50 protein-coding genes, 2 tRNA genes and 1 other RNA gene (2 of these 53 only partly in view) are annotated in these 57,671 nt (G+C 68.7%); 34 read left to right on the top strand and 19 right to left on the bottom strand.

The features are described 5' to 3' along the window. The 4 genes from panB to HQ325_RS18530 form a co-directional block, all read left to right on the top strand. On the top strand, positions 1 to 683 hold the 3' portion of the coding sequence (gene panB, locus HQ325_RS18545) for a 3-methyl-2-oxobutanoate hydroxymethyltransferase (RefSeq protein WP_222631676.1). The gene continues 154 nt to the left of window position 1, outside the view; the window shows 683 of its 837 coding nt (coding positions 155-837); its start codon lies off the left edge, out of view; its stop codon occupies positions 681 to 683. 69 nt (positions 684 to 752) lie between these two features. Next, positions 753 to 1,169 (top strand): hypothetical protein, encoded by a 417-nt coding sequence (locus HQ325_RS18540; RefSeq protein ID WP_308014695.1) that lies wholly within the window; start codon positions 753 to 755, stop codon positions 1,167 to 1,169. Between the two features lie 2 nt (positions 1,170 to 1,171). Beyond that, positions 1,172 to 2,137 carry a prolyl aminopeptidase gene (gene pip / locus HQ325_RS18535; protein WP_222631674.1) on the top strand — a complete coding sequence of 322 codons (966 nt, stop codon included), beginning with the start codon at positions 1,172 to 1,174 and terminating at the stop codon, positions 2,135 to 2,137. Positions 2,138 to 2,176: 39 nt separating this feature from the next. Continuing rightward, positions 2,177 to 3,712: a CYTH and CHAD domain-containing protein gene (locus HQ325_RS18530; protein ID WP_222631673.1), complete on the top strand. Its 1,536-nt coding sequence runs from the start codon at positions 2,177 to 2,179 to the stop codon at positions 3,710 to 3,712. 132 nt (positions 3,713 to 3,844) lie between these two features. Here the strand turns inward: HQ325_RS18530 and HQ325_RS18525 are convergent, their stop codons facing one another. The 3 genes from HQ325_RS18525 to rnpB all read right to left on the bottom strand — a co-directional run bounded on the left by HQ325_RS18525 (position 3,845) and on the right by rnpB (position 6,357). Next, positions 3,845 to 5,260 carry an RNB domain-containing ribonuclease gene (locus HQ325_RS18525; protein WP_308014696.1) on the bottom strand — a complete coding sequence of 472 codons (1,416 nt, stop codon included), beginning with the start codon at positions 5,258 to 5,260 and terminating at the stop codon, positions 3,845 to 3,847. Positions 5,261 to 5,276: 16 nt separating this feature from the next. Further along, the gene (locus HQ325_RS18520; protein WP_056445692.1) at positions 5,277 to 5,462 is read right to left on the bottom strand and encodes a hypothetical protein; all 186 of its coding nucleotides are present in this window, start codon (positions 5,460 to 5,462) and stop codon (positions 5,277 to 5,279) included. Positions 5,463 to 5,933: 471 nt separating this feature from the next. Beyond that, positions 5,934 to 6,357: RNase P RNA component class A (gene rnpB / locus HQ325_RS18515), an RNA gene on the bottom strand. A 185-nt stretch (positions 6,358 to 6,542) separates the two neighbouring features. Here rnpB and HQ325_RS18510 point away from each other — a divergent pair. Both HQ325_RS18510 and HQ325_RS18505 read left to right on the top strand, forming a co-directional pair. Then, complete coding sequence (locus tag HQ325_RS18510) at positions 6,543 to 7,070, top strand: DUF1697 domain-containing protein (protein ID WP_222631671.1); 528 nt, start codon at positions 6,543 to 6,545, stop codon at positions 7,068 to 7,070. Next, complete coding sequence (locus HQ325_RS18505) at positions 7,070 to 8,335, top strand: SLC13 family permease (protein ID WP_374107254.1); 1,266 nt, start codon at positions 7,070 to 7,072, stop codon at positions 8,333 to 8,335. The genes HQ325_RS18510 and HQ325_RS18505 overlap by 1 nt, the downstream gene beginning before the upstream one ends. A gap of 105 nt (positions 8,336 to 8,440) precedes the next feature. On the opposite strand, the gene HQ325_RS18500 is transcribed toward HQ325_RS18505, so the two are convergent. From HQ325_RS18500 to cobC, 4 genes are read right to left on the bottom strand one after another with little or no spacing between them, the layout of a single operon-like run. Further along, positions 8,441 to 9,553 carry a bifunctional RNase H/acid phosphatase gene (locus tag HQ325_RS18500; protein ID WP_222631669.1) on the bottom strand — a complete coding sequence of 371 codons (1,113 nt, stop codon included), beginning with the start codon at positions 9,551 to 9,553 and terminating at the stop codon, positions 8,441 to 8,443. After that, entirely contained in the window at positions 9,550 to 10,287 is a 738-nt protein-coding gene (locus HQ325_RS18495) for a zinc ribbon domain-containing protein (RefSeq protein ID WP_222631667.1), read from the bottom strand. Before HQ325_RS18495 ends, HQ325_RS18500 begins: the two co-directional genes overlap by 4 nt. A 13-nt stretch (positions 10,288 to 10,300) precedes the next feature. Then, positions 10,301 to 11,461, bottom strand: coding sequence for a Nif3-like dinuclear metal center hexameric protein (locus HQ325_RS18490; protein WP_222631666.1), 1,161 nt, complete (start codon positions 11,459 to 11,461; stop codon positions 10,301 to 10,303). Then, the gene (gene cobC, locus HQ325_RS18485) at positions 11,461 to 12,522 is read right to left on the bottom strand and encodes an Rv2231c family pyridoxal phosphate-dependent protein CobC (RefSeq protein WP_222631664.1); all 1,062 of its coding nucleotides are present in this window, start codon (positions 12,520 to 12,522) and stop codon (positions 11,461 to 11,463) included. The genes HQ325_RS18490 and cobC overlap by 1 nt, the downstream gene beginning before the upstream one ends. A 35-nt stretch (positions 12,523 to 12,557) precedes the next feature. On the opposite strand from cobC, the gene HQ325_RS18480 reads away from it, so the two are divergent. The 3 genes from HQ325_RS18480 to HQ325_RS18470 are packed head-to-tail and all read left to right on the top strand — an operon-like array spanning position 12,558 to position 14,654. After that, positions 12,558 to 13,247 carry an HAD-IA family hydrolase gene (locus HQ325_RS18480; protein ID WP_222631662.1) on the top strand — a complete coding sequence of 230 codons (690 nt, stop codon included), beginning with the start codon at positions 12,558 to 12,560 and terminating at the stop codon, positions 13,245 to 13,247. After that, a complete protein-coding gene (locus HQ325_RS18475; RefSeq protein ID WP_222631660.1) occupies positions 13,244 to 13,702 on the top strand; it encodes a low molecular weight protein-tyrosine-phosphatase in 459 nt (152 codons plus the stop codon). The genes HQ325_RS18480 and HQ325_RS18475 overlap by 4 nt, the downstream gene beginning before the upstream one ends. 37 nt (positions 13,703 to 13,739) lie before the next feature. Continuing rightward, positions 13,740 to 14,654 carry an SURF1 family protein gene (locus HQ325_RS18470; protein WP_222631658.1) on the top strand — a complete coding sequence of 305 codons (915 nt, stop codon included), beginning with the start codon at positions 13,740 to 13,742 and terminating at the stop codon, positions 14,652 to 14,654. On the opposite strand, the gene HQ325_RS18465 is transcribed toward HQ325_RS18470, so the two are convergent. Further along, on the bottom strand, positions 14,583 to 15,557 hold the full coding sequence (locus tag HQ325_RS18465) for a cobalamin biosynthesis protein (RefSeq protein ID WP_222631656.1): 975 nt from the start codon (positions 15,555 to 15,557) through the stop codon (positions 14,583 to 14,585). The two genes, HQ325_RS18470 and HQ325_RS18465, sit on opposite strands and share 72 nt — an antisense overlap. Before the next feature lie 70 nt (positions 15,558 to 15,627). Between HQ325_RS18465 and HQ325_RS18460 the strand changes: the two genes are divergently transcribed. Then, positions 15,628 to 16,323, top strand: coding sequence for an acetoacetate decarboxylase family protein (locus tag HQ325_RS18460; protein ID WP_222631655.1), 696 nt, complete (start codon positions 15,628 to 15,630; stop codon positions 16,321 to 16,323). A gap of 43 nt (positions 16,324 to 16,366) precedes the next feature. Continuing rightward, positions 16,367 to 16,774 (top strand): PaaI family thioesterase, encoded by a 408-nt coding sequence (locus HQ325_RS18455; protein ID WP_222631654.1) that lies wholly within the window; start codon positions 16,367 to 16,369, stop codon positions 16,772 to 16,774. A gap of 179 nt (positions 16,775 to 16,953) precedes the next feature. On the opposite strand, the gene HQ325_RS18450 is transcribed toward HQ325_RS18455, so the two are convergent. Then, positions 16,954 to 18,333 (bottom strand): amidase, encoded by a 1,380-nt coding sequence (locus tag HQ325_RS18450; RefSeq protein WP_222631653.1) that lies wholly within the window; start codon positions 18,331 to 18,333, stop codon positions 16,954 to 16,956. Positions 18,334 to 18,522: 189 nt separating this feature from the next. On the opposite strand from HQ325_RS18450, the gene HQ325_RS18445 reads away from it, so the two are divergent. Continuing rightward, entirely contained in the window at positions 18,523 to 19,992 is a 1,470-nt protein-coding gene (locus HQ325_RS18445) for an MFS transporter (RefSeq protein WP_308014702.1), read from the top strand. Here HQ325_RS18445 and HQ325_RS18440 read toward each other — a convergent pair. After that, the gene (locus HQ325_RS18440; protein ID WP_222631652.1) at positions 19,986 to 20,891 is read right to left on the bottom strand and encodes a LysR family transcriptional regulator; all 906 of its coding nucleotides are present in this window, start codon (positions 20,889 to 20,891) and stop codon (positions 19,986 to 19,988) included. The genes HQ325_RS18445 and HQ325_RS18440 overlap by 7 nt on opposite strands. Before the next feature lie 120 nt (positions 20,892 to 21,011). Between HQ325_RS18440 and HQ325_RS18435 the strand changes: the two genes are divergently transcribed. Then, positions 21,012 to 22,532 carry a CoA-acylating methylmalonate-semialdehyde dehydrogenase gene (locus tag HQ325_RS18435; RefSeq protein WP_222631651.1) on the top strand — a complete coding sequence of 507 codons (1,521 nt, stop codon included), beginning with the start codon at positions 21,012 to 21,014 and terminating at the stop codon, positions 22,530 to 22,532. A gap of 109 nt (positions 22,533 to 22,641) precedes the next feature. Continuing rightward, the gene (locus tag HQ325_RS18430) at positions 22,642 to 23,799 is read left to right on the top strand and encodes an iron-containing alcohol dehydrogenase (RefSeq protein WP_222631650.1); all 1,158 of its coding nucleotides are present in this window, start codon (positions 22,642 to 22,644) and stop codon (positions 23,797 to 23,799) included. Positions 23,800 to 24,081: 282 nt separating this feature from the next. On the opposite strand, the gene HQ325_RS18425 is transcribed toward HQ325_RS18430, so the two are convergent. The 4 genes from HQ325_RS18425 to HQ325_RS18410 form a co-directional block, all read right to left on the bottom strand. Further along, positions 24,082 to 24,378: a DUF1272 domain-containing protein gene (locus HQ325_RS18425; protein ID WP_261778689.1), complete on the bottom strand. Its 297-nt coding sequence runs from the start codon at positions 24,376 to 24,378 to the stop codon at positions 24,082 to 24,084. 10 nt (positions 24,379 to 24,388) lie between these two features. Further along, positions 24,389 to 24,460, bottom strand: a tRNA-Val gene (locus HQ325_RS18420). A 31-nt stretch (positions 24,461 to 24,491) separates the two neighbouring features. Then, positions 24,492 to 24,956 (bottom strand): peroxiredoxin, encoded by a 465-nt coding sequence (locus HQ325_RS18415; protein WP_222631647.1) that lies wholly within the window; start codon positions 24,954 to 24,956, stop codon positions 24,492 to 24,494. Next, positions 24,956 to 25,378 carry a DUF3052 domain-containing protein gene (locus HQ325_RS18410; protein ID WP_222631645.1) on the bottom strand — a complete coding sequence of 141 codons (423 nt, stop codon included), beginning with the start codon at positions 25,376 to 25,378 and terminating at the stop codon, positions 24,956 to 24,958. Before HQ325_RS18410 ends, HQ325_RS18415 begins: the two co-directional genes overlap by 1 nt. A 370-nt stretch (positions 25,379 to 25,748) precedes the next feature. Between HQ325_RS18410 and aceE the strand changes: the two genes are divergently transcribed. The 6 genes from aceE to HQ325_RS18380 all read left to right on the top strand — a co-directional run bounded on the left by aceE (position 25,749) and on the right by HQ325_RS18380 (position 34,307). Further along, a complete protein-coding gene (aceE, locus tag HQ325_RS18405; RefSeq protein ID WP_222632542.1) occupies positions 25,749 to 28,535 on the top strand; it encodes a pyruvate dehydrogenase (acetyl-transferring), homodimeric type in 2,787 nt (928 codons plus the stop codon). Positions 28,536 to 28,570: 35 nt separating this feature from the next. Next, on the top strand, positions 28,571 to 29,935 hold the full coding sequence (locus HQ325_RS18400) for a CdaR family transcriptional regulator (protein ID WP_222631643.1): 1,365 nt from the start codon (positions 28,571 to 28,573) through the stop codon (positions 29,933 to 29,935). Between the two features lie 128 nt (positions 29,936 to 30,063). Continuing rightward, complete coding sequence (locus tag HQ325_RS18395) at positions 30,064 to 30,981, top strand: ACP S-malonyltransferase (protein WP_222631641.1); 918 nt, start codon at positions 30,064 to 30,066, stop codon at positions 30,979 to 30,981. A 191-nt stretch (positions 30,982 to 31,172) separates the two neighbouring features. After that, on the top strand, positions 31,173 to 31,484 hold the full coding sequence (gene acpM, locus HQ325_RS18390; RefSeq protein WP_027505756.1) for a meromycolate extension acyl carrier protein AcpM: 312 nt from the start codon (positions 31,173 to 31,175) through the stop codon (positions 31,482 to 31,484). Positions 31,485 to 31,492: 8 nt separating this feature from the next. Continuing rightward, positions 31,493 to 32,743 (top strand): KasA/KasB family beta-ketoacyl-ACP synthase, encoded by a 1,251-nt coding sequence (locus HQ325_RS18385; protein WP_222631639.1) that lies wholly within the window; start codon positions 31,493 to 31,495, stop codon positions 32,741 to 32,743. Between the two features lie 130 nt (positions 32,744 to 32,873). Further along, the gene (locus tag HQ325_RS18380) at positions 32,874 to 34,307 is read left to right on the top strand and encodes an acyl-CoA carboxylase subunit beta (RefSeq protein ID WP_222631637.1); all 1,434 of its coding nucleotides are present in this window, start codon (positions 32,874 to 32,876) and stop codon (positions 34,305 to 34,307) included. 69 nt (positions 34,308 to 34,376) lie between these two features. Here HQ325_RS18380 and HQ325_RS18375 read toward each other — a convergent pair whose 3' ends face one another. Then, complete coding sequence (locus tag HQ325_RS18375; RefSeq protein ID WP_222631635.1) at positions 34,377 to 34,880, bottom strand: DUF3145 domain-containing protein; 504 nt, start codon at positions 34,878 to 34,880, stop codon at positions 34,377 to 34,379. Between the two features lie 147 nt (positions 34,881 to 35,027). Beyond that, positions 35,028 to 35,855, bottom strand: a complete 828-nt coding sequence (locus HQ325_RS18370) for a serine hydrolase domain-containing protein (protein WP_308014705.1) — start codon at positions 35,853 to 35,855, stop codon at positions 35,028 to 35,030. Between the two features lie 71 nt (positions 35,856 to 35,926). On the opposite strand from HQ325_RS18370, the gene HQ325_RS18365 reads away from it, so the two are divergent. Continuing rightward, a complete protein-coding gene (locus HQ325_RS18365; RefSeq protein WP_222631633.1) occupies positions 35,927 to 38,170 on the top strand; it encodes a molybdopterin-dependent oxidoreductase in 2,244 nt (747 codons plus the stop codon). Here HQ325_RS18365 and HQ325_RS18360 read toward each other — a convergent pair. Next, the gene (locus HQ325_RS18360) at positions 38,089 to 39,933 is read right to left on the bottom strand and encodes a bifunctional diguanylate cyclase/phosphodiesterase (RefSeq protein ID WP_222631631.1); all 1,845 of its coding nucleotides are present in this window, start codon (positions 39,931 to 39,933) and stop codon (positions 38,089 to 38,091) included. The two genes, HQ325_RS18365 and HQ325_RS18360, sit on opposite strands and share 82 nt — an antisense overlap. A 242-nt stretch (positions 39,934 to 40,175) precedes the next feature. Here HQ325_RS18360 and HQ325_RS18355 point away from each other — a divergent pair, with 242 nt between their 5' ends. From HQ325_RS18355 to HQ325_RS18340, 4 genes are all read left to right on the top strand, one after another. Next, entirely contained in the window at positions 40,176 to 40,589 is a 414-nt protein-coding gene (locus HQ325_RS18355) for a PAS domain-containing protein (RefSeq protein WP_222631630.1), read from the top strand. A gap of 37 nt (positions 40,590 to 40,626) precedes the next feature. Further along, on the top strand, positions 40,627 to 41,379 hold the full coding sequence (locus tag HQ325_RS18350; protein WP_222631629.1) for a hypothetical protein: 753 nt from the start codon (positions 40,627 to 40,629) through the stop codon (positions 41,377 to 41,379). Between the two features lie 5 nt (positions 41,380 to 41,384). Continuing rightward, positions 41,385 to 43,505, top strand: coding sequence for an Rv1355c family protein (locus tag HQ325_RS18345; RefSeq protein WP_222632538.1), 2,121 nt, complete (start codon positions 41,385 to 41,387; stop codon positions 43,503 to 43,505). Positions 43,506 to 43,578: 73 nt separating this feature from the next. Then, positions 43,579 to 45,429, top strand: coding sequence for a bifunctional diguanylate cyclase/phosphodiesterase (locus HQ325_RS18340; protein WP_261778531.1), 1,851 nt, complete (start codon positions 43,579 to 43,581; stop codon positions 45,427 to 45,429). 25 nt (positions 45,430 to 45,454) lie between these two features. Here HQ325_RS18340 and HQ325_RS18335 read toward each other — a convergent pair whose 3' ends face one another. Further along, a complete protein-coding gene (locus HQ325_RS18335) occupies positions 45,455 to 45,601 on the bottom strand; it encodes a hypothetical protein (RefSeq protein ID WP_222631628.1) in 147 nt (48 codons plus the stop codon). Positions 45,602 to 45,668: 67 nt separating this feature from the next. On the opposite strand from HQ325_RS18335, the gene HQ325_RS18330 reads away from it, so the two are divergent. Together HQ325_RS18330 and HQ325_RS18325 are read left to right on the top strand one after the other, a co-directional pair. Next, positions 45,669 to 45,742 (top strand) — tRNA-Ile (locus HQ325_RS18330). Between the two features lie 507 nt (positions 45,743 to 46,249). Then, positions 46,250 to 48,568, top strand: a complete 2,319-nt coding sequence (locus HQ325_RS18325; protein ID WP_222631627.1) for a GGDEF domain-containing protein — start codon at positions 46,250 to 46,252, stop codon at positions 48,566 to 48,568. Between the two features lie 3 nt (positions 48,569 to 48,571). On the opposite strand, the gene HQ325_RS18320 is transcribed toward HQ325_RS18325, so the two are convergent. Continuing rightward, positions 48,572 to 49,312, bottom strand: coding sequence for a GAF and ANTAR domain-containing protein (locus HQ325_RS18320; RefSeq protein WP_222631626.1), 741 nt, complete (start codon positions 49,310 to 49,312; stop codon positions 48,572 to 48,574). A gap of 197 nt (positions 49,313 to 49,509) precedes the next feature. Between HQ325_RS18320 and treS the strand changes: the two genes are divergently transcribed. The 7 genes from treS to HQ325_RS18285 form a co-directional block, all read left to right on the top strand. Beyond that, positions 49,510 to 51,693 carry a maltose alpha-D-glucosyltransferase gene (treS, locus tag HQ325_RS18315; protein WP_222631625.1) on the top strand — a complete coding sequence of 728 codons (2,184 nt, stop codon included), beginning with the start codon at positions 49,510 to 49,512 and terminating at the stop codon, positions 51,691 to 51,693. A gap of 37 nt (positions 51,694 to 51,730) precedes the next feature. Continuing rightward, the gene (locus tag HQ325_RS18310; RefSeq protein WP_222631624.1) at positions 51,731 to 52,678 is read left to right on the top strand and encodes a methionyl-tRNA formyltransferase; all 948 of its coding nucleotides are present in this window, start codon (positions 51,731 to 51,733) and stop codon (positions 52,676 to 52,678) included. A 103-nt stretch (positions 52,679 to 52,781) separates the two neighbouring features. Beyond that, entirely contained in the window at positions 52,782 to 53,882 is a 1,101-nt protein-coding gene (locus HQ325_RS18305) for a diguanylate cyclase (protein ID WP_222631623.1), read from the top strand. 59 nt (positions 53,883 to 53,941) lie between these two features. After that, positions 53,942 to 54,976 (top strand): NAD-dependent epimerase/dehydratase family protein, encoded by a 1,035-nt coding sequence (locus HQ325_RS18300; RefSeq protein ID WP_222631622.1) that lies wholly within the window; start codon positions 53,942 to 53,944, stop codon positions 54,974 to 54,976. Positions 54,977 to 55,021: 45 nt separating this feature from the next. Further along, positions 55,022 to 56,086 carry a YihY/virulence factor BrkB family protein gene (locus HQ325_RS18295; protein WP_222631620.1) on the top strand — a complete coding sequence of 355 codons (1,065 nt, stop codon included), beginning with the start codon at positions 55,022 to 55,024 and terminating at the stop codon, positions 56,084 to 56,086. Positions 56,087 to 56,323: 237 nt separating this feature from the next. After that, the gene (locus HQ325_RS18290; protein WP_222631618.1) at positions 56,324 to 57,256 is read left to right on the top strand and encodes an SDR family oxidoreductase; all 933 of its coding nucleotides are present in this window, start codon (positions 56,324 to 56,326) and stop codon (positions 57,254 to 57,256) included. 4 nt (positions 57,257 to 57,260) lie between these two features. After that, positions 57,261 to 57,671: the 5' portion of a hypothetical protein gene (locus HQ325_RS18285; protein ID WP_222631616.1), read on the top strand. 144 nt of this gene lie beyond the right edge of the window; the window shows 411 of its 555 coding nt (coding positions 1-411); its start codon is at positions 57,261 to 57,263; the stop codon falls past the right edge of the window.

The following is a 57,671-nucleotide window of genomic DNA, read 5'->3' as shown; positions in this document are numbered from 1 at the left end:
TCCCCGTCCTGCTCGTGGGCGACTCGGCCGCCAACGTGGTCTACGGCTACGACACCACGGTGCACATCGACATCGCCGAGCTCATCCCCCTGGTGCGCGGCGTGGTACGCGGCGCCCCGAACGCACTCGTGGTCGCCGACCTGCCGTTCGGCACCTACGAGATCTCCCCGCACCAGGCCGTCGAGACGGCCGTCCGCTTCATGCGCGAGGGCCAGGCCAACGCGGTCAAGCTCGAGGGCGGCGAGCGTGTCGCCCCGCAGATCGCCGCCATCACCGCCGCCGGCATTCCCGTGATGGCGCACATCGGCTTCACCCCGCAGAGCGTCAACGGACTCGGTGGTTTCCGCGTGCAGGGCCGCGGCGACGCGTCCGAGCAGCTCGTGGCCGACGCCATCGCCGTCCAGGAGGCCGGCGCCTTCGCCGTCGTCATGGAGATGGTGCCCGCCGATCTGGCCGGCCAGGTGACGCGCAAGCTGACGATCCCCACCGTCGGCATCGGTGCGGGTCCGGAGTGCGACGCCCAGGTTCTCGTCTGGCAGGACATGGCCGGTTTCACCAGCGGTCGCACCGCCAAGTTCGTCAAGCGTTTCGGTGACGTCGGCGATCAGCTGCGTGCGGCGGCGTCGACCTACGCCGCCGAGGTGCGGTCGGGAGCCTTCCCCGCGCAGGAGCACAGCTTCTAGCACCGCAACCCCCGGCGAGCGACGCGGGTAGGCCGGTCGGGGAAGCACCCGGGTGGCACACTCGGGGCCATGATGATGCGACATGGACTCGCCGCGGCGGGTGTTCTGGCGGCAGCGGCCGTGACCCTGACGTCGTGCGCGGGCGGGACGGACACCATCGCTCCGTCGACGACCACGGCCGCTCCCACGACGACGACGTCGGCGGCTCCGGCCACGCCGACGGTGTCCGAGGATCAGGCGCAGTCGCTGTGCACCGACCTCGAGGCACAGTTGTCGAACTGGCGCGTGCAGGGCCCGACCGTGGGCCGAGGCGGTCTCAACATCCTGGTGCAGACGTGGGCGGCGCGCTACGGACTGAACGCCGCGGTGATCCAGGACCGCGCGATCGTGGACACGGCCGCAACCGATGCGTGCTCCGACGTCCGGAGCCAGGTCGTCGACATCCTCGAGATCCCCGACCTCGCGTCGGGCCTCGTGGGGCTGTGACGATGACGACGCGCCGGTCCCTCTACCCCGAACTGGACCCGCACGATTCGGGGATGCTCGACGTCGGTGACGGGCAGCGCCTCCACTTCGAGGTCAGCGGCAACCCCGACGGGACCCCGGTGGTGTTCGTGCACGGCGGGCCCGGCGGCGGCACGGGTCCCGATCAGCGTCGCTACTTCGACCCCGAGGCCTACCGGATCGTGCTGTTCGACCAGCGCGGGTGTGGTCGCTCCACGCCGCACGTCGCCGACGGCGCCGATCTCTCCGTCAACACCACCGGACACTCCATCGCCGACATGGAGGTCCTGCGTGAGCATCTCGGCATCGCCACCTGGTCGGTGTTCGGCGGCTCGTGGGGATCCACGTTGTCGCTCGCATACGCCCAGGCGCATCCGCACCGCGTCACATCGTTGGTGTTGCGCGGCATCTTCCTGCTGCGGGAGTCGGAGATCGACTGGTACTACCGCGGCGGCGCGGGTCACCTCTTCCCCGAACTGTGGGAGAAGTTCCTGGCCCCGATCCCGGCGGCGGAGCGCGACGACGACCCGGTGGAGATCTACCACCGACTCCTTCACTCGTCCGATCCCGAGACCGCGCTGAACGCGGCGGTCGCCTGGTCCACGTGGGAGGGCGCCACCAGCACCCTGCTCCCGAAACCGGAACGCGTGGAGCAGAACTCCGAGGCACGGTTCGCACTCGCGTTCTCGCGCATCGAGAATCACTACTTCGTGCACCAGGGGTTCCTGGAACAGAACCAGTTGCTGGCGAACATGGACTCCATCGCCCACATCCCCGGTGTCATCGTGCAGGGACGTTACGACGTGGTGTGCCCCGCCACGAGCGCCTGGGATCTGCATCGATCCTGGCCGTCGTCGACGCTCCACATCGTGGACGACGCCGGCCACTCCGCCGCGGAACCGGGAATCATCCATCACCTCGTCGAGGCGACGGACTCCTTCCGCCGCTGACGAACCGGCCGTTCACCTGCAGGTGGTAAAGATGTCACCATGAGTTCAGGTGGTGCGGATGCGCACACGGAGATCGAGGCCAAGTTCGACGTCGGCATGGACACGCCGGTTCCCGAACTCACGGGGGCGAAGTCGATCGTGTCCGCGTCCGCGCCGGAGCTCACACACCCGGTCTCCACGTACTTCGACACTCCTGATCTCGACCTCGCACGGCGCCGCATCACGGTGCGTCGGCGGACCGGTAGCTCCGACGCGGGATGGCACATCAAGATGCCCGTCTCGTCCGACGAGCGTCTCGAGCTGCGGAGCCCGCTGTCCGCGGGCGGCAACACCGCGCGCGTACCGGCCGAGGTCGCCGATCGCGTCACGGCGCACGTGCGGGGAAAGCCGCTCGTTCCCGTCGCGAGTATCGAGACCCGCCGCATCGTCACCGTCGTGGCAACGAAGAGGCACGAGACCGCCGCGGAGCTGTGCGACGACACCGTCACCGCTCGGAACTTGTTGGACGACACCACCGTTCGGTGGCGCGAATGGGAGGTGGAGCTGCTCGACGGTGACCGCCGAACCTTGGAGAAGGTGAGCACGTACCTGCTCTCCCACGGCGCCGACCCCGGCTCCTCACCGTCCAAGCTCGCTCGGGCACTCGGATCCCGCCTGGCGGATCTGCGCACCGGTGATGCCACCCCCGACGGCGCCGCCGGGTCCGCGCTGCTCGCCGCCCTGGCCACCGACGTGTCGGCTCTCCTCGCGGCGGATCCGCGCGTGCGGGAGAACGCCGACGACGCGGTGCACGCCATGCGCGTCGCCACGCGGCGGCTGCGCAGCGTGCTGCGGTCCTACCGCGATCTGCTCGACCGACCGTCCGTCGACGCGGTCCGTGGCGAACTGTCCTGGCTCGCCGACATTCTCGGCACCGCTCGTGACGCCGAGGTGCTGGCGGCCCGTTACGACGCGGCGCTCGCGGCGCTGCCGTCCGACGCTGTGCGCGGTCCCGTGGTCGAGACCCTCGTCGGCACCCAGCGACGGCTGTACACGCTCGCGCACGACGAGATCGTGCGGGAGTTGAGCGGTGAACGCTACTTCGCCCTGCTCGACGCACTCGACGCTCTCCTGGCAGCACCCACCGTCGGTCCGTCGGACAGCCGCGCGGACAAGGTCTTCCGGAAGGTGCTGCGGGGCCAGTACCGGAAGATCGCCCGAGCCGAGGCCCACGCGGCCGCGCTCACCGGAGACGAGCGTGCCGAGGCGCTGCACGACGTGCGCAAGAACGCCAAGAAGCTGCGCTACGCGGCCGAAGCAGGGGCGGGCGCGCTCTCGGACGGAGCAGTACGAGCGACGGCCGCCGGCGTCGCGAAGGCCGCGAAGAAGGTGCAGTCCGTCCTCGGCGACGTCCAGGACAGTGCGGTGTCGCGCACCACCATCCTGACCGAGGCCGCCTCCGCGGCCGAACGGGGTGAGGACACCTTCACCTTCGGTGTCCTGTACGCGAACGAGGGACACGACAGCGCGGACGCGCTGGAGCCGCTCCCCCGCGCGTGGACGAAGCTGCGGCGCCGCGCAGCCTCCCTCGACTGACAACCTGACCGGCCTACCCGACCACCGGCAACCTGACCGGCCTACCCGGCCTACCCCCGACCGGCCTCCGGCCTACCCGACCATCCGCGACCGGCCTCCGGCCTACCCGACCATCCGCGACCGGCCTCCGGCCTACCCGGCCGAGAACTCCACTCGCCGCGTCGCGACGTCCACCGGCCCCACCCGCACGGTGACGGTCGTGCCCTCGGCCGGGTCTCCCGAACACGGGCCGACGACGGTGTACTCGGGAACGAAGACCTCGGCGGGCCGCTTGTCGGTACGTCCGCGCAGCACGATGGCCGAGACGGTGTCGCCGACGCGGTCGGCCAGGACTCTGGCCTCGACGAGGTCGATGCACGCACGGTCCACCTTCGACGCCAGCGAGTCGCTGCGCCGCATCGCGTCGGGCAGGTCCGCGAATTCGGCGAGCACCCAGTCGGGGACAGCGGTTCCGGCGCAGTGGGCGAGACACACCTCGGTGGCGTACCTGTCGACGCGCCGACGCAGCGGCGCGGTGACGTGGGCGTACGGACCACCGATCCCGGAATGATCCGGCTGCTCGGGTGTCTCACCGTCGAAGGTGACGTAGGCGGCGCCGCGCAACAGCTTCGTGGCCTCGGTCATCACAGCGAGAGTCGTGGAAGCCGACGGATCGAGGCCCGCGAGAACTTGACCGGGCGAAGTGCCGGACAGCCATTCCAGGCCCAATGCCCGCACCACAGCCCGGAGCGACTCGACGTCCGAGACTCCCGGCGGCGGGAGAGTGCGCAGGATGCCGACCTTCGCCTCGAGCATGATGGCGGCGGCGCACATGCCGGTGAGCAGGGACATCTCGGCGTTCCACGAATCGGCTTCGGTGCGCGGCGCGATCTCGAGACGCCATCCGCTGCGGTCGGAACCGTCGGTGACGACCTCCTGCTCGGGCAACGCGAGTTCGATGGCTCCACGCTCGACCGCGAGGGCCCGCCGCGCCCGACCGAGATCCTGCAGCGCCGTCAGCGAGGGATGACTGTCCCCGGACTCGACGGCTGCCTGCACCTCGGCATAGGTGAACCGCCGGCGCGAGCGGACCGTCGCCGGCTCGACGTGCCAGGACGTCGCCGTCCCCACGGGGTCGGTGTCGATGGTCCACAGCGCGGCCGGCCGTACCCGGTCCGGCAGGAGTGACGACGCATCCTCGGACATCGCCCGAGGGTGCAATGGCACGCTGTCGTCGGGAAGGTACAGCGTCTGTCCACGGCGGCGCACCTCCTCGTCCAGCACACTTCCGGGCGCGACGACCGCACCGACATCGGCGATGGCGTAGTACAGGCGGAAACCCGCGTCGGTGCGCTGGACGACGAGAGCCTGGTCCAGATCCATCGACCCGGGCGGGTCGATGGTCACGAACTCGAGATCGGTCGCGTCGCGCCTCGTCGGACGAGAGTCCGCCACCGGGACCGCGTCGGGCGGATACCCGGTCGGCAGGTCGAACTCGGCGCGCACGGCCGAGAAGTCGACACCGTCGACGCGAGGCGCGACCGCCCGCCTCGACACCGACGCGGTCACGAGCGCGCCGATGCGGTCACGAAGACCAGGTGTCGTCGGCGTCGTCCGCGGCCTTGTTGCGCTCCGCGGCGATCTCGAGGGCGCGCTCGGCGGTGGCCTTGTCGGGATAGGGCCCCATGCGGTCCATCGCACCGGCCTCCTTGCCCTGCACGACAGCCTTGTCGCTGATGCGGAAGTACCACTGATCGTCGTCGTCACTCATGATCGACAGTGTGCCCCAGATCCGCCCCGACGGAACAGACTTCGCGTTCTGCAGGCCCACGATTCACCGTCGGGGACGCGCCGACCGGACACACTGCGTGACCCGTGGCCGCGTTACACTTCTCGCCTGTCCGGGTACACACACCGGACCGGAGCCCGGACCACGCACCCGATAGGAGTACGACATGTCGACCCTTCTCTTCGATCAACTGTTGCCGCTGATGGGCCATGACGCCGCGGCGTACTGGGCCACCCTGCTGGTGGTCGACCCCATCTGATCCACGCTGCTCACGAACGGCTCCGCCCTCCTCGAGGACGGAGCCGTTCGTCGTTCAGGAGGGGCACTCGATGCGTGGCGGCGGGCCGACGCTTCCCGTAGTTTCCTACCGCCGGCCCGCCGAGACTCACTGTAGAGGACATCGAACGTATGTTCTAGTCCGCCCTCGAACTGGGGGTGGTCTGGTCGTGTGCGCGGACGAGTCGGCGTGTAAGCCGGATCCTGTCCCCGGAACTAATCCCGGGTGGCGACCATCCATCTGGGCACACCGTCGCCGGGTACCTCGAGCGATCAACCCGCAGGCTCGGGCGAGCAGCCCTCGAACACCTGCGCAGACGCACCACCGCGAACAGCGGTGCGACCTTCGATCTTGCTCCGGGCGGGGTTTACCGAGCCACCCCGGTCACCCGGGGTGCTGGTGCGCTCTTACCGCACCGTTTCACCCTGACCGACCGATCCGAGGACCGGTCGGCGGTCTCTTCTCTGTGGCACTGTCCCGCGAGTCGCCTCGGGTTGCTGTTGGCAACCGCCCTGCTCTGTGGAGTCCGGACTTTCCTCGGCTCGAAGCTTGACGACGCCGGTCGTCAGTTCTCCGTGCCGCGGCCGCCCGGCCAACTCGTCCGCCCCGTCATGGTAGCCGCTCCGCCACCCCCGTCCCACCCACGCCCGACCCCCTCGTCAACCCCCGCGAGTACGTCCGAACCGTCGCTGGACGAGCCCCGATCACGACAGTTCGGACGTACTCGCGAGGGGTGGGTGTGCCGAGCGGACGGATGGTCGGACCGGGGATCTAGAGTCACGCGCATGACCTTCGTCGTCCTCCTGCGCGGCATCAACGTCGGCGGCATCCGCATCTCCATGGCAGCCCTGCGGTCGTCGCTGGAGGACGCCGGATACACCGGGGTGCGCACCGTTCTCGCGTCGGGCAACGTGGTGCTCACCGCGACGACGCAGGACCCGGCCGTGGTGCGCTCCGACGTGGAGGGCGTCCTGCGGCAGGCCTTCGGCTACGAGGCGTGGGTGGTGGTCGTGACCGTGGAGCAGCTTGCCGAGATCGTCGCCGCATTCCCGTGGGAGACCGACGAGGCGGTACGCCACCCGTACGTGATCTTCTCGACGGACGGTGTGTCCACCACCGATCTCGCGGCGATCGGCGAGACGGCCGACCCCGCCGTCGAGAAGTCGACACTCGGGCCGCACCATGTCCTCTACTGGGAGGTCGTACGCGGCGACACGCTGTCCAGCGTCGTCGGCAAGGCAAGTGCACGCGCGTCCTACAAGTCGACGACGACCACACGGAACCTCCGCACGCTGCGCAAGATCCTCGCGTGATCACCGATTCCACCGCGCGGACCGTCGTGGCCGCGCTGCTGGTGGCTGCCGTCCTGATCTTCGCCATCGCGCGCCCCCGCGGACTCCCCGAGGCCACCATCGCCGTTCCGGCCGCGGCACTGGCGATCCTGCTCGGAGTCGTGTCGACGGGCGACGCACTCGAGGAGACGGCGGAGCTGGCCCCCACTGTCGCGTTCCTCGCGGCGATCCTGGCTCTCGCGCACCTCGCCGACGCGCACGGCGTGTTCACGTGGATCGCGTCCGTCCTGCACGCCCGGTCGCGGTCCTCCCCCACGCGGCTCCTGATGCTCGTGTTCGTCACCGCGTCCCTCACCACGGCAGTGCTCAGTCTCGACGCGACGGTCGTCCTGCTCACCCCGGTCGTCATCGCCGCCGCCCGCCGCGCCGGGATGTCGCCGCGGCCGGCGTCGTATGCCGTGGCACACCTGTCGAACTCGGCCTCCACGCTGCTGCCGGTCTCGAATCTGACCAACCTGCTGGTGTTCTCGGCCACCGGTCTGTCGTTCCTGCACTTCACCGCGCTGATGGCAGCGCCGTGGCTCGTCGCGATCGCGCTCGAGTACGCGGCGTTCCGTTGGTTGTTCCGTAGCGACCTGCGCGAGGTGGAGAACCCGCCGGACGACGACGGTCCGTCCGTGGCGGCGCCGACGCTCGCCCTCGTCGTGATCGGCTGCGCTCTGGTGGGTTTCGCGATCAGTGGTTCGCTCGGCCTCGAACCGGTGTGGGTGGCCGCGGCGGCCGCGATCGTGCTCGCCGTTCCTGCGCTGCGCCGGTCCGAGACGACTCCCGTCGCGATCGTGCGTGCACTCGATCTGTGGTTCTGCGTGTTCGTCTTCGCGCTCGGGGTGGTGGTCGCGGGGCTCGCCGGGGGTCCGATCGGCGAGGCCGTCACCGAGATCCTGCCGACGTCGTCCACGCTGCTCGCGCTCCTGACCGTCGCCGCGGTGGCCGCGGTCGCCTCCAACGTGCTCAACAACCTGCCCGCGACGCTGCTGCTGCTCGCCGCACTGACGTCGACGACGGGCGCTGCACCGGTGGGCGCGCTGCTCGCCATGCTGATCGGCGTCAACCTCGGGCCCAACCTCACCTACGTCGGGTCGCTCGCGATCATGTTGTGGCGCCGCGTGGCTCGCGCGGAGGGAGAGCCACCGAGCCTGCGCACATTCACCGTGGTGGGCCTCGTGACCACACCGATCACCGTGGTCGCGGCGACCGTCGCCCTGTGGCTCGCCCTGCAGGTGTAGTGGTCAGGTCCAGAGGAACGACGTGTCGGTTCCTCCATCAGGCCCAGAGGAACGACGTGTCGGTTCCTCCATCAGGCCCGGAGGAACGACGTGTCGGTTCCTCCATCAGGCCCAGAGGAACGACGTGTCGTTCACCAGGCGCACGGAGGCCGCGTCGTCGTCGAACCAGTCGACGATGCTGATGGACGCCAGGTCGAGGTGCATCCGGTAGAGGATCGACGGGCCGACGTCCAGGCCGAGCTGCAGGAGCGTCTTGATGGGCGTCACGTGCGAGACCACGACGACGGTCTTCCCCGCGTACTCGGTCGCGATGTGCTCGCGGACCCGGCGCACCCGTTCGAGGACGGCGTCGAAACTCTCGCCGCCGGGAGGCGCGACGGACGTGTCTCCCATCCAGCGCCGATGCAGCTCTGGATCGCGCTCGGTGGCCTCGAGGAAGGTGAGGCCCTCCCACTCACCGAAGTCCGTCTCCGTCAGATCGTCGACGACGGTGACGGGGACGTCGATAGCGCGGGAGACGGCCGCGGCGGTGTCCCGGGCGCGGCCCAGCGGTGAGCTCAGGACGACGTCGACGCCGCCCAGCAGCGCGACACGCTGCGCCGCGGCCGCCGCCTGCGCTCGCCCCAGCTCGGTGAGCTCGGGGTTGCCTCGGCCGGAGTACCGACGATCCACCGACAGGGCGGTCTGGCCGTGCCGCAGCAGGATCGTGCGGGTGGCGGCACCCGAGACGGACTGCCAGGCAGGCCGTTCCGACACCGGGGCCGGCGTGCTCACGACCTCGGCCGCTCCGGTGAGTAGAGCGTCCTCACCGTCCATCGCCTGGTTGGCCAGCCGGTCGGCGTGCGAGTTCTCGGCGCGCGGGATCCACGCGTACTGCACGTCGTCGAACGAGTCCGCGATCGCGGCTGCTCGCGCGCGCAGCGGAATCATGTCCGGGTGCTTGACCTTCCAGCGGCCGGACATCTGCTCGACCACCAGCTTGGAGTCCATCCGCACCGAGACGCGCGAGGCCCCGAGTTCGCGGGCCGCCTCGAGACCGGCGATCAGCCCGCGGTACTCGGCGACGTTGTTCGTCACCACTCCCAGATGTTCGCGGCGCTCGGCCAACACCGTGGCACGCGCCGCGTCCCACACGACGGCTCCGTATCCGGCGGGTCCGGGGTTGCCTCGCGATCCCCCGTCGGCCTCCACCAGGACGGAGTCGGGCTGGGGACTCACAGACCGGACTCGTTGGTGCGCACCAGGATCGCGTTGCACTCCGAGCACCGCACGACCACGTCGGGCGCGGTGCCGGCGATGCGCGCGATCTCGCCGCGATCCAGCTCGATCCGACACGCGCCGCAGCGCCGACCGCGCAGCAGGGCCGCCCCGATGCCCGACCGCTCACGCTGCTTCTCGTACATCGCGGACACCTCGGCGGGCAACCGCGCGGCGAGCTCCTCACGCTGCGCAGACCGGGTGTGCTCGGCGTTCTCGACGTCGGCGAGGGCATCGTCGCGTCGCCGGGTGGCATCGACGATCGTGTCCTCGACCTGTGTCAGGTTGGCACCGGCGTGCTCGTAGTCGCTCTGGGACGCCTCGCGCTGCTCCATGACCTCGAGCAGTTCGTCCTCGAGGATGCCGCGGCGGCGCTCGAGACTGCCCAGCTCGTGCTGCAGTTCGCTGAGCTGCTTCGCGGGAGCGGCCCCGGAGGCCAGCGCAGCGCGGTCCTTCTCCTCGCGGCGGCGTACGGCGTCGACCTCGCCCTCCAACTTGCGGATGTCACGGTCGAGATCGTCGAGCGAGATCTGCACGCCGACGGCGGCGTCCTTGCGGTCGATGCGTTCCTTGTCGAGTGCATCGAGCTCGACCTGCTCGGGAAGAGTGCGTCGACGGTGTGCGAGCTGGGCCAGTTCGGTGTCCATGGCGGCCAGGTCGAGGAGGGAGAGCTGGATCTTCGGGTCGACGTTCACGCGTGTCACGGTACTAGTCCTGCGGGGGACGGACGCCGATGCTCCACGGATCCGTTCTGATCGTCAGTGTCCGGGTGGTCCAGCCGTCGCGATCGCCGAACGCGCTGTCCAGCAGGTCGCGCGCCTGGGCGCACCACGGAAACTCCCCCGCCCAGTGCGCGACATCAATCAGCGCGGGTCCGCCGGCCCGCAGGTGCTCGTCCGCCACGTGGTGTCGCAGGTCGGACGTCACGTACACGTCGACACCCGCTGCCGTGACGGCGCCGAGCATCGAGTCCCCGGATCCACCGCACACGGCCACGCGGCGGACGGTCGTGTCCGGATCGCCCGCGGCGCGCACTCCCCAGGCAGTGGAGGGGAGCCGGCTGCCGACGCGTTCGGCGAAGGCGCGCAACGACATCGGCTCGGCCAGTGTCCCGATCCGGCCCAGCCCGCAGTCGGTCGGCAACCCGGCCGTCTCGACGACGTCGAACGCCACTTCCTCGTAGGGGTGCGCCGAGCGGAGCGCAGTGAGAACGGCCGGGCGGGCAGAGCGCGGAGCGACCATCTCGACACGGCGCTCCTCGACCGACTCGACGATGCCCACGGTGCCGATCGCCGGCCGCGCGTCGTCGACGGGACGGAACTGGCCGTCGCCCACGACGCTCCAGCTGCACTCGCGGTAGTCGCCGATCGACCCGCCGCCCGCGTCGAACATGGCCTGCCGCACGGCGGGGGCGTCGGCCACAGGCACGTACACACCCCACTTGTCGAGGCCCCCGTCCGACTTCTCGTCGAGGGGGCGCAGATCGGTGAGGCCCAGCAGTGTGGCCAGCGCGTCGGACACTCCGGGCTGCGCCGAGTCCGCGTTGGTGTGGGCGGTGAACAGAGCGCACCCCGCCGTGATCAGGCGATGCACCAACGCGCCCTTGGGCGTGTGGGCACCGACCGTGTCCACGCCGCGCAGCAGCAGCGGGTGGTGCACCACGAGCAGATCGGCACCGGCGGTGATCGCCTCGTCGACGACGGCGGCCGTGGCGTCGACGGCGAACATCACGGTGGTCACGGAGCTCGCGGGATCGCCGCACACCAGACCGACCGAGTCCCAGCTCTCGGCGAGCCGGGGCGGGTACGCCGCGTCGAGCACGTCGATGATCTCGGCCAGGGTGGGCGCTGCGGTTCCCGTCGATGCCATCACTCGACCCTAGGTGTGCCCATCTCGCGCACCACGTCACCCCACGCGTCGGCGAGTCGGTCGACGGAGTGCGCGTCCCGCACCGCGATCCGCAGGTGATCCGGGCCCAGGCCGGGAAAGGTGTCGCCTCGGCGGATCGCGACACCGCGGTCCCGCAACGCGGCCCGGATCGCTGCGCCGTTATCCGCGCGGACGAGCACGAACGACGCCGTCGCCGGTGCCGACACCTCCACCCCGAGTACGCGGAGCCGTTCGACGAGGTACTGCCGCTCGCGGGCGAGCACGAGCGCGTCGGCGTCCACGGACGCGACGGCGTCGGGTTCGCAGCACGCCTCGATCGCGGCCAGCTGCAGGGTGCCCAGCGGCCAGTGGGGTCGGCCCCGGTTCAGTGTGGCGAGGACGTCCGGCGCTCCCAGCGCGTACCCGCACCGCAGCCCAGCGAGGGCGAACGACTTGGTGAGGCTGCGCAGCACCACCACGTCGGGACGAGACTGCGACGCCAGGGACTCGGGCTCGCCGGGCACGGTGTCGGCGAATGCCTCGTCCACGACGAGCACGCGTCCCTCCGCCCGGAGTGCGAGCACGTCCGCGCGGGGATGGGCGACGGACGTCGGGTTGGTCGGGTTGCCCAGCACCACCAGGTCGGCGTCGTGCGGAACGGCGGCGTCGACGAGCCGGTACGGCGCGGGCAGGACGACCCGATGCACCGGGACGTCGGCACTGCGCAGGGCGAACTCCGGCTCGGTGAAGGACGGGTGGACGACCGCGGCGAGGCGCGGGCGCAGCCGGGGCAGCATCGCGAATCCTTCGGCCGCTCCGGCGAGCAACAGCACCTCGTCCGGAGATCGACCGTGGCGCAACGCCACTCGGTCACGAACCCGCCGGTCCTCGGCCTCGGACGGATACGCCGCGAGTCGGTCGACGGCCTCGATCAGTCTGCGCCGCAACCACTCGGGGGGCCGGGACCCGCGGACGTTCACCGCGAAGTCGAGCATGCCCGCCTCGACCTCCACGTCGCCGTGGTGGCGAAGCAGCGGATCGATACGGGCGTCGCCTGTCACTCGGGTGACTGTAGGCGCTCCTTATACTGACCCCCATGTCCACCGCAGCCGTCGACCTCGTCCTCTTCGACCTCGACGGCACCCTCACCGATTCCGCACCCGGCATCCTCGCCGGTTTCGATCACGCGCTCGCGACGGTGGGGACCCCGCCGCCCGGCGACGACGTCCGGGCGCACGTCATCGGTCCGCCGATGATCGACACGTTCCGGTCCCTCGGTCTCGACGAGGACAGGGTCGAGCGCGCTCGCGCCGCCTACACGGAGTACTACGACAGCCGCGGCTGGTCCGAGAACCGGGTGTACGAGGGCATCGTCGACGTGCTGGACGCGCTCGTGGCCGCCGGTGTCCCGATGGCGGTCGCGACGTCGAAGAACGAACGATTCGCGCGGCGCATCCTCGAGCACTTCGGTCTGGCCGACTACTTCCGCTTCATCGCGGGCGCCAGCGACGACGGCAGCCGCCGGTCCAAGGCGGACGTCGTCGCGCGCGCACTCGAGCAGGTGGGGCGCCCGGCTCGGTCCACGGCCGAGGGCGGTACCGCGTCGGTGGTGATGGTCGGCGATCGCGACCACGACGTGTTCGGCGCCGGGCACTGGGGCATCCCCGTCGTCCTGGTCCGGTGGGGATACGGATTCGAGTCGGAGCACGACGCGGCCTCGTGGTCCGTCGGATCGGCGGCAGAACTCACCACGCTGCTCTCCTCGCTCACGACGGACGCGGCATGACGGTGCACGTGACCTTCGTCTGCACGGGCAACATCTGTCGGTCGCCGATGGCCGAGAAGATCGTGACGCAGGCCCTCGCGGATGCGGGGATGGACGACCGGGTGCGCGTCACCAGCGCCGGCACGGGCGACTGGCACGTCGGCGACGCCGCCGACCCGCGCGCCGCTGCCGAGCTGGAGTCGAACGGCTACCCGGCGGCCCATCGCGCCCGCACCGTCGATTCCGAGATCCTGGGCGCGGACCTCGTCGTCGCGCTGGATCGATCTCACGAGCGCGACCTCCGTCGCCTCGGCGTGCCCACGGACCGGCTCGCACTGCTGCGGTCGTTCGACCCGGACGCCGACTCGGACTCGGTGGCCGATCCGTACTACGGCGACGACGGCGACTTCCGGACGGTGCGCGAGCAGATCGAGGCGGCCGTCCCCGGTCTTCTCGAGGCCCTCCGCCAGCGCTGACACCCCCGTCGCGACGCGACGACTACGCTGTGTAGTCGTGCGCCGACTGTCGTTCCTTCTCCGTCCCGGGTGGTTGGCACTCGCGGCTGTCGTCATCCTCTTCGCATACCTCTGCTTCTCCGTTCTCGCGCCCTGGCAACTGGGCAAGAACACCAGCACGTCGGCGCGGAACGAGCAGATCAGCCGATCTTTCGACGCGGAACCGGTCGATGCTGCCGACCTGTTGACCGAGCAGGTCGTCGCCCCCGAGGACGACTGGCGACGGGTCGTGGTCACCGGGACGTACGACGCCGACAGCGATGTGGTGGTCCGCCTGCGCAGCGTCGACGACACCCCGGCCTTCGAGGTCCTCACCCCGTTCGTCACCGACGCCGGACCCACGATCCTGGTGAACCGCGGCTACGTGCTGCCCACCACGGGTATCGACGTCCCGGCCTTCGATCCCCCGCCGGCCGGCACCGTCACGCTCGAGGGCCGACTGCGCGTCTCGGAACCGTCGGTCCCCGACAAGCCCGCCGTCGCCGGTCCCGGGGTCCCGCAGGTGTACACGATCACGCCGGCGCAGGTCGGTGAGCTCACCGGCACCGATCCGGTCGACGGATACGTGCAGCTCGCCGACGCGCAGCCCGGCGGCCTCGGTGTTCTCGCGCTGCCGCAGCTCGACGCCGGGCCCTACCTGTCCTACGGGTTGCAGTGGCTGGCGTTCGGCATCATGGCTCCGCTGGGCCTGGCGTACTTCGTGCGCGCCGAGATCAAGGAACGCCGGCGTGGCAACGCCGAGTCGAGTGACCATCTCGAACCGAGCGACGATCTCGAGCCCACCGCCGCTCCCGACGAGTACGACGACGGACTGGACGCGCTGCTGAAGCCGCGGCGAGGCCTACGAAGGAAGTCGGCGCCCGCGGCCGAGTCGACGACGCTGCTGACCGATCGCTACGGCAAGAAGCGCTGACACCGCCGCGGCGCTCGCCTGCACCGCGGCCGACAGGCGCACCGCACGCCGCAGATCGTTCGTCGTGGGAGCGCTCCCACGACCCAGGACAGGTCGTTGCTCGACGCCGTGCGCATACGCCGTCTCGCCTCCGAGCCGCACTCCCAGAGCGCCCGCGGCGGTCGCCTCGGTGACTCCGGCGTTCGGGCTCGGATGGTCCGACGCGGTCGCGCGCCACGCGGCCAGGGCGTCCCGCGGCGTCCCACCCACCGTCGGCGCCGCTGCTGCCGTGAGAAGTCCGGTGAGTCGGGCCGGGACGAGATTGACCACGTCGTCGAGCCGGGCAGCGCACCACCCGAACCGTTCGTAGCGCGGCGAGTGGTAGCCGATCATCGCGTCGAGCGTGTTGACGGCGCGGTAGCCGACGGCGCCGGGAGCCCCTGCCACCGCGGCCCAGAAGAGCACGCCCGTCGTCGCGTCCGAGGTGTTCTCGGCCACCGATTCGAGCGCTGCCCGCGCCGCGCCCGCGTCGTCCAGCAGAGCGGGATCACGCCCGCAGAGCGACGGCAGAATCGCCCGCGCGGCAGGAAGATCGTTGGCGTCCAGGGCGTCGGCCAGCGCGAGACCCGTGCGGGCCAGCGTCGTTCCGCCGAGACACGCCCAGACCGTCGCCGCCGTCAGCGCTGCACGCGGAACCGGGTGATCGCGCACGAGTCGATCCACCACGGCCGTCGCGCCTATCGCTCCACCGACGAGCAGTGCGGTGTGGACGGTTCCGGCGAGTCGGTCGTCGCGGTACGTCCGCGTCTCGAGGGCGGCGGCGAAGGATCCGAAAGCGGCCACGGGATGACGGCGTCGTGGATCCCCCAGCATCAGGTCGGCGAGGTATCCGGACACGATTCCGACGGCGGGTGCGGTGATCATCGTCTGTGATCCTATCCGCCGCGTCACCGTCAGATAGTCGGACGTCCACGTATTCGGCTACCCTGTGCGCATGACGGAGTCGACGCGGACGCAGGACTGGCACACCGGCGCGGACGGCGAGCTGTATCCGCCGGAACCCTGGTACCTCGGCGGCACACTGCTGGTGTCGGTCTACCGCGTTCCCGTCCGCGAGCTCCCGCAGGACGTGGTGTCCGCCGTGTCCGACGCCGATGCCCGGCTGGTGACGGTAGGCGGGCACGCTGTCGTCTCGGCGGCCTTCGTGCGCTACACCTCGGGCGGCGTCCTGTCCTACGACGAGTTGATCGGCTCGGTACTCGTCCGGCGCGGCCTCACCGTCATGGCCACCATCCCGCACATCTGGGTCGACAGTCCGCAGTCCCGCACCGGTGGGCGCGAACTGTGGTCCATACCGAAGCATCTGGGTGAATTCCGCCGCGAGACGAGCGGGCCGCGTGTCACCGCGTCGATGACGTTCGACGGTGCCCCCGTCGCGGCGCTCGACGCGCGAGTCGGGCGCCGGCTCACACCGGGCACGCCGCGCGTTCCGCTCACCACCGCACAGCACCTCGGCGGTCGCACCGTCGTGTCCCGCAACACGATCTACGCGACCACCCGCGCGCTGTCGACGACGTGGACGTTCGCATCGGACGGTCCGCTGGGTCACCTGCACGGACGCACGCCGACCGTGAGCGTGGCACTCGCCGACGCGTCCATCGTGTTCGGTGGACACGTCGACCGACGCTGAGCTCGTTGGAGTTGACTGTGGGTCCGCCTACACAGGAGACCCCATGACCGACCTACAGAACGTCGCCGACACCGTCTTCACCGCCGCAGCCGGGCTGCAGGTCACCACGGCCACCGGCACCGAGGTACGCGGACACATCGATCTGACGAGCGACCATCACACCCCGTGGGGCGTCGTGCACGGCGGCGTCTACGCCTCGGCCGTCGAATCGGCCGCGAGTATCGGTGCGAGCGTAGCGGTCTCGGACCGCGGACAGTTCGCCGTCGGCGTCCACAACGGGACGGACTTCCTCCGGTCGATGACCGAGGGGCGGGTCGACGTGGTCGCCACCCCGCTGCAACAGGGTCGGGTACAACAGCTCTGGCAGGTCATCATCACCAGTGCCGACTCCGGCAAGGAGATCGCCCGCGGTCAGGTGCGACTGCAGAACGTGGCGAACCCGAACGCCTGACTAGAAGCTCCACCCGCGGAACAGGTAGCTGATGCGGATCAGGATGTCGACGAGCCCTGCGAACATGTGTTCCTCCGACGTTCGTCCTCGGCTGCGGGCTCGGGTCGCCCCGTCCTGAACAGTAGGCACCCGCGGTTCTCCCGGTGGTGGTAACCGACGGAACGGGCGAAGTACCTGCTTCAGTCGGCGAGGGAACGCCACGGGGCCGCACCCTCGATCTCGAAGGCCACCTCGAGCAGCGTTCGCTCGTCGCCCTGCACACCGGAGAACATGACCCCTACCGGCAGTCCGGCGCTCGAGCGCCCCAGCGGCAGCGACATCGCCGGCGCACCCGCGACGTTGTGCAGCGGAGTGAACGCGGCGTACGCCGTGAGCCTCTCGAGGTACTCGTCGAACGGCACGTGCGGCGACAGATGCCCCAGTAGCGGCGTGGTGTGCCCGAGCACCGGGGACAGCACCACGTCGACGCTCGCGAACATCGAGGCGTAGTCGGCGCTCGCCCTGCGCAGTCGACGCACCACCGACGGCAACCGGTACCGCGTACGACGGAAGCGATCCGCGAGTCCGACGGTGAGCGTGTCGAAATCACGTTCCGTGCGGCCATCGAGACGCGGCGTCGTCTTCTGCAGAACGTAGGCGAGGAACGACCAGTACTCGACGAAGTCTTCCGGGAAGCGTGGGTCGATCGGCACGGTGGTCATCTCGTCCACCGTGTGACCGAGGCGCTCGAGGAGCGCGGCGGCGTCGTCCAGCGCGGCGAGCGTCTCGACGTCGGTGGGGCCGCCCGCGGGCGACTGCCGGATCACACCGACCCGCAGTCGCCGCGCCGACGGGCCCGTCACAGTGCCGATCGGTCGCAGGCGTCGTGCACTCGCGTGATCGGCCGCGGCCCAGAACGCGGCGGTGTCACGGACACTGCGCGTCAGCACGCCCTCGGAGACGATCGCGACGGGCAGCAGCTTCTCCAGCGCCGGCAGCACGAACCTGCCGCGCGACGGCTTGAGGCCCACGAGCCCCGTACAGGCCGCTGGGATCCGGATCGAGCCGCCGCCGTCGTTGCCGTGTGCGAGGGGAACCGCCCCCGCCGCCACCAGCGCCGCGGATCCGCCCGAGGACGCGCCGGTCGAGTACTCGGTGTTCCAGGGGTTACGGGTGGGCGGCCGGGTCGGGAACTCCGTCGACGCGCTGAGACCGAACTCCGGCAGCGTCGTCTTCGCCACCACTCCGAACCCCATCGAGAGCATCTCGCGGGCCACCGGACCGTGCCGGTTCGCGGGACGAGCACGGATGATCTCGGAGCCCTGACCCGTCGGGAGCCCTCGAACGTCGCTGTTGTCCTTGATCACCGTCGGCACTCCCGCGAACGGCCCGGCCTGATCGCCGACGACGGGAGTCTTCAGTGGTGGTCCCACCAGAGCGCCCAACTCGGCCATCTTCTCGATGCGCGAGAGGGCCGCCGACGCCAGTTCCGCGGCGGAGACCTCGCGCCGGCGCACTCGAAGCGCGAGCCCCACCGCGTCGTCGCGCCCCAACGCATCGTCCGTGAACGCATGTGTCATCGAAGATCCCCCCTGCTTCCGTCACCGGCGCCCCGGTGATTGCGTGTGCGTCCCGCGGGGAACGCTGCACCCCGTGCGTCGCGCTCCGTGGTGCACGCAACTGTAGAGAATGCGGCCGCGACCGGTCCGAGACTCACGTCTTCACCGAATACGGTCGTCAGTTCCTGTCCTGTGCGAAAGGTTTCTCGGGTGTCCACCACTTCCACCTCGGCCGACAACGCGGCTCCCGCGGTCTCCCGACGTGCCTGGCAGTCGTTGATCGTCCTGCTCACGGGCATGTTCATCGCCCTGCTGGACACCACCATCGTCAACGTCGCGCTCCCCACCATCCGCACGAGCCTCGACGCGTCCGAGGCCACCCTGTCCTGGATCATCTCCGGATACGCGCTCGCGTTCGGCCTGGCACTGATCCCGGCGGGCCGGGTGGGCGACCGCATCGGTCACAAGTGGGTGTTCTTCACCGGACTCGCCCTCTTCACGATTGCCAGCCTCGCGTGCGGACTCGCGCAGAACGATCTGCAGCTCGTCGCGGCGCGCATCGTGCAGGGACTCGCGGGCGGCATCTTCGTCCCCGCCGTCACCGCCTACATCCAATTGCTCTTCCCACCGCAGATGCGGGGCAAGGCGTTCGCCATCATGGGCGCCGTCATCGGCGTCTCGTCGGCACTGGGCCCCATCATCGGCGGTCTGATCATCGAGGCCGCCGGCAGCGAGAGCGGGTGGCGGCTGGTCTTCTGGGTCAACCTGCCCTTCGGTCTCATCGGATTGATCCTGGCCGCGAAGATTCTGCCGACGCGATCCGAGATCGACTCCCCCGACGCCCCCGCGCGCGGCATCGACTGGGTGGGGCTCGCACTCGTCACGGCAGGTCTGGTCGCGATCCTGGTCCCGCTCATCGAGGGCCAGGACACCGGGTGGCCGACGTGGACGTACGTGACACTCGGCGCCGGCATCGTCCTCATCGGGCTCTTCGGAGTCTGGGAGGTGCGCCACTCGCGTGCCGGCCGCACTCCCCTGGTCCCGCCGCGCCTGTTCTCCCGGCCCGCGTTCACCGGCGGAGTCATCCTCGCCCTCGTCTACTTCGCCGCCTTCACGTCGATCTTCTTCACCATCTCGATCCTGTGGCAGACCGGTCTGGGCAACTCGGCTCTCGCCACCGGGGTGGTGACGATCCCGTTCGCGATCGGCAGCATCATCTCGTCGTCGCAGTCGAACAAGCTCAGCGAGCGGCTCGGCCGCAACGTCCTGGTGCTCGGCACTGCTTTCGTCAGTGTCGGTCTCGTGTGGGCCTGGCTGGTTCTGCTGCTCACCGACGCGTCGGCGCTCACTCACTGGACGCTGTTGCTGCCCTTGTTCATCGCCGGCCTGGGCAACGGCGCCTTCATCGCACCGAACGCACAGTTCATCGTCGCGACGGTCGATCGGCCCGACGCGGGCGCCGCGAGCGGTGTCATCTCGACGATGCAGCGAGTCGGTAGCGCGATCGGTATCGCCATCATCGGCAGCGTCCTCTTCGGCTCGCTGAACGTCGTGGGCCCCGGACCCGAGGCACTGGCCACCGCGTTCACCGACAGCGCGGCGACGGCGATGGGGGTCAGTGCCGGATTCGCCGTACTCGCGTTCGCGTTGGTCTTCGCGCTACCGCGACGGGCTCACTGATCGTCCGCATCCGGTGCCAGCAGGTGCACGTCGTCGGCGACGATCGACCGCAGTAGTTCGTCGACGGCCTTCACCCGCGCCAGTCGCGTGAGGTCGCGAGGCATCGCGGTCCAGTAGTCGCGGCGCACGGCGAACTCGTCGGGCAGCACGCAGACCAGCTGGTCGTCCGGCTCGCCGATGTAGTTGGGTAGTGGCGCGATCCCGAGACCGTGGCGGGCCGCGAGCCAGTGCCCGGTGATGTTGTTGGTCTGGAACTGCGGTCGGCCGTCCAGGTGCATCGCGTCGAGGATGCGGAGCGGCACCACGTCCAACAGCGCGTCGACGTACCAGATCAGGACGTGCCGACGCAGGTCGTCGAGGCTCTCCAGTGCGGGCGCGGCGCGGAGGTAGGACGGTGACGCGTACAGCCTGAGCTCGTACGACGCCAGCTTCCGCGATGACATGAATCGCGGCGACGGCCGCTCCAGACTCACGGCGACGTCGAAGCCGCGGGTACTCAGCGCGTCGTGCTCCGTGGCGGTGACCAGCTCGACGTCGAGTCGGGGGTGGTCCCGGCGCAGCCGCGTCAGCTGCGGCGTGAGCACGAAGGCACCGAAACCGTCCGGGGCGGCGATCCGCACGGAGCCGGTCAGCGAGCCCACGGACGTCGTCTGGTCCTCGAACGCCGCGATCAGCGTCGACTCCACCGTCTCCGCGTAGCCCACGAGGCGCCGCCCCGCCTCCGTCAGCTGCCAGCCCGCCGGGGTGCGATCGAAGAGTCGATGGCCCGCCGCCTTCTCCAGACTGGTGATGCGGCGGCCCACCGTCGTGTGGTCGACGCCCAGCACTCGCGAAGCGTCGTTGAGGCGCCCGTGGCGCGAGACCTCCAGGAAGAAGCGGAGGTGATCGGCGGAGAACATGCCGTGAGCGTACCCACCGCGTGCAGATCTGCACGCCAGAGTGCGCCTTTGGGCTTTGACAGACGCAATTCTGCTAGGGAGACTCAGGTCACAGGCCAGCACTCGACCGAAGGAATCTCCGTGAACACGATCACGCACTGGGTGGACGGCAAGCCGTTCGCCGGCACCTCCGACAGGACCTCCCCCGTCACCAACCCGGCCACCGGTCAGGTCACCGGCGAGCTCGCCCTCGCCACCGTCGAGGATGCCCGCGTCGTCATCGACTCGGCCACCGCCGCCTTCCCCGCCTGGCGCGACACCTCGCTGTCCAAGCGCACCGCGATCCTCTTCAACTTCCGCGAGCTGCTCAACGCCAAGAAGGGCGAACTCGCCGAGATCATCACCGCCGAGCACGGCAAGGTGCTCTCCGACGCCCTCGGTGAGATCAGCCGCGGCCAGGAAGTCGTCGAATTCGCCTGCGGCATCCCGCATCTGCTCAAGGGCGGCTTCACTGAGAACGCCTCCACCGGAGTCGATGTCTTCTCCCTGCGCCAGCCGCTCGGACCCGTCGGCATCATCAGCCCCTTCAACTTCCCGGCCATGGTGCCGATGTGGTTCTTCCCCATCGCCATCGCCGCCGGCAACACCGTCGTGCTCAAGCCGTCCGAGAAGGACCCGACGGCGAGCATCTGGATCGCCGAGCTGTGGAAGGAAGCGGGCCTGCCCGACGGCGTCTTCAACGTCCTCCAGGGCGACAAGACGGCCGTCGACGAGCTGCTCGAGAACCGCAGCATCAAGTCCATCAGCTTCGTCGGCTCCACCCCCATCGCGCAGTACGTCTACGCGACCGGCACCTCGCACGGCAAGCGCGTCCAGGCCCTCGGCGGCGCCAAGAACCACGCTATCGTGCTTCCCGACGCCGATCTCGACCTCGCCGCCGACGCCATGGTCAACGCCGGCTTCGGCTCCGCCGGTGAGCGCTGCATGGCCATCTCCGCCCTCGTCGCGGTCGGCGACATCGCGGACGAGCTGGTCGCCAAGATCGCCGAGCGCACCACCCCGCTCGAGACCGGCGACGGCACCCGCGGCGCCGACATGGGCCCGCTGGTGACCAAGGCGCACCGCGACAAGGTCGCCTCCTACGTCGACGCGGGCGAGGAGTCCGGCGCCACCATCGTCGTGGACGGCCGCACCGTCAAGGCCGACGGCGACGGGGCGAGCGAAGCGACGGGAATCAGGCCGGCCGAGGGCTTCTGGCTCGGACCCACCCTCATCGACCACGTCACCCCCGAGATGAGCATCTACACCGACGAGATCTTCGGACCGGTGCTCTCCGTGGTCCGCGTCGACACGTACGACGAGGCACTGCAGCTCATCAACGACAACCCCTACGGCAACGGCACCGCCATCTTCACCAACGACGGTGGCGCCGCTCGACGCTTCCAGAACGAGGTCGAGGTCGGCATGATCGGCATCAACGTGCCGATCCCGGTTCCCATGGCCTACTACAGCTTCGGTGGCTGGAAGAACAGCCTCTTCGGCGACACCCACGCTCACGGCACCGAGGGCGTGCACTTCTTCACCCGCGCCAAGGCCGTCACCTCCCGCTGGCTCGACCCCAGCCACGGCGGCATCAACCTCGGATTCCCCGAGAACGACTGACCACCTCTCCCCCGAGCCGCACCGACGTCCCGCAGTATGGGGTTCGGTGCGGCATCGGCATCTCCGCATCACGCACGACCGACCGACCACGAGAAGGAGCACGACGACGATGTCGACATCCATTTCCTTTCCCCGATTCCTGCGCATGGGACCCGGCGCCGTCGAGGACCTCGGGCAGGTGCTCACCGACCTCGGCGTCGAGCGCCCCCTTCTCGTGACCGACAAGTTCATGGTCAGCACGGGCGCAGCGGACCGCGTCATGGGCATCATCGCGGCCGCCGGCAAGACCGGTGCGCTGTTCGCCGAGACGGTTCCCGACCCCACCACCGACTCCCTCACCGCCGGCGTCGCCGCGGTCGCAGCGCACGACGCGGACGCCGTCATCGGCTTCGGCGGCGGCAGCCCCATGGACACCGCGAAGGCGCTGTCGGTGCTGAGCAAGGGCGGCGGCGTCATGCGCGACTACAAGGCACCCGGCCCGTACACCGGACCGGCGCTGCCCATCATCGCCATCCCGACGACCGCCGGAAGCGGTTCGGAAGCAACACAGTTCACGGTCATCACCGACAGCGAGTCGGACGAGAAGATGCTGTGCCCCGGCCTGTCCTTCCTCCCCATCGCCTCCGTCGTCGACCCCGAACTGACGATGTCGATGCCGCCGCGCCTCACTGCGGACACCGGTGTCGATGCGTTGACCCACGCGATCGAGGCGTACGTCAGCAAGAAGGCGAACCCGATCTCCGATGCGTTGGCCCTCAACGCCATGCGCACCATCGGACGGTTCCTCGTACGCGCGTACACCGACGGGGACGACGCCGAGGCCCGCGCCGCGATGATGGCTGCGTCCACCCAGGCGGGCATGGCGTTCTCCAACGCGAGCGTGTGTCTGGTGCACGGCATGAGTCGACCCATCGGCGGGCATTTCCATGTCGCACACGGTTTGTCGAATGCGATGCTGCTCCCCGCGATCACCGCGTTCTCCATCCCCGGCGCCCCGGAGCGGTACGCGGAGTGCGCGCGGCAACTCGGCGCCGCACATGAGGGTGACAGCGACGACGTGGCCTCGGCAGCACTGGTCACCTACATCGAGAACCTGTGCGCGACAGTCGAAGTGCCGTCCCCCAGCTCGCACGGTCTGGATGCGGACAAGTGGGAGAAGCTCGTCCCGTTGATGGCAGAGCAGGCACTTGCCTCGGGCTCGCCGAACAACAACCCAGTGGTCCCCACGGCGCAGCAGATCGAGGAGCTGTACCGGCAGGTGTTCTGACCGGTAGTCGCCGCCCTGCCGCGCTCCCCCGCGCGCACCGCACGGTGCTCCGCGCACGCTTCGGCGTGCGCGGAGCGCCGGGCGCAGCGCTCGGCGGCACCGGCACCTGCACGAACACCCGTATCGGGTGCGCCGACACCCGCGCTGCGCCCCACCCCTGGCCCCGCGCGCACCGCACGGTGCCCCGCGCACCGCTCAGCGTGCGCACAACACCGGGCGCTGCGCCCGGCAGCACCAGCGCCCCAGCGCCCAGCGCCCATCGCCCAGCGAAAGACAACCCACTCACCGCTCCGCCGGCGGCACACCCTTCACCCGGTCCACGAACTCGTCGAGCTCCGCTTCGGTGTACGGCGTGTGCACTCGCGCGGTCGATCCGGGTCGCAGCGCCACCGACAACCCGGCGCGCCACTCGCGAGAAGGGCGGACGGGGCGCGGGGTGAATCCGCCACCGCAGTTGGGGCACACGTTCGACAGGCGCGTGACGCAGGCGGTGCAGAAGGTGCACTCGTAGGTGCAGACATGAGCGTCGACGGACGACGGGGGCAGATCCACGTCGCACCGTTCGCAGTTGGGCCGCATGTCCATGATGTGGGCGCAGAGGGGTTCGAACCCCCGACCGCTGGTGTGTAAAACCAGAGCTCTACCGCTGAGCTATACGCCCCGTCGTTCCCCGACCGAGCCGGGGAACGCGCTCAAGAATCTAGCGTGGCGAGGGCGTTCTCCCAAGCCCCCTGGTCACGGGCCTCGCCCGGACCCATCATCTCGGCGAACCGCACCATTCCCGCAGTGTCGATGAGAAAGGTGCCGCGGTTGGCGAACCCGAGGTCCTCGTTGAACACTCCGTACTGCTGCGCGACGGCGCCGTGCGGCCAGAAGTCCGACAGCAGCGGGAACGTGTATCCCTGCTCGGCAGACCAGATCTTGTGCGTGGGCGGCGGACCGACCGAGACGGCGAGCACCGCGGTGTCGTCGTTCTCGAACTTCGGCAGCTCGTCGCGCACCCGGCACAGTTCACCCTGGCAGGTGCCCGTGAACGCGAGCGGGAAGAAGATCAGCAGCACGTTCTTGGTGCCGCGATAGTCCGACAGCGTGACGGGCTGGTTGTTCTGATCCTTCAGCGTGAAGTCGGGAGCCTCGGCCCCCACCTCGAGCGTCATCAGCGCTTCGTGGGCTGAGCCTTGGGCTGCACCAGCCGACTGCCGATCCACGCACCGAGGTTCGTGGTCGAGGTCTGGGTGAGGCCTGCGGTGGGTGCGGACTCGGCGATCTCGCTGGGCTCGACATGGCCGGACTGGCCTGTCTTGGGAGTGAGGACCCACACGAAGCCGTCGTCGGAGAGCGGGGTGATGGCGTCCATGAGGGCGTCGACCAGGTCTCCGTCCCCGTCGCGCCACCACAGCAGCACGACGTCGACCACCTCGTCGGAATCCTCGTCGACGGTCTCCGCGCCGATCATCTCCTCGACGTCGGCCCGCAAGTCGTCGTCGGTGTCCTCGTCCCAACCCAACTCTTGCACGACCATGTCGCGGGTGACTCCGAGCTTCTGGGCATAGTTCTGGGCGTCCGCCGCGGCGACCACGGTCGTGTCCTCCTTCGAGTCGTGAACCCGATCGAGACCGACCGGGCGATACAGCAAAGTGTGCAGTAGTCAAAGCGAACAGTGTCGGGCGCCCCGACGCAAGCCGACGCGGCGATCTGCACGTTTTTCCGTTGCATTGATTTCACGCATACCCAATCGGGAACCACCTGCACCAAGCGGGGTCCCATGGGGCAGGATTGACCTCGATCACCCGAGATTGACCCAGATCACCGTGAAGCTGCACAGCGGGCCGGCGTCACAGGACCGGCTCGCACTGGACCGGGAGCACACCATGCTCTCGCCACATCGAGGAGAACACACGTTGTCGGAATCGACGAAGGAAGAGCGCACCGACGCGGCAGACGCCGCGATGGGCGCTGTCGCCAGGAAGGCGAGCACGGACGGCCGTGTTCGCGTCATCCGAGAGGGGGTGGCGTCGTACCTTCCGGACATCGACAGTGACGAGACCGACGAGTGGATGGAATCCTTCGACCAGCTTCTCGAGCGCTCCGGGCCGCAGCGCGCCCGCTACCTGATGCTGCGCATGCTCGAGCGTGCCGGTGAGAAGCGTGTGTCGATTCCCGCGCTCACGTCGACCGACTACGTCAACACCATCCCCACCGAGAACGAGCCGTGGTTCCCCGGCGACGAGTCCATGGAACGCCGTTACCGGGCCTGGATCCGCTGGAACGCCGCGATCATGGTGCACCGTGCGCAGCGCCCCGGCGTCGGCGTCGGTGGCCACATCTCGACGTACGCCTCCTCGGCGGCTCTGTACGAGGTGGGCTTCAACCACTTCTTCCGCGGCAAGGACCACCCGGGCGGCGGTGACCACATCTTCATCCAGGGTCACGCCTCCCCCGGCATCTACGCCCGCGCGTTCCTCGAGGGTCGCATTCCGGCGGAGCGGATGGACGGGTTCCGCCAGGAGTACAGCCACGCCGATCAGGGCGGCGGCCTGCCGTCGTACCCGCACCCGCGTCTGATGCAGGACTTCTGGGAGTTCCCGACGGTGTCGATGGGCCTGGGCCCGATGAACGCCATCTACCAGGCCCGCTTCAACCACTACCTCGCCGATCGCGGCATCAAGGACACCACCGATCAGCACGTGTGGGCGTTCCTCGGCGACGGCGAGATGGACGAGCCGGAATCGCGCGGCCTCGCGCACGTGGCGGCCACCGAGGGTCTGGACAACCTGACCTTCGTCGTCAACTGCAACCTGCAGCGCCTCGACGGCCCGGTGCGCGGCAACGGCAAGATCATCCAGGAACTGGAGTCGTTCTTCCGCGGCGCCGGCTGGAACGTCATCAAGGTCGTGTGGGGCCGCGAGTGGGACACCCTCCTGCACAAGGACCGCGACGGCGCCCTGGTGAACCTGATGAACACCACGCCCGACGGCGACTTCCAGACGTACAAGGCCAACGACGGCAGTTACGTCCGCGACAACTTCTTCGGGCGCGATCCGCGGACCAAGGAACTGGTCAAGGATCTCAGCGACGCCGAGATCTGGAACCTCAAGCGCGGTGGTCACGACTACCGCAAGGTCCACGCCGCGTACGCCGCCGCGATGGAGCACAAGGGCCAGCCGACGGTGATCCTGGCGCACACCATCAAGGGCTACACGTTGGGCAAGCACTTCGAGGGCCGCAACGCGACCCACCAGATGAAGAAGCTGACCCTCGACGACCTGAAGGCGTTCCGCGACATCCAGCACATCCCGATCTCCGACGAGGAGCTCGAGAAGGATCCGTACCTGCCCCCGTACTACCACCCGGGCGAGGACTCCCCCGAGATCGCGTACATGCTCGACCGTCGTAAAGCGTTGGGCGGCTTCGTCCCCGAGCGCCGCACGTCGGCGAAGCCGCTGCCCATGCCGCCCGACTCGACCTACAAGTCGATCATGAAGGGTTCCGGCAAGCAGGAGGTCGCGACGACCATGGCGCTCGTGCGCGTCATGAAGGAACTTCTTCGCGACAAGGAGATCGGGCACCGCGTCGTGCCGATCATCCCCGACGAGGCCCGCACCTTCGGTATGGACTCGTGGTTCCCGTCGCTGAAGATCTACAACCGCAACGGCCAGCTCTACACCTCGGTCGACTCGGAACTGATGCTCGCCTACAAGGAGAACGTCACCGGCCAGATCCTGCACGAGGGCATCAACGAGGCCGGCTCCACGTCGTCCTTCACCGCGGTCGGCACGTCATACTCGACGCACGGTGAGCCGATGATCCCGCTGTACATCTTCTACTCGATGTTCGGTTTCCAGCGCACCGGCGACGGCCTCTGGGCCGCTGCCGACCAGATGGCCCGCGGCTTCGTCCTCGGCGCCACCGCCGGCCGCACCACCCTCACCGGTGAGGGCCTGCAGCACGCCGACGGACACTCGCTGCTGCTCGCGGCGACGAACCCGGCGGCCGTCGCGTACGACCCGGCGTTCTCCTTCGAGATCGCGCACATCATCAAGGACGGTCTGCGCCGGATGTACGGCGGAACCGACGGTGTGGACGGGTTCGGTGGAGAGAACATCTTCTACTACATCACCCTCTACAACGAGCCCTACCGTCAGCCGGCGGAGCCGGAGAACCTCGACGTCGAGGGTCTGCTGAAGGGCATCTACCTGTTCCAGAAGGGCACGGCCGACGGCCCCAAGGCGCAGATCCTGGTCTCCGGTGTGGGCATGCCGTCCGGGCTGCGTGCGCAGGAACTCCTCGCGCAGGACTACGGCGTGTCCGCGGACGTCTGGTCGGTGACCAGCTGGGGCGAACTGCGCCGCGACGGTGTCGACGCCGAGACCGAGGCACTGCGCAACCCCGGTGACGAACCACGGGTCCCGTACGTCACCAGCACGCTGCAGGAGGCGCAGGGCCCGTTCGTGGCTGCGTCGGACTGGATGCGTGCGGTCCCGGATCAGATCCGTCAGTGGGTTCCCGGCCACTACACGACGCTGGGAACCGACGGGTTCGGCTTCTCCGACACCCGCACCGCCGCGCGCCGGCACTTCAACGTCGACGCCGAGTCCATCGTCGTCGCTGTGCTGTCCGCGCTCGCCCGCTCCGGCGAGGTGGACAAGGACAAGGCCGTCGAGGCAGCCGAGCGCTACCAGATCGACGACGTCCTGGCCGCACCGATCTCCACCGCCGATCCCGGCGTCGCCTGACAGTCACACCAGGCACGACGCGTAAGTTCGTCGCCATGGCCGACATTGCTCCCGATTCCCCCGACGGCTCGCCGGAGGGGGAATCGGAGCGTGTGCGGGAACGCCGCGAGCTCCGCCGCGCCGCCGCGGAGGCCCACCGGCCCGGTGGCGCGATCCGCGCGAGACAACAACGAGTCCCGCTTCCCGACGCGCTGCTGCGACGGGTGAAGCAGTTCTCCAGCAGGCTCTCCACCGAGGCGTTGACCCAGATGCAGGATCAGCTGCCGTTCGTGAGCGATCTCGATGCATCGCAGCGCGCGAGTGTGCAGATGCTCGTGCAGACGGCCGTCGTCAACTTCCTCGAGTGGTTGCAGAACCCCGACAGCGACATCCGCTTCAGTCTCGACGCGTTCCAGGTCATCCCGCAGGATCTGGCGCGTCGTCTGACGCTGCGGCAGACCGTCGACATGGTCCGGGTCGCCATGGAGTTCTTCGAGCAGTGGCTCCCCGCCCTGGCTCGCAACGACCAGCAGCTCGTCGCGCTCACGGAGGCGGTGCTGCGCTACGGACGTGAACTGGGATTCGCCGCCGCGTCCGTCTACGCGAGTGCGGCCGAGTCACGTGGCGCGTGGGACACCCGGCTCGAGGCCCTCGTCGTGGACGCGGTCGTCCGCGGCGACACCGGCTCGGACATGCTCTCGCGTGCCGCGACCCTCAACTGGGACGCGACGGCGCCGGCCACCGTGCTCGTCGGATCTCCCCCTCCGGATCAGGGCGTCTCCGTCGTCGGCACCGTGCACACGGTGGCGCAGCGCCACCGTCGCGCCGCGCTCGCCGTGGTGCAGGGCACTCGGCTGGTCATGGTCGTCTCCGGTCATCTCTCCGGGGACCCGACCAGCGCCGCCTTCCTCGATGACCTGATGCGGAACTTCTCGGACACCCCGGTGGTCATCGGTCCGACGACCCGCACGCTCGGCGCCGCGCACTCGAGTGCCGTCGAGGCGTTCGCGGGGATGCACGCGGTGGTCGGATGGCGGGGTGCCCCGCGGCCGGTCCATGCGGGTGAACTGCTGCCGGAACGCGCGTTGCTGGGCGACCAGGCGGCGGTCACGTCGCTGAACGAGCTCATCGTCCAGCCGCTCCAGGCTGCAGGATCGGCACTGTCCGACACGCTCGATGCGTACCTCGACTGCGGTGGAGCGGTCGAGACGTGTGCCAGGTCACTGTTTGTTCATCCAAATACTGTGCGATATCGGCTCAAGCGGATCGCGGAGGTGACTGGTAGGGATCCCACCAATGCCCGCGATGCGTACGTCCTGAGAATCGCGGCAACAGTGGGTCGCCTGTCGCAATCCCATAACGAAAGCCCATCACCGATAACAACAGTCACAGCCGGAACATTTGGGAATCTCATACAGTAACGGCTCTTGCGCCAGGAGCGATGTGACCCGTCGTGCTGGGCGTTTGTAGGGTTCTGACAAATACGACCGACAAGGTTCATCGCGTAGAACATCTCCTGACACGGCCTTCACAGTGTTTTCTTAGTTCCGTGATTGCAGTGCTTTCGCCCGGACAGGGCTCTCAGACACCCGGCATGCTCGTGCCGTGGCTCGGACTTCCCGGGGCCGCGGATCGTCTCGCCCTCTGGTCGCAGGCGTCGGGCCTCGACCTGACGCGGCTCGGAACCACCGCCACGGCGGAGGAGATCACCGACACCGCCGTGACCCAGCCGCTCGTCGTGGCCGCCGCGCTCCTCGCGTTCGAGGAGATCGAGCGGACGCACGGACTGCCGGAGAACATGGTCGTCGCCGGCCACTCCGTCGGTGAACTCGCCGCAGCCGCTGTCGCCGGTGTCATCTCCGCCGATGACGCCGTCGCTCTCGCCGCGATCCGCGGCGCCGAGATGGCCAAGGCCTGCGCTCTGGCTCCGACCGGCATGTCCGCCGTGCTCGGTGGCGACGAGGACGCGGTCCTCGAACGCCTCACCGAGCTGGGACTCGAGGCGGCCAACCGGAACGCCGCCGGTCAGATCGTGGCCGCGGGTCTGCTCACCGACCTCGCCGCGCTGGCAGCGAACCCGCCCGAGAAGGCTCGCGTTCGCGCTCTGCCCGTCGCGGGCGCGTTCCACACCCGCTTCATGGCCCCCGCGCAGGATGCCGTGGTCGCCGCAGCAGCCTCCATCACGCCGTCCGAGCCGACGCGTCGCCTGCTCTCCAACCGCGACGGCCGGGAGGTCACCTCCGGCGCCGACGCACTGGCCAAGCTCGCCGGCCAGGTCACCCGGCCCGTCCGGTGGGATCTGTGCACCGCGACGCTGCGCGCGTCCGACGTCGCCTCGATCGTCGAGCTCCCGCCGGCCGGCACGCTCGTCGGGATCGCCAAGCGCGAGATGCGCGGCACCCCGACGGTCGCCCTCAAGACTCCGGAGGACGTCTCCGGCCTCACCGCCCCGGTATCGGTCGGTTAGGTAACTGCGCGCAGCCCCGCCGGTCCGTCTCGGACCACACCGGGGGTGCGCATCGTTCACCGCACGTCGTGGGGTGAACAGGGCCGGTACGTAGCCGGCCCGACTCGAGAACGAGCGTTCGTCGAGACAGCATTCGCACCGGCGCACAGTCGCGCCGTGTGCACAGTTCCTTACACGAAGGGAGCCACTCCGTGGCCACGCAGGAAGAACTCATCGCCGGACTCGCCGAGATCATCGAAGAGGTCACCGGCATCGAGCCGTCCGAGGTGACCGTCGAGAAGTCGTTCGTCGACGACCTGGACATCGACTCCCTCTCCATGGTCGAGATCGCAGTGCAGACCGAGGACAAGTACGGCGTCAAGATCCCCGACGAGGATCTCGCCAGCCTCCGCACCGTCGGCGATGCCGTGAACTACATCCAGAAGCTCGAAGCCGAGAACCCCGAGGCCGCCGAGGCCATCAAGGCGAAGCTCGACAACCAGAGCGATTCCGCAGGCGAGTGAGCAGGACCGTGACCACGCCCAGCACAGCCAACGGGGGCTTCCGCAACGTCGTCGTGACCAGCCTGGCGGTGACCACCTCCATCGCCGGTGACGTCGACGCGACGTGGAAGGGACTGCTGAACGGGGAGAGCGGCATCGACGTACTCGAGGACGATTTCGTCACCGAGTTCGATCTTCCGGTTCGTATCGGCGGCCATCTGGCCGTCAGTCCATCGACTCTTCTCTCGCGCGTCGAGCAACGACGCATGAGTTATGTCGAGCAGATGGCGTACGTCCTGGGCAAGGAGGTGTGGAAGAACGCCGGCAGCCCCGAGGTCGACTCGGAGCGGTTCGGCGTCTCGATCGGCACCGGCCTGGGCGGCGGCGACGCACTGCTCGACGCCGACAAGAAGCTGCGCGAGGGCGGGTACCGCAAGGTGTCCCCGCTCGCCGTGCAGATGATCATGCCGAACGGACCGTCGGCTGTCGTGGGGCTCGACCTGGGTGCGCGCGCCGGTGTCATCACACCGGTGTCGGCATGCTCGTCGGGATCGGAAGCGATCGCTCACGCATGGCGGATGATCGTCATGGGCGACGCGGACATCATGGTCACGGGTGGAGTCGAGGGACACATCGACGCGGTGCCGATCGCGGCCTTCTCGATGATGCGTGCCATGAGCACACGCAACGACGATCCGCAGGCGGCCTCGCGGCCGTTCGACAAGGATCGCGACGGCTTCGTCTTCGGCGAGTCCGGTGCGCTCATGGTGATCGAGAGCGAGGAGCACGCCAAGGCTCGCGGCGCGACCATCCACGCACGACTTCTCGGTGCCGGCATCACCTCGGACGGGTACCACCTGGTGGCTCCCGATCCGGCCGGAACCGGTGCGGCGCGAGCGATGCGTCGGGCCATCGAGACGGCGGGGCTGACGGCGCAGGACATCTCGCACGTCAACGCGCACGCCACGGCCACTCCCATCGGGGACACGGCCGAGGCGACCGCGATCAACGCTGCGGTGGGCAACCACGCGTCCGTGTACGCACCCAAGTCGGCCCTCGGGCACTCCATCGGTGCCGTCGGCGCCCTGGAGTCGATCCTGACAGTGCTCAGCATCCGGGACGGGATCGTTCCGCCCACGCTGAACCTGGACAACCAGGATCCGGAGATCGACCTCGACGTCGTGTCGGGCGAGGCCCGTCGCGGCGAGATCGAGTACGCACTGAACAACTCGTTCGGATTCGGTGGGCACAATGTTGCGCTCGCCTTCGGACGCCACTGACGGCTCCGCAGCCGTCACGGCGTGACAGTCGTACGCGCACGAGGGCGGAGATCCGGCGACGCAGGTCGCCGGGTCTCCTCCCGCACCACCACTCCCCTGCCGGGAGCGGCAGTATGAAGGGGAGAACACGATGACCGTCCTCGCTCCGCACACCCGCCACTCCTCGTCGCGTGACCCGCGCGACCCCCTCGCTCGTCTCGAGAAGCTCTTCGACTCCGGCACGACCGCCCCGCTGCACGACCGTGACAAGTCCGGTGTGCTCGCCGCCTCGGGTGAGATCGACGGAGTCCGCACCATCGCCTACTGCTCCGACGCCACCGTCATGGGCGGCGCGATGGGAGTCGACGGCTGCAAGCACATCGTCTCCGCCATCGACGAGGCCCTGGATTCCGGAGCGCCCATCGTCGGCATCTGGCATTCCGGGGGTGCCCGTCTCGCCGAGGGCGTCGAGGCGCTCCACGCCGTCGGACTGGTCTTCGAGGCCATGGTCCGCGCGTCGGGCAGCGTTCCGCAGATCTCCGTCGTGCTCGGATTCGCCGCCGGCGGCGCCGCATACGGCCCCGCCCTCACCGACGTCGTGATCATGGCCCCCGAGGGCCGGGTCTTCGTCACCGGTCCCGACGTGGTGCGCAGCGTCACCGGCGAACAGGTCGACATGGCCTCGCTCGGTGGACCCGACACCCACTTCCGCAAGTCCGGCGTCTGCCACATCGTCGCCGACGACGAGCTCGACGCCCTCGCACGCGGTCGCCGTCTCGTGTCCATGTTCAGTGAGCAGGGCGAGTTCGACCTCGCCGCCGCGCAGCACGGAGACACCGACCTCAAAGCACTCCTGCCCGCGTCGAATCGTCGCGCGTACGACGTGCACCCGGTCATCCACGAGTTGCTCGACAACGTCGAGGGCGAATCCTCCTTCGAAGAGTTCCAGGGCGGCTGGGCACGCAGCATCGTCACCGGTCTCGGCCGCCTCGGTGGTCGCTCGGTGGGCGTCATAGCGAACAACCCGATCCGCCTCGGCGGGTGCCTCAACTCCGAGTCCGCCGAGAAGGCCGCGCGCTTCGTCCGACTGTGCGATGCGTTCGGCATCCCGCTCGTGGTCGTCGTGGACGTTCCGGGATACCTGCCGGGCGTCAGCATGGAGTGGGAGGGCGTGGTTCGCCGCGGTGCCAAACTGCTGCACGCCTTCGCCGAGGCGACCGTGCCTCGCGTGACGCTGGTGACGCGGAAGATCTACGGCGGCGCGTACATCGCGATGAATTCGCGGGCGCTCGGAGCGACGGCCGTCTACGCCTGGCCGGAGTCCGAGGTTGCCGTCATGGGCGCCAAGGCTGCCGTGGGCATCCTGCACAAGAAGGCACTGGCAGCGGCGCCCGATCACGAGCGTGAGGCGCTGCACGACCGTCTGACGGCCGAGCACGAGGCCATTGCGGGTGGTGTCGAGCGGGCCGTGGGCATCGGCGTCGTGGACGCGATCATCGATCCGGCCGCCACGCGCAGCACACTCACCCGCGCACTGGCGGACGCCCCGGCGCGTCGTGGTCGCCACAAGAACATCCCGCTCTGAGTGGCGTCGCCCCGTGAACCTTTCGCGCATCCCTGGATGCGCAAAAGGCTCACGGGGGCCGGAGGCCCACTAACTCGCGAGCCAGGTGACCTCTCCGCCGACTCCACCGAGGCGGAACTGCTCGAGTTCGGTGTCCCAGGCGGTACCGAGAACGTGGTCGAGCTGCGCGTACACGTCGCCGCGTCCCTGCTCCAGGATCGATCGCAGCCGCTGCTCGCCGACCATCACGTCGCCGTTGGCACTGGTGGCACCGTGCCACAAGCCGAGGCCCGGCACGTGCGCGAAGCGCTCACCGTCGACTCCCTCACTGGGGTCCTCGGTGACCTCGAAACGCAGCATCTGCCACGAGCGCAGCACGCTGGCCAACCGGGCACCGGTGCCCACGGGGCCGGTCCAGTTGGTGGTGGCCCGCAGTTGACCGTCGAATGCGGGCTGCGCGGTCCACTTGAGATTCGCTCGGCAGTCGAGCGCATCGGACAGCGCCCATTCGACATGCGGGCACAGCGCGGCCGGCGACGAGTGGATGTAGACGACACCCGTGGTCGAATCCGCGAATTGGTTCAGTGTGTTCACCGTTGCCTCCAGCTTCGACGAGGGACGTCTTCCCCAACGGCCTGACGCGTCTGCTGATGTACGGCTTCTACCAGTGTGCCTCGAGTTACCCCTGTTACACCAGTCGTTCGGTGTGTCGCGTGGGTTCGCGCGGCGTGTCGCGACGTGTCACACGCCGGCGAGCACCGCGTCTCCCAGCGCGGTCCACAGCGGCTTGGCCCAGTCCCCGAACGCACGGTCGGCGAGCACGACGCAGGACACGCGGGCGTCGGGGTCCACCCAGAGGAACGTTCCCGACTGCCCGAAGTGACCGAACGTGCGCGCCGAGTTGGTCTCCCCCGTCCAGTGCGGCGCCTTGTGATCGCGGAGCTCGAAGCCCAGACCCCAGTCGTTGGGTCGCTGCGACCCGTACCCGGGCAGGATGCCGCCGAGTCCCTCGAACTGCACGGTCGTCGCCTCGTCCACGGTCTGTCGAGACACGAGCGTCGGTTCGAGGAGTTCCGCCGCGAACGCCTCCATGTCGCGGAGGTTCGACCGGGCTCCGTGGCCGGCCGATCCGTGCAGCTCGGTCGAGGTCATGCCCAACGGTTCGAGCACGGCGCCGGACAGATACTCCCCGAACTCGATGCCGGACCGCTCGGTCACGTGCTCCGCCAGGATCTCGAAACCGGCACTCGAGTAGATGCGTTTCGTCCCTGGCGCCGTGGTGGGCCGCCGATCGTCGAACGCGACTCCCGAGGTGTGGGCGAGCAGGTGCCGGACGGTGGATCCCTCGGGCCCCGCCGCCTCGTCGAGCTCGACGGCACCCTCCTCCACCGCGACGAGCGAGGCGTACGCGACGAGAAGTTTGGTGACGGAGGCCAGTTCCTGCACGCGGTCCCGATCACCGTGTCGCGCCGCCACGTCGGGACCGTCGACGATCACCGCGGCCGACACCGCCGGGACCGGCCAGTCGGTGAGCGAGGTGAGAATGTCGGATGCGTTGCCGGTGACCACGAGCCCGACTGTAATTCACACTCGTCACAGAATCCCGGTGCGTCCCGGTGCACACGACTAGCGTGCACGGAATGACCTCGGCTGGAACCACCCGCACCGCCCACGGCACCTGCACCCTCTGCGAGGCCATGTGTGGACTCGAGTACACGGTGACCGACGAGGGTGTGCAGTCCGTCCGCGGGGACAAGAAGGATCCGTTGTCCCGCGGACACATCTGTCCCAAGGCGACGGCTCTCGTCGACATCCTGAACGATCCGGACCGCGTGCGTCGACCGTTGCAGCGCACCGAAACGGGATGGCGCGAGATCGGATGGGACGAGGCGATCGACCTCGTGGCCCGTCGCCTCTCAGCCGTCCGTGACGAGCACGGTGCCGACGCCGTCGGCGTCTACGCGGGCAACCCCAACGTGCACAGTCTCGGCGCGATGACACACGGCATCCCGTTCCTGTCGATGCTGCGCACCCGCAACCGGTACTCCGCGACGTCGCTGGACCAACTCCCACACCAACTCACCAACATGCTGTTCTACGGACATCAGATCCGCCAGCCGATCGCCGACATCGACAACACCGAGTTCTTCCTCGTCCTGGGAGCCAATCCCATGGCGTCCAACGGTTCGATGATGACGGTGCCCGACTTCGGGAAGCGGGTGAAGGAACTGCGCGCGCGTGGCGGTCGCATGGTCGTGGTCGATCCGAGGCGCACCGAGACGGCGGACGTCGCCGACACCCACCTGTTCATCCGCCCCGGCACGGACGCGCATCTACTGCTGGCGCTCGTTCACGTCGTCCTGACGGACGGCGCCGCGACCCCGGCCTCCTACGTCGACGGCGTCGAGGGTGTGACCGAGGCGGTGGCGGCGTTCACACCCGAGGCGGTGGCACCCCTCACCGGTATCGACGCCGACGTGATCCGCACACTGGCACGCGATCTCGCGAACGCCGGAGCGGCCGCGGTCTACGGCCGAATGGGCGTCTCCACCCAGGAGTTCGGCACCGTGTGCCAGTGGGCCGTGCACGTCCTGAACATTCTGACCGGCAACCTCGACCGGGTCGGGGGCGTGCTGTTCACCGATCCGGCCGTCGACCTGATCGCGAACAAGATCACCAGCCGAGGTCACTTCGACAAGTGGCGCAGCCGAGTCCGGGATCTGCCCGAGTTCAGCGGTGAACTTCCGGCCTCGACCCTCGTGGACGAGATGACGACCGACGGGCCCGGCCGCGTCCGCGCCATGGTGGTGGCGTCGGGCAACCCGGTGTTGTCGATGCCCGGCGGACCCCGACTCGACGCAGCGTTCGCCGGGCTCGACTTCATGGTGTCCTTCGACATCTACGTCAACGAGACCTCACGCCACGCCGACATCATCCTGCCGTCCACGGTGGCACTCGAGCGGGACCACTACGACCTGATCTTCTCGACGTTCGCGGTGCGCAACACCGCCAAGTTCAATCCGGCAGTCCTGCCGAAAGAGTCCGGCGCCCGTCACGACTGGGAGATCTTCCGCGATCTGAGTCTGCGCTACGCCGCCGTCCGCCGCCGCGGAGCGAGGGCGCGAACGCTGGGTCGACTGAATCGTGCGGCCGTCGTCCGTGAGGTGCGCACACGCCTGTCCCCCGCCGCCACCGTCGGACTCCTCCTGCTCCGGGCGCGACGCGGGGTGTCCTTGCGAACCCTGCGGCAGAACCCGCACGGCAAGGACCTCGGCCCGCTTCGTCCGGGGCTGCCCGGGAAGCTCCTCACTCGCAACCGCCGGATCGCCCTGATGCACGACGTGGTGACCCCGGACATCGACAGGCTGCGCATCGCTCTGCTCGCTGCGACGCTGCCCGCGGACGGCGACCTGCTCCTGATCGGGCGGCGCCACGTCCGCAGCAACAACTCGTGGATGCACAATGCTCCACGTCTCGTGAAGGGCAAGCCGCGCCACGGGCTCCTGGCCCATCCCGCCGACCTCGACCGTCTCGGTATCCACGACGGGGACACCGTCGAGGTTCTGTCTGCGGCGGGCTCCGTGCGCATCGAGGTGACCGCGAGCGACAGCGTGATGCCTGGTGTCGTCAGCATCCCGCACGGTTTCGGCCACGATCGCGACGGAGTGCGACTCACGGTCGCCCGCGACGTCCGCGGACCGAGCGTCAACGACCTCACCGATCCGAGCCGCGTGGAGGGTGTCGCGGGCAACGCAGTCCTCAACGGTGTACCTGTGACGCTCCGGCCTGTCGGACCCGACGGTCAGGACACGTCGAGCAGACGCGTCCCGTCGACGAGCAGCGAGCGGAAGGTGGGTTCGTCGACAGGCGGACAGATGGCGTGACCCTGCGCGCGGTGACAGCCGAGCTCGACGAGAGTGCGAGCGGCCGTGAGTGTTTCGACACCGTTGGCGACGACGTCGAGCCGCAGTGATCGGGCGAGTCCGATCATCACGGAGACGAGAGCGCGATCGTCGCCGGCCACTCCGAGACCGTCGGTGAAGTGCCGATCGATCTTGAGGACATCGAGCGGCAGTCTCTTGAGATGCAGCAGCGACGCGTAGCCGACGCCGAAGTGGTCGATGGCCGTTCTGATTCCCTTCTCTCGCAGAGAGGTGAGCGCAGCGCCGGACCGAGCCACGGAATCCACCACAGCCACCTCGGACAGCTCGAGGCAGAAGCACGCGGGATTGATCTCGTGGCTCCGCAGGACGTCCGCGACCTCCTGCGCGACGTCGCGGACCGCGAGGTGTACCGGTGAGATGTTCACGCGCAGAACCAGGTCGGTCGGTCCGGTGGCGTCCCGCCAGCTCACATACGCCCGGCACGCCGCGTCGATGACCCAGCGACCCAGTTCCGGCGCGAGGTTCGCAGCGTCGGCGATCGGCACGAACACGTCGGGCCCGAGCATGCCGCGTGTCGGATGCGGCCAGCGAACGAGGGCCTCCACCGCGGCGATCTCACCGGTACGCAGATCCACCTCGGGCTGGAAGTGCAACACCAACCGGTCGTGTGAGATGGCATGGCCCAGCGTCAATTCCACGTCGGTCCGCAGGTCGTTGGTCGCCGCGATCTCGTCCGAGTAGAGAACGACCCGGTTGCCTCCGGACGACTTCACGTGCAGCGCTGCCTGATCCGCCCGGCGCAGCATCTCCGACGGGTCCGCGATTCCCACGGCCACGCCGATGCTCGCGGTTCGGGTCACCCTGTCGTCCCCCACCACCATCGGCTCGGCGACCACCGACCGGACCATCTCCGCACGTTCCACACCGTCCTCGGCCGTGGGCGCACCGCCGAGGACGACGACGAACTCGTCCCCGCCGAGCCTCGCCACCACGTCTCCGTCCGGCAGTCGACGGCGGATCCGGTCCGCGACGGTCCGCAGGAACTCGTCACCCATGCGATGGCCGAGGAAGTCGTTGAGAGCGGCCAGCCGGTCGATGTCCACGAACAACACGCCCACCGCCGTGCCGTCGCCGGCGCGCCTGTCGAGCAGCTCGGTCAGCCCGTGGCGGTTCATCAGTCCGGTCAGTTCGTCGATCATCGCGGTGTGGCGCAGCGCGTTCTCCGCCTCCACACGCCGCTGCACCTGGGCGAGCATCGCTCCGACCGCGGTGACGGCCTCGAGCTCGTCCGCGTTCCACTCGCGGTCGGCGAAACGAACGAACCCCAGGACCCCCAGGGTGCGGCCGTCACCCAGCAGAGGAACCGTCACCACCGTCGTGGCCGACACCCCGGATCCGCTCTCGATCCGCTCTCGGTAGTTCTCGGGTTGATCGTTCGGCCGGTAGATCTGGACGCGATCCTGCTCCCGGGTGACGGCGAACACGGGATCGGCATCGGCGAAGTAGACGACACCGAGGGGGTCCGGTACCGGTACGACCGGACGGGGCGGCCACTCGGCGACCAGCACGGTGGCGTCGATGTCGGAGTCGTTGTGGCGGAGGAAACAGGTGTCCATCTCGAAGTCGGCTGCGAGATCGCGGAGCAGCCGGCGATACGCGACGACGACGGTGGCGGCGTCCGCGCCGAGAAGCCGGGTCGCGAGTTCCGAGACCAACGCATTCAGCGGACGCCGAACGTGCGCCGAGCCGTCGATCGCTTCCATGACTTCTCCTGAATTCCCCCGGACGCAGCGTGCCCCCGCATCGGCGCCCTACCCCCGCGATCGACCTCACGTCGAGCCGATGTCCCAGCTCGAACGGCGTCGTCGCACACTCTGCGCACCATCTGATCCGAAAACGACGTGACCTGCAACTCATGACATCCCACAACAACGTGGGTTCCGTGCCGGCTTTCCTCGGAGGACGACCGTGCACTTCCGTAACGCACTGTGCCACAATGGATCACATGTCGGGTACGGAAGCGGCCAATGTGGGTGTCGGCATGTCGGCGGCCTCCGTCACCGAGCAGTCCGAACTCTCCGGTCTGTATCGCCACGTCGTCCACTCGTCGCGAGCGACGACCGTGCACGATTCCTCCGGGGCGCTGGCCTTCTACAACTCGGCGTGCAGCAGCCTGCTCGGGTACGAGGCGGACGAGCTCGCGGCAGTGCCGTCGTCCACGATCCTTCATCCCGCGGACAGCGCCGCCCTCGCCCACGCCACCGAGCGCGCGTACTCCGCCGGGTCCGTCGCCACGCGTCTCCGACTGGTCCGTAAGGACGGTCGAGCCGTCGAGGTCGACATGGCCATGTCCCGCATGGTCGTGGGCGATCGCCGCTACCTGATCGTCGAGTCCACCCCGGTCGACGCGGTCGCCTGACCTCTCTCGATTCGCCTTCACGACGCAGGAGTGCCCCATGTCGGCCCCGTCAGCGTTGCCCGTCACGCCCGTCGCGGCGTACACGCAGGGTCACTACGTCGACAGCCTCTTCGGATGCACGATCATCGCGACGACACCCGCCGGCAGACCCGATCTCTGGGCCCGTTTCCTCGAGGGTGCCCATCGCAGCTACACCCACCACGACGTCCTGCCGGCCCTGGAACACGACACCATCCGTGACGGGTCGACCACCGCTCTCTTCTTCTGCGCAGTGGACACCTCGGGCGCGATGCTCGCCGGTGCCCGACTGCAGGGCCCGTACAGCGACGCGCGCGACACGCATGCCGATATCGAGTGGCGCCATCACCCGATCGGCCGGATGGTGCTGCGGCGGATGGTGACCGAGCGGATCGCGCGCGGCGTGGTGGAGCTCAAGACGGGCTGGGTCGACTCGACGGCGGCACGGGAGCGTCACCTCGCCGACGTCATCGGTTACGCCGGACCCTTGGGGTGCTCGCTGCTGGGCGCCCGCTACGCGCTGGTCACGGCGGCGGATCACGTACTGCGGATGTGGCAGAGCACCGGCGCCGTGACGGCGGAGTCCGTCGAACCGGCCGTGTACCCCGACGAGCGCTATCGCACCCGTGCTCTGTGGTGGGATCTCGAGAATTTCCGTGATCGGGCCGATCCCCGTCACGTGCGCAGAATCGACGACGCGGCAGCCCAACTGGCGCACTCGTGGGCGGCCACCGCCGTATCCGATCGATCGACGAGGAGCCTTGTCCGGTGACCGACATGCTGGTGAACCCCGCTCGTGCCGACCACGCCACACCGACGATTCTCGATCCGCGATCCGCGAGCGACCGCGCCGTGATCGACTCGCTCGTCACGGACGGGGTGACCGTCGTTCTCGACACGCTCGACGCCCAGGCACGGGGACTGTCCGCTCTCGTCCCCCGGCCCGGCGCCGACGTCCTGGACGAACCGCCTCGCTGGGTGCACTATCCATGGCGCCGCACTCTCGTCCGCGTACTCGGGCCTCGCGGTTTCCGGCGGCTCCGGCTCGATCGCAACCGCAACAAGATCACCGCCGAGGAGCAGGACCGGTTCGGTGCGGCGAAGATCGGCGTCGTGGGCCTCAGCGTGGGGCACGCGGTGGCGCACACCCTGGCCCTCGAGGGACTGTGCGGAGAGTTACGGGTCGCCGACTTCGACGAGTTGGAACTGTCCAACCTCAACCGCATTCCCTCGACCGTTCTGGACCTCGGCGAGAACAAGACCGACATAGTCTCGCGGCGTATCGGCGAGCTGGACCCGTACCTCACCGTGCGCGTCGAGGCACGCGGCATCACCTCCGACACGGTGGACGACTTCCTGGACGGCCTCGACATCGTGGTCGAGGAATGCGATTCCCTCGATGTCAAGGTCCTGCTGCGTGAGGCCGCCAAGCGGCACCGCATCCCGGTCATCATGGAGACCAGCGACCGCGGACTGCTCGACGTGGAACGGTTCGATCTCGAGCCCGATCGTCCGATCTTCCACGGCGCCGTCGGCACTCTCGATTCGGGAGCTCTCACCGGTCTCAGCACGCGCGACAAAGCTCCCCACGTGATGTCGATCCTCGGTGCGTCCGACGTGTCGGCGCGATTCGCCGCGTCCATGGTCGAAGTCGACAGAACCGTCTCGACGTGGCCGCAGCTCGGTAGTGACGTCGCTCTGGGCGGCGCGACGGTCGCAGCGGTGGTGCGTCGCATCGTGCTGGGGCACTCGTTGCCGTCCGGTCGCACCCGCATCGACGTCGACGGAGCGCTCGACGTCCTCGGAACGGCCGAGAGCGACCGGGATCCCGCCGACGAGCCGGAAACGACGACGACGGCGGAGGCAGCGACCTCTGTCGTGGACTCGATCGTGGAGGCCGCCCGGCGCGCGCCGTCCGGCGGCAACGTTCAGCCGTGGACGCTGGACACGTCCGACGACCGCGTCACCATCACCCTCGATCCCCACCGCACCACCGGTCTGGACGTCGCACACCGCGGGAGCCGGATCGCCGTGGGCGCCGCGGTGTTCAATGCGCGGGTCGCCGCTGCCCGTGCCGGACTCACCGCGGTGCCGACCATCGTCGACGAAAACGACGAACGCGGGAACGTTCGTGTCGACCTGACACTGGCGTCGACGCCCGACGTCGCTCTCGAGCCCCTCTACGAGGCCATGATGGCGCGTTCGACCAATCGCCACTCGGGTACGCCGAGCGCACTCTCGGAGGAGGTCGTGCGCGATCTCTGCGCGGCGGCTGCAGCGGAGGACGGCTCGGCTGTCGTGATCACGGATCGGGCAGCGCTGTCCGACATCGGCGAGATCCTGGCGGAATCGGACAGACTCCGCTATCTCACCACCACGTTGCACGCCGAGATGATGTCCGAACTGCGGTGGCCCGGAGACGACGACCCCGACACCGGCATCGATGTCGCCACACTGGCACTCGACGCCACCGACCTGGTCAAGCTCGACGTCGCCCGACGACCGGACGTGATGCGTCTCCTCGCGGACTGGGACACCGGCACGGCACTGGGCGACGACACGCGCGTTCGGATGGCGACGACGTCGGCAGTCCTCGTCGTGTTCGCGCCGGGCGTCACCGGCCGCGATCACGTCGTGGCCGGTAGCGCGGTGGAGCGCGCGTGGATCACGGCCGAGTTGCACGGTCTGGCAGTCCATCCCGTGTCACCCGTGTTCCTCTATGCCTCCGAGGATCACGAATTCGACGCGTTGTCGCCTCGATATGCCGAACGACTACGCGCACTGCGACACCGGTTCCTCGATACCGTCGGTCAGCCGCGAGAGACACCGGTGGGCCTCGTACTACGACTGTCTCACTGCACAATTCCTCCTGTTCGAAGTCGACGCCGGCCTCGTTGACGGTGGTCGTCGCGGTACAGTCGGCTGAACGAGTGCAGTCCAGCGCTCCGCAGCCACGCGAGGAGTCCCGACGTTGGAGCGCCGTCCCCCGGCCGCGGCACGCTCGTTCAGCGTCGACGTGCTGGTGACCCGTGTGGCGACCCACCTCATCGGCGTGAATGCCACGACGGTGGGTGCAGGCTACCGATCCGCTCTCGAGGACCTGGTCGGTCACTTCGCCGTGGACGCGGGGTTCCTACGCCATCATGATCGGGAGCGTCGCTCCACGCACATGGTGGCCGAGTGGCCCGACAGGGTCGACGTTCCGGATCCTGATCCACTCGGAGTCGTACGTTTTGCCGACGCGGACCCGGTCTTCGCCGCCGCGGAGTTTCTCCGTGAGCCGCTCCTCTTTCGTCCGGACCCGGCCATGGAGGACTATCGGCACCGCGTGGAGGCGGCCTCGGGATACACGAGCACCTCCATGGTGTCCGTACCCCTGCTCTCTCACGACATCACCACCGGGGTCATCGGACTCGTGGCGTCGGGCGATCGCGAGTGGTCGGACGACGAGGTCGATGCGCTCGAGGCGATCGCCACCCTCTTCTCTCAACTGCAGGCTCGGATCGACGCCGAGGAGCATCTGCGGTGGGCCGCCACGCACGACGCGTTGACGGGGTTGCTCAACCGGCGGGGTGTCTCGGAGCTGCTGTCCGCTCGACTCGCCGGGGGCGGTGACACATTCGCGGTGCTCTACTTCGACCTCGATCGTCTCAAGGCCCTGAACGATTTCCTGGGGCACTCGGCCGGCGACACGTTCCTCCGCACGGTCGGTGCACGGCTGCAGCGGCATTCGGACGCGGACACCCTTCTCGCACGATGGGGCGGGGACGAGTTCGTGGTCGTTCTTCCCGGTCCGCTGACCGAGGACGACGCGTACGCCGAGGCCTGCCGCATCCTCACCGTGGTGACCGCGCGCGTCGACATGGCGGGCGAGTACGTCTCGAGAACGGCGAGTATCGGTGTCGCACTCGGCATTCCTGGCAGCGGCACGGTCGACTCGGTCATCGCGGACGCCGACCAGGCGGCGCTGGCGGCCAAGTCGGCAGGGGGGAATCAGGTCTCACTGTTCAGCTCCGAGATCCGCGAGCGCAACGAGTTGCACAACGACATCGAGTTGCACCTGCGCGCGGCGATCGAGGGCGAGTCCCTGCTCCTGCACTTCCAGCCCGAGATCGACCTCACGACCGACCGCATCACGGCGGTCGAGGCTCTGGTGCGGTGGCAGCATCCCACCCGGGGCATGTTGCCGCCGATCGAGTTCATCGCCATCGCGGAAGCCGTGAACCTGGCCACCGATCTCGGCCGCTGGGTTCTGCACACCGCATGCCGAATTTACGCGTCGTGGCGCTCGACGTTGGGCACACTCGACATCGCCCTCCGGGTCAATGTGTCACCGGCGCAACTGGTCTCACTCGACTTCGTGCACACCGTACGAGAGGCACTGTCCCGGTACGCTCTCGAGCCGCAGTGCCTGTGCATCGAGATCACCGAGGTGGCCGTGGTCCACGACATCGTCCTGGCCGCACGGGCACTCCGTGAGGTTCGTGCACTCGGGGTCCGCGTGGCCATCGACGACTTCGGCACCGGGTACAGCTCGCTCTCGCACCTCGGGACGTTGCCGGTCGACGTCGTGAAGATCGATCGGGAGTTCGTCACCCACCTCGCGACCAGCCTGGACGACCGGGCGATCGTCGAAGCCGTCACCGCCCTCGCTCGGGCCTACGACCTCGATCTCGTCGCGGAGGGCCTCGAGGACGTCGACGCGCGCGCAGTGTTGCTGGAACTGGGATGCACCCGCGCTCAGGGCTATCTCTACGCACGCCCGCGACCTGCCGACGTCGTCCTTGAGATGTTGCGAATCGGAACGCTCACACCGAGCTGAGCGTCAGCCCCCCCCGGCCTGAGCATCACCCCTCCGCCTGGTCGGGCTGAGTGTTGGCCGCGTCGTCGAGTTCCGACGGGTCGGCGTCAGGGTCACGCGAGGAGTCGTAGGGCCTCTCCGAGGAGGTCGAGGGTTCGTCGGACACGGGCGAGTCGCCGTTCGGTTCGGTCATGCGCCACGCGTACCCGCGGCCGCCGCCGATAATCCTGCCCAGGTATCGTGAGCGCGCGTCAGCGCCGGGGGCGGTAGCTCAGTCGGTTAGAGCCGTGGACTCATAATCCATTGGTCGCGGGTTCGAGCCCCGCCCGCCCCACTCGGGACCACAGCAAGGGCCGTGACGGCACGCGCCGCCCCTCGGACCAGGTGGAGCCACGCCCCGAGTCACCGCCGCTCCGGATACCCGTAACGGTCCGCCAGACTCGTGACGAGCGCGCCGGCGGCAAGGGCCGTAGCGGCACCGGCAGTAGCGGCCAGGACCCAGAGACGCATGTGTTCGCTCCTCGTCGTGCGGTCGGTCCGACATCGAACGGACCGATCGGTCATATCACGCAAACCTACCCGACGCCCGCTCGTGTCCGAATTATCCTTCCTCTCGACGTCTTCGGTGCGTCGACTCCGGCGGCCTTGCGGCCGGGCCCGGAGCGTTCCCCGTCGGGACACCGTTGTCCCGACACGCTCGCACCGTCGTTTCGGCTGTTCGTCTGCTATATTCTGTACTCTAGGTTTGTTTCGAAGCGATCGACCCGGCTACCCGTCTGTTCGTCGACTCCGAACGGTGACGAGAGAGGCAGGACCGACGGCAGAGCCGTGAGGAACGACGATGATGCCCGACGAGGATGCACCCGGCCCGCGCCCGACACTGTCGGAGGCGTTCATGTCCTCGCGGCTCGGTCTCGCGACGGTGTTCGATCATTCCCCCGACGTGGTTCTCGTGACCACGGCCGACGGCCGGATCGTCCACGCGAACCCCGAGGCGTCGAGAACTCTGGGCCTCGACGGAGGTGAGCACGGGCCACCTCACGATCCGACGGTGGACACCGTCGTCGTCCCCACCGCCCCCACGACGCTCGCGGAGATCCTGTCGGCCGTCCAGCTCCACGGAACCTGGCTCGGCCGAACAGAACTGGTGCATCACCTCACAGGAGAAAGGCTCGCGGTGTCCACCTCAGCATTCGCGGTACGCGGCCACGACGACGACTCGTCCCTGGTCGTCTCGATCCATCGCGACGCCTCTGCGCAGAATGCCGACGACCACCTTCTGCAGAAGGCGCTGGACGCGTCCACCTTCCGGACGTCCGAGCAGCGCGTCGTCGCCGAGCTGAGCAGGCTCGCACTGCGTGGCCGGCTCGACGACCTTCTCTCGGCGGCCACCGATGCCGTGGTGACGCTGTACGGAGCACGGTGCGCCGTCATCACCCGCGCGCACGATCTGCCGGCCACCCTCGAGATCGTCGCCGCGACGGGGGACGACGCGTCGCACGATCTGTGCGCCACCGGCCCGTCCTCGATCACGGCGTTCGCCAGTCGATCGGCCACCCGGATCGTGTGGTCCGGGGACGCCCGTGAGTCCAGGTTCGACGTCGCCGCCCTCGTCGCGGGTGGTGTGGAGAACGCGGTCGCCGTCCCGATCGACGGCACCGGCCACCCGTGGGGCGTACTGACGGTCCTCGGAGTCGCCTCGCGCTACCTGTCGTCCGCCACCGGGGCCGTCGTGCCGATCGTCGACATCTCGGCGGCGAGACCGCCCGTCTCGGTCCCGGACAATCCGATGCTCGACACGGGCGCCCTCGACACCGTGTCCGACGTCGTGTCCGCCGCGGTGCATCGTGTCGGTGTCGAGAGCGAACTTCGCTACCGCAGTCTTCGAGATCCGCTCACAGGTCTCCCCAACCGGGCGCTGGCCTACGACCGGATCGAGTCCGCTGTCGAGCGGGGCGTCGCGAAGGCCACCACCACGGCGGTCATGCTCATCGATCTCGACGACTTCAAGTCCATCAACGACGGACTGGGGCACGAGGCGGGTGACTCCGCTCTGGTGTCCATCGGTAACCGGCTGACCCGCGCATCGCGGCCCGGTGACACCGTCGCTCGCTTGGGTGGAGACGAGTTCGTGGCGGTGTGTGAGAACCTCTCCGGTCCGGAGGAGTCGATCGCGGTGGCGCGTGCCTACGCGGACGCCGTGCGGGCGGCCATCGTCGTCGACGGCAACGAGTTGCGCATCACCGCGAGCATCGGCATCGCACTGGCGGACGACACCGTGCCCGGCAACGAGCTCATTCGCCGCGCCGACGTGGCGATGTATCGCGCGAAGGACACCGGTCGCGGCAACGTTGCGGTGTTCGACACCGACGATCGCGAGCACCGCCGCAACCAGTTGGCTCTGTCGGCCGACCTCCGGTCCGCTCTCGACAGCCAGATTCTGACGCTCGCCTACCAACCCATCTTCGACATCGCTACCGGGCGCATCACCGCCGTGGAGGCGCTGGCTCGGTGGCAACATCCCACCCTCGGATCGGTGAGTCCGGAGACCTTCGTCCGAATCGCCGAGCGCACCGGCCAGATCAACACCCTCGGCCTGTGGGCTCTGCACACCGCGTGCGTGCAGGCGGCGGAGTGGCAGTCCATCTCCGATGTCGGCGTGCGCGTCAACGTCAGTGCGCTGCAGCTTCGCCAGCCCGATTTCGTGGCGAGCGTCGCCCGCATCCTCGCCAGTTCCGGGCTGCCGGTGGGCCGCCTCGGACTGGAGATCACCGAGACGGTGTGGCTCGCGGACACCGCGCAGGTCCGGGACGCCCTGACCGAACTGCACGCGATGGGTGTGTCGATCCTGCTGGACGATCTGGGCAGTGGCCACAGCTCCGTCACCTATCTCAGCCGATATCCCGTCATCGAAGCGTTCAAGATCGATCAGACGTACATCCAGGCCATGCCCGGCAAGCAACCCGAAGCCATCGTGTCCGCCATCGTCTCGCTCGCCCACGCGTTCGACGTCGCCGTCGTCGGCGAGGGCGTCGAGTCGCAGGCCCAGTTCGACCGACTACGGGACAGTGGTTGCGATCTGGCCCAGGGCTTCTGGCTCGCGCACCCGGCGAGCGCGAACGAGGTCACCTCGATGCTGCTGGAGCGACGCGCCGGCTGATCCTCAGCCGGACGGGTCGGTGCGGGAGGCGTCGCGCACGAAGTCGGCGGCCACCTCACGCACTCGCACGTTCCGGCGCTGCGCCTCGCGCGAGAGGACGTCGAACGCCGCGTCCGCGTCGAGACCGCGCATCGCCATCAGAATGCCCTTGGCCTGCTCGATGGGGGCGCGTCGCGCCATGGCGTCGCGTAGCCCGCTCACCGTGGTCGTGGCGTCGGTGTAGCGCGCGTGCTCGCCGATGGCCCGCCCCACCGTGGTGGTGAGGCTGTCCAGGATGTCGGCGTCCATGTCGTCGAAGGCGTCGGCGGACGAGCCGTACAGGTTGAACGAGCCGATCACCCCGTCGAGCGTCCTGATGGGCGAGGCGAGGAACGAGTGCACACCCTCGGTGCGCGCCGCGGCCGCGAACTCCGGCCACCGCTGTTCCGTGCTGTCGCAGTCGACGACGATCGTGGTGTCGGTACGGGACGCTTCGAGACACGGACCCTCACCGGTCTCGTACTGCATCTCGTCCACTGCGAGGGTGGTGCTGTCCGTGTAGACCGCCGTGTACGTGGTGCCGTCGTAATCGATTGTCACGCCGCAACTGTCGGCGCCTCCGATGACGTCGTGCGCGAGGTCCACCGACCGCTGCAGCAACTCGCCGAGCTCGTCCGTGTCCTCGATGCGTCGACCCAGCGATCCGACGATCTCACCGAGTCGTTCGGGTGTCAGGCCACCTTCGGCCCGCCCTTCCGTGTCCATTGCACCATTCGATCACACGCCCGCCGATCCACCGAGGCGTGTTCGGCACACTCCGTCGGTCCGTGCGTAGTCTGAGGTGCGGTCGGCGTTTCGGTTCGTCGGCCCTCGGGTAGTTCCCCGGACGGCATGCAGACCAGGCACGCCTGTGGGAGCTTCCCATCGAAGATGTCCGCGCGTCCCGTCACATCGGAGGAACAGTGGATCCGGAAGTTCAGCACGAACCCAGCGAGATCACGTACGACGAGAGTTTCTACCCGGCCAGGCCTCGCCCACTGAAGCCGTCGGTGCGTCGTGCGTACCGCACTGCGGGCGCGCTGCCCCAGGGTGACGCCGACGCCTCCAATCCCGAGTACGTGTCGTGGCTCGTCGACCGGTCGATGCTGCACGATGCCAAGCTGATCGCGGAACAGTTGTCCGGCAAGGGCAGCATGTGGCAGAACCCCTACGCGTCGCCGGATCCGCGCGGAGCCGTCGAGCGCGCACCCGTGTGGTTCACCGCGTATCCCATCTCGCTCATCGCGGCTCCAGGACAGAGCTTTCTCGGCACGCTCGGCGACGAGGCTCTGTGGCAGGTGTTCTCGGACATCGGCATCACGGCTGTGCACACCGGCCCGGTCAAGGAGGCCGGCGGGTTGCACGGGTGGCACGCCACACCGTCGGTCGACGGCCACTTCGACCGCGTCAGCATGCAGATCGATCCGGCGTTCGGCTCCGAGGAGGAGTTCCGGCGGCTGTGCGTCGTCGCGTCCGCCTACGAGGGCATCGTCATCGACGACATCGTTCCCGGACACACCGGCAAGGGTGCCGACTTCAGGCTGGCGGAGATGAACGTCTCCGACTACCCCGGCATCTACCACATGGTCGAGATCGAGCCGCAGGACTGGCACCTGCTCCCCCGCGTCAGGGCCGGCCAGGACTCGGTGAACATCGATGCCGAGTCCGAGGCCAATCTCGCTCGCGCCGGGTACATCGTCGGCCAGCTCCAGCGCGTCATCTTCTACGAGATGGGCGTCAAGGAGACCAACTGGAGTGCCACGCCGGTCATCCGCGGAGTCGACGGCGTCGAGCGCCGCTGGGTGTATCTGCACTACTTCAAGGCGGGTCAGCCGTCCATCAACTGGCTCGATCCTTCGTTCGCCGGCATGCGCCTCGTCATCGGAGACGCCTGCCACTCTATCGCGGACCTCGGCGCCGGAGCCCTGCGTCTCGACGCCAACGGTTTCCTCGGGGTCGAGCGTCGGACGGAGGGTCCGGGATGGTCGGAGGGTCACCCGCTCTCCGAGGCCGCCAATCACCTCATCTCCAGCGTGGTGCGCAAGATGGGCGGGTTCACCTTCCAGGAGCTGAACCTCACCATCGATGACATCAAGGCGATGGGAAGCAGCGGCGCGGACCTGTCCTACGACTTCATCAACCGCCCCGCCTACCAGCACGCGCTCGTCATGGGGAACACCGAGTTCCTGCGGCTCACCATGAATCTGGCGCGGGACCACGGCGTCGACACCGCGTCGCTGGTACATGCGCTGCAGAACCACGACGAGATGACCTTCGAGTTGGTGCACTTCGCGACCCTGCACCGGGAGGACGAATTCTCGTACGGCGGCGACGTGATCAAGGGCGGCGATCTGGGTGACCAGATCCGCGCCGAACTGTGCGAGCGTCTCACCGGCCGCTGGGCGCCGTACAACCGCACGTTCACCAACAACGGGATCGCCTGCACCACCGCGTCGGTCATCACGGCGTCGCTCGGCATCCGCGATCTCGACCGGATGGACGACACCGACATCGAGACGGTCAAGCGCGCCCATCTCATGCTGGCCATGTACAACGCTCTGCAACCCGGTGTGTTCGCGCTGTCCGGTTGGGATCTCACCGGAATTCTTCCGGTGCCGGCGGAGGAGGTCGCCGAACTCATCCGTGAGGGCGACACTCGCTGGATCAACCGTGGCGCGCACGACCTCATGAACACCTCGCCCGACGCCACCAGGTCGGAGTCCGGGATTCCGCGCGGCCGAAGCCTCTACGGCTCGTTGCCGGAGCAGATGAAGGACTCGACATCGTTCGCGCGCCAGCTGTCCCGGATTCTCGATGTGCGGACGAGATACGGCATCGCGACGGCCACCCAGCTCGACGTGCCGTCCGTGTCGCACAAGGGGCTGCTCGTCCTGGTTCACCAGCTGGGCAACGGCTCCGTCTCGGCGACGGTGCTGAACTTCACCGGTGACGAGATCCACGCGACGGTGCAGTCGAAGCACCTCACCGGCGGTGCCACGGTGGTGGACCTCTTCACCGACCAGGACATCGCCGTGGTCGACGAGCTGGGCAGCTTCGCGATGACACTGCAGCCCTACCAGGGTGTGCCGGTGATGCTCAGGGGCTGATGCGGGGCGTGGGCTGGGCAAGGTTAGGCTAACCAGCATGCGAGTGGCGATGTTCGGCTATCAGACCTGGGGACACACGACGCTTCGGACGGTCATCGAGTCCGATCACGAGGTGGTCCTGGCCGTCACGCACCCACCCAGTGAGCACTCCTACGAGTCGATCTGGTCGGATTCGGTGGAGGACCTGGCGCGCAGTCACGATGTTCCGGTCCACCTCGCCCTCGCTCCGGACGATGCGCTGCGCGTCGCGCTCGAGGACGCGAAACCGGACATCATCGTCGCGAACAACTGGCGCACCAAGCTGCCCCGGTCCATCTACGACCTGCCGCCGCACGGCACCCTCAACCTGCACGATTCGCTGCTGCCCCGGTTCACGGGATTCTCGCCCGTGATCTGGTCGCTGATCAGTGGCGCGGCCGAGACCGGCCTGACCGCGCACCGCATGGACGACGAGCTCGACACCGGCGACGTCGTCATCCAGCGGTCCGTCCCGATCGGCCCGCGCGACACCGCGACCCAGTTGGTCCAGGCGACCATCGACCTCATTCCCGAGGTACTGCTCGAGGCGCTCGACGCGATCGAGAGCGGCACCGCGGTGTGGACCCCGCAGGACCTCTCGCAGCGGACGTTCTTCCACAAGCGTGCGGACATCGACAGCCGTATCGACTGGACGTGGCCGGCCGAGGACATCGACCGTCTGGTCCGCGCTCAGTCCGACCCCTACCCCAACGCGTGGACCCATCACCGTGGCCGTCGGCTCCGCATCGTCGAAGCGCATGTGTCGCAGGGCATCTACGGCGGTACACCCGGTCGCGTCTTCATCCACGAGGGTGACGGCATGGCGATCGTCTCCGGCCCGAACGCCCACCTCGGCCGTAACCGAGCGCTCGTGATCGACGCGGTGCGCACCAAGGACGACGACCGCACGATCCCTGCTGCGGAGTACTTCCCCCGCGGCGGCGGGTACCTCACCGACGCTCCCTGACGTTCGGTTCCGGCAGGTCGGGCGAACGGGATCACGAACGGGTCGGGTCGAGTACATTTCACCTGGAAGCGGGTGACGGGGGCTGGTCACGAGGACGGTCTACATGGCGAGAATCACCGGTCCCGGTTCGTGGACGGACCGTGCGCAGCACTCACGGACGGTGTGGCGATCCACGGCACGCGCGGGTGATCCGGTGCGCTCCGACCTCGTCATCGTCGAAGGACTCGCCACCATCACGGCACTCTGCACGCTCCTGTTCGGCGCTGTCCTGGTCTGGATGACGACGGCCGACGACTACGCGTTCTCCTGGTGGTCGAAGACCTACACCTTCGGGGTCACGGTGACCGCCGCAATCACCTGGTGTGCGTTGCACACCCCGCGTGCCGCCATCTTCTACCGGCACACGGACGCGGTCACCCTGGTGGCCGCGATTCTCGTCGTCGGCAGTCCGGTCCTCGCCTATGCCAGCGCGGGGTCTGCTTACCCGGCCTTCGGACTCGTTCTGGCCATCGTGGCCTTCGCCGGAATACTCCAACGTCGCGCCCACATCGTCACGTTCACCACGCTGGCGGTGTGCGCGTGGACGGCGTTGGCGGTGGCTCACGGCACAGACGTGAGCGTGCAGACCTTCGCGGTGTCGGTGCTGCGAACCGTTCTCGTCGTCGCGGTCATCCACTACTTCCGCATGAAGACCATCGACCTGCTGTGGGAGAAGTATCGGATGGTCGACGAGCAACGTGCCGCGGCCGACTCCCTGTCGCACGTCGACGATCTCACCGGCCTGGCGAACCGTCGCGGCCTCCAGCGACGTGCGGCGACCGAACTCGATCGGTGCCGACGAGAGTCTCGGCCCGTGAGCGTTCTCTACCTCGACGTGGACGGTCTCAAAGATGTCAACGACACCCTCGGGCACGATGCCGGAGATGCCGCACTGGTACGACTCGCCGAGATGCTGGGGACCGCGTTCCGCGGCAGTGACATCGTCGCCCGCGTCGGCGGTGACGAATTCGTCGTGGTCCTCCCCGACACGGACCGGACCGTGGCGCTGGATCTGGGCGCGTCCATCCGCGATCTCTCGATGACCACCGAGGTGTCCGTCAGTGTCGGACTGGCAGTGTGGAGTCCGGGACCACACGCGCCGGATCTCGACGACCTGACGAGGCGCGCCGACAACGCGATGTATCGGGTCAAGTCACGGCGCTGAACGGCGACGCGGGAGCCGGATACCCGTTTGGCTCCCCGACGCACGGGTATCGCCACGACATGCCGGAACAACGCAGTGGGCTCGTCGTGGCCGTGACCGGAGCGACGGGAAACCTCGGGACCTCGGTCGTCGACGCGCTGGCCGTCGACCCGGCGGTCTCCGCAGTCCGTGCGATCGCGCGGCGCTCGCCCGTGCCGACGAACGGTCGTCCGGCGTGGGCTCCCGCACGGACGACGTTCGTCGAGGCGGACATCGCACGGGACGACCTGGTTCCGCTGTTCGACGGAGTCGACGTCGTCGTACACCTGGCGTGGCAGTTCCAGCCGTCGCGCGATCCGGTGCAGACCTGGGACGTCAACGTCGTCGGCGCGATGCGGGTCTTCGACGCCGCGGCGGCGGCCGGAGTGAGCGCGTTGGTGCACGCGTCGTCGGTCGGTGCCTACTCCCCGGGATCGAAAGACGTTCGGGTGACCGAGGACTGGCCGACGCACGGCTGGCAGGGCGCGGCCTACACGCGCGAGAAGTCGTATCTCGAGCGTGTGCTCGACCGGGTGGAGACGCGGAATCCCGACCTCCGGGTCGTCCGGATGCGCCCGGCCTTCGTCTTCGAGGCGTCGGCGTCCACGGAACAGCGTCGACTGTTCGGCGGACCCTTCATCCCGGCCCGGCTGGTGCGACCCGCGTTCGTCCCGGTCTTCCCTGACATCGCGGATCTGGTGTTCCAGGGAGTGCACTCCCGCGATGTCGGACGAGCATTCGCCGCGGCGGCGGTGCGCGAGGTGTCGGGCGCGTTCAACCTCGCGGCGGACCCCGTCATCACCCCGGCCACCTTCGCGGAAATTCTCCGCGCGCGGTTGATCCCTCTGCCCGCGTCCGCGGTGCGCCTCGCCCTCGATGCTCTGTTCACCGCACGCCTCGTTCCCACCGACCCCGGCCTGTTCGACGCGGTGCTGCGGCTTCCCATCATGGACTCCGGTCGCGCCCGCGACCTGCTGGAGTGGGCGCCTCGACACACCGCGCAGGACGCTCTCGCCGAGTTCGTCCGCGGCGTGCACGAGGTGGAGGACGCCCCGACCCCGCCGCTGTCCGCGTGACCCGGCGGCGGTTTGCGTCGGGTGAGTGCGGGTAGTCCGCAGTCCATGACCCGAGAGCAGACGACGGGTGACGACCCGGCCCACGCGGACCCGGACGATCCTCGGAAGCCCGATTCACCCACCGATCTCACCAAGCCGTCGTTCTTCTACGTCCTGCGCAAGACCGCGCGCGAGTTCTCCAAGGACCAGTGCACCGATCTGGCCGCTGCTCTCACGTATTACGCGGTGCTGTCGCTGTTCCCGGCTCTTCTCGCCGTCGTGTCCCTTCTCGGCGTGTTCGGGCAGGGCGAGCGCACCGTCACCGCGGTGCTCGACATCGTGTCCGACCTGGGGCCCTCGTCCGCCGTCGACACACTGCGCGGACCGGTCGAGCAGCTCGTGCAGGCGCCCACCGCCGGACTCGCCCTGATCATCGGTCTGGCCGGCGCCCTCTGGTCGGCGTCCGGCTACGTGGGCGCGTTCGGCCGCGCCATGAATCGGATGTACGAGGTGGACGAGGGCCGACCGATCTGGAAGCTGCGACCGGTCATGCTGGTCGTCACTCTGGTCGGCCTGATCTGCATCGCCGCAGCGGGACTCATGCTGGCCGTCAGCGGTCCCGTCGCCACGGCCGTGGGTGACGCGATCGGTGCCGGCGACACCGCACTGACGGTGTGGAACATCGCGCGGTGGCCCGTCGTCCTCGCGCTGATCATCCTGGCCGTCGCGATCCTCTACTACGCCACACCCAACGTGCAGCAGCCGAAGTTCCGATGGATCAGCACAGGGGCCGGCATGGCCATCGTCGTGTGGATCCTCGCGTCCGTGCTCTTCGGTTTCTACGTCGCGAACTTCAGCAGCTACAACAAGACCTACGGCTCGTTGGCCGGCGTGATCATCTTCCTGCTGTGGCTCTGGATCACGAACCTCGCTCTGCTGTTCGGGGCGGAACTCGATTCCGAACTCGAACGCGGCCGCCAACTCCAGGCCGGCATCGAGGCCGAGGACCATCTGCAGCTTCCCCCGCGCGACACCCGAGTCTCGGAGAAGAACGAGGAGACCGATCGCGAACACGTCGAACGTGGTCGCGCACTGCGCCTCTCCCACGGTGAGGACTCGTCCACCCGTTAGCGCCGGCGTGACACGGGGGCGGGGAAGGGCGGACGACGCGATGTGTCGAGAGAAATATCGGCGCTGATCGGTCTCGTCCTGCTCGTGACTCCGAATTCGGGGTACAGCTTCAGGACGCCGCCGGTCACATCCGCGGCGTCGACGGCGTCGAGAACTGGCGTCACCATCGACGGTCTAGGCCGTCGACTCTCCGGACGCGCGCCGACGTCGGCAGCGCGTCGATACTCGAGGTGATCCATGACCCAGTCCATCTCTCCCACCGATCGTCGATCTGCCGGGACGATCCTGATCACCGGCGCGTCCAGCGGTATCGGCCGCGCCACCGCCCACCTTTACGCGGAGCGCGGCTGGTCCATCGTCGTGTGTGCCCGTGGCCGTGACGGTCTGGCCGCCGTGGCCGACGAATGCCTGCAACGCGGCGCCGCCGCGGTGGCCGTCAAGCCGGTCGACGTGGTGAGCGGCGACGACGTGACCAAGGTCGTCACCGAGGTGGTCGAGCAGTTCGGCCGCCTCGACGTCTGCGTGCACTCCGCCGCGGTGATGTCCTACGGGACGTTCCTCGACACCCCGGCAGAGGTGTTCGATCACGCCGTGTCGGTCGACCTGCTCGGGTCCGCGAACGTCGCACGGTCGACGCTGACGGTGTTCCGCGACCAGGAGCACGGCCACCTCGTGGTCATCGGCTCGTTGCTGGGCCGTATCGCGGTGCCGTGGATGGGCACCTACGTCACGTCCAAGTGGGGGCTGCGCGGCCTCACCCGTGTTCTCCAGCAGGAGGTTCGGCAGTATCCCGGCGTGCACGTCAGCGCCGTCGCACCCGGTGCCGTGAACACGCCGATCTACGAGCAGGCCGCCACCGTCGTCGGGAGAGCGGGATCGCCGCCTCCCCCCGTCGCGGAGCCCGAGGTCATCGCCCGTGCCGTCGCGGCGGTCGTCCGGCGCCCACAGCGTGAGCGGGACGCCGATGCGGTGTTCGGCCTCGTCAACAAGTTCGCGTCGGCGGGCTACTCGCTGGTCCCGGCGGTCTTCGATCGACTCGTCGGGCCGTTGATGTGGCGTTTCGGCATCGCACGCGAGCCCAAAGACGATTCGGAGGGCAATGTATTCCACTCCAGGACCGCACCTCCCCCGCGGAAAGTGACCGCGCGGACCGGAGACCGTCCACACTGAGTCCATGACCACCCGACGCCGGTTGCCCCCACAGAAGCTCGGATCCCTCATCGGCGCCGTGTTCGGACTCGTGTTCGTGGTGGTCAACTCGGCGTCGTCGCCGACACTCCTGCGTCTCGCGTTCTGTGTGGCCGCTGCGGCGGCCGCGATCACCGTTCTCGTGGGAATCGCGCGCAATCCCGTGGCCACGGTGCCCGCGGGTGTCACACCGTTCGGACGCGGTTACGTCGTGATCGTGCTCGCCGAGGTGGTGCTGCTCTTCGTCGGCATCCGCATCGTGGCGGGGCCTCTCGGACTGCCCGAGGCCGGGGTCGCCTGGGTGGCCGTCGTGGTCGGCGTGCACTTCGTCGTCCTGGCGCGCCTGTGGCACCTGCGACTGTTCGACGTCCTGGGCTCGGTGCTGACCGTTCTCGGG

The sequence above is a fragment of the Rhodococcus sp. BP-349 genome, assembly GCF_019835845.1.
Classification (GTDB): domain Bacteria; phylum Actinomycetota; class Actinomycetes; order Mycobacteriales; family Mycobacteriaceae; genus Rhodococcoides.
Note: the sequence above shows the minus strand (reverse complement) of the source record. Positions and strands in the feature narration are given on the sequence as shown.

Bases quoted from the DNA above. Each gene is read 5' to 3' on its own strand.
- HQ325_RS18540 (WP_308014695.1), top strand. From the start codon at position 753: ATGATGATGCGACATGGACTCGCCGCGGCGGGTGTTCTGGCGGCAGCG.
- pip (WP_222631674.1), top strand. From the start codon at position 1,172: ATGACGACGCGCCGGTCCCTCTACCCCGAACTGGACCCGCACGATTCG.
- HQ325_RS18530 (WP_222631673.1), top strand. From the start codon at position 2,177: ATGAGTTCAGGTGGTGCGGATGCGCACACGGAGATCGAGGCCAAGTTC.
- HQ325_RS18520 (WP_056445692.1), bottom strand. From the start codon at position 5,462: ATGAGTGACGACGACGATCAGTGGTACTTCCGCATCAGCGACAAGGCT.
- HQ325_RS18510 (WP_222631671.1), top strand. From the start codon at position 6,543: ATGACCTTCGTCGTCCTCCTGCGCGGCATCAACGTCGGCGGCATCCGC.
- HQ325_RS18490 (WP_222631666.1), bottom strand. From the start codon at position 11,461: ATGGCATCGACGGGAACCGCAGCGCCCACCCTGGCCGAGATCATCGAC.
- HQ325_RS18480 (WP_222631662.1), top strand. From the start codon at position 12,558: ATGTCCACCGCAGCCGTCGACCTCGTCCTCTTCGACCTCGACGGCACC.
- HQ325_RS18475 (WP_222631660.1), top strand. From the start codon at position 13,244: ATGACGGTGCACGTGACCTTCGTCTGCACGGGCAACATCTGTCGGTCG.
- HQ325_RS18465 (WP_222631656.1), bottom strand. From the start codon at position 15,557: ATGATCACCGCACCCGCCGTCGGAATCGTGTCCGGATACCTCGCCGAC.
- HQ325_RS18460 (WP_222631655.1), top strand. From the start codon at position 15,628: ATGACGGAGTCGACGCGGACGCAGGACTGGCACACCGGCGCGGACGGC.
- HQ325_RS18455 (WP_222631654.1), top strand. From the start codon at position 16,367: ATGACCGACCTACAGAACGTCGCCGACACCGTCTTCACCGCCGCAGCC.
- HQ325_RS18450 (WP_222631653.1), bottom strand. From the start codon at position 18,333: ATGACACATGCGTTCACGGACGATGCGTTGGGGCGCGACGACGCGGTG.
- HQ325_RS18440 (WP_222631652.1), bottom strand. From the start codon at position 20,891: ATGTTCTCCGCCGATCACCTCCGCTTCTTCCTGGAGGTCTCGCGCCAC.
- HQ325_RS18430 (WP_222631650.1), top strand. From the start codon at position 22,642: ATGTCGACATCCATTTCCTTTCCCCGATTCCTGCGCATGGGACCCGGC.
- HQ325_RS18425 (WP_261778689.1), bottom strand. From the start codon at position 24,378: ATGCGGCCCAACTGCGAACGGTGCGACGTGGATCTGCCCCCGTCGTCC.
- HQ325_RS18415 (WP_222631647.1), bottom strand. From the start codon at position 24,956: ATGACGCTCGAGGTGGGGGCCGAGGCTCCCGACTTCACGCTGAAGGAT.
- aceE (WP_222632542.1), top strand. From the start codon at position 25,749: ATGGGCGCTGTCGCCAGGAAGGCGAGCACGGACGGCCGTGTTCGCGTC.
- HQ325_RS18400 (WP_222631643.1), top strand. From the start codon at position 28,571: ATGGCCGACATTGCTCCCGATTCCCCCGACGGCTCGCCGGAGGGGGAA.
- HQ325_RS18380 (WP_222631637.1), top strand. From the start codon at position 32,874: ATGACCGTCCTCGCTCCGCACACCCGCCACTCCTCGTCGCGTGACCCG.
- HQ325_RS18365 (WP_222631633.1), top strand. From the start codon at position 35,927: ATGACCTCGGCTGGAACCACCCGCACCGCCCACGGCACCTGCACCCTC.
- HQ325_RS18360 (WP_222631631.1), bottom strand. From the start codon at position 39,933: ATGGAAGCGATCGACGGCTCGGCGCACGTTCGGCGTCCGCTGAATGCG.
- HQ325_RS18355 (WP_222631630.1), top strand. From the start codon at position 40,176: ATGTCGGGTACGGAAGCGGCCAATGTGGGTGTCGGCATGTCGGCGGCC.
- HQ325_RS18350 (WP_222631629.1), top strand. From the start codon at position 40,627: ATGTCGGCCCCGTCAGCGTTGCCCGTCACGCCCGTCGCGGCGTACACG.
- HQ325_RS18345 (WP_222632538.1), top strand. From the start codon at position 41,385: ATGCTGGTGAACCCCGCTCGTGCCGACCACGCCACACCGACGATTCTC.
- HQ325_RS18335 (WP_222631628.1), bottom strand. From the start codon at position 45,601: ATGACCGAACCGAACGGCGACTCGCCCGTGTCCGACGAACCCTCGACC.
- HQ325_RS18325 (WP_222631627.1), top strand. From the start codon at position 46,250: ATGATGCCCGACGAGGATGCACCCGGCCCGCGCCCGACACTGTCGGAG.
- HQ325_RS18320 (WP_222631626.1), bottom strand. From the start codon at position 49,312: ATGGACACGGAAGGGCGGGCCGAAGGTGGCCTGACACCCGAACGACTC.
- HQ325_RS18310 (WP_222631624.1), top strand. From the start codon at position 51,731: ATGCGAGTGGCGATGTTCGGCTATCAGACCTGGGGACACACGACGCTT.
- HQ325_RS18305 (WP_222631623.1), top strand. From the start codon at position 52,782: ATGGCGAGAATCACCGGTCCCGGTTCGTGGACGGACCGTGCGCAGCAC.
- HQ325_RS18300 (WP_222631622.1), top strand. From the start codon at position 53,942: ATGCCGGAACAACGCAGTGGGCTCGTCGTGGCCGTGACCGGAGCGACG.
- HQ325_RS18295 (WP_222631620.1), top strand. From the start codon at position 55,022: ATGACCCGAGAGCAGACGACGGGTGACGACCCGGCCCACGCGGACCCG.
- HQ325_RS18290 (WP_222631618.1), top strand. From the start codon at position 56,324: ATGACCCAGTCCATCTCTCCCACCGATCGTCGATCTGCCGGGACGATC.